The organism is Anaerotignum faecicola, from assembly GCF_003865035.1.
In the GTDB taxonomy this organism is placed as follows: domain Bacteria; phylum Bacillota; class Clostridia; order Lachnospirales; family Anaerotignaceae; genus Anaerotignum_A; species Anaerotignum_A faecicola.
On the sequence record NZ_BHVZ01000001.1, the window covers coordinates 173,015 to 230,685 of the forward strand.

Genomic DNA, 57,671 nt, shown 5'->3' on the forward strand with positions numbered 1-57,671 from the left:
ATAATCAGGATAATTCCCATGAAACAAGCAAAGAAGAAGTCTGTCCATGCCACTGTTTTCAACCCGGCAGGCATAATAAAGAACAAGCTAATCAAAGAGAAAATAATACACAATGCCGTGTAATCCAGTCCTGTCAAAGCAGAATAGATGCTACCGAATGCTGTAATCTGGGAAGTAATCCATCCCAAAGGAAACAACATCGTCATAGCAGATGATAATACCGTGATTGTCTTATTTCGATTAGAATATTTTTTTAAAATATCCGGAATTGTTGCAAATTCATTCTTTCGCAGCCATTTTGCAATTAAAGCTAAAAATACGAAGGGCAACACCATGAAAATTCCATAAAAAATAACACTAATACCATTCTGATAAGTATTCCCAAGATGCCCTACCATAATTCCGCCACCAAATACACTGGCAAACTGCGTACCAACAACAACAAAAAGAGGAAGTTCTCTGTTTGCAATCGCCCAATCTTCTCCGGACGTTTGCTTTCTGCGGTTCAAAACAAATGTTGGTATTAGCGTTGCCAAAATTAGCACTGCTGTCGCTAAAATAATTGATAACGTTTTATACATTCTCTACGCCTCCTTTTAATTATTATTTAGGTTTAGAATCTACAGTACTGTTCATCATCCCTGCAAGCTAACTGTACTACAGCTGTGTTGTAGTGTCAATATTACTTTCATCTTTTCACAATAATTTGTAGAAATATCCGAATCTTTGGTGTATAATTTAGTTAAATCTCTGTTTTCTTCCTATAATTCTTATTCATTATATCTAAATAAAGGAGTGTACAAATGTCTATAAAAGTACAAAAGCAAAATCTATGCGAACAGCTTACCTCTGCAATCATCCACTATATTCAAGAAGGAACATGGCTTTTAGGACAAAAATTACCCGGTGAAATAGAGCTGGCAAATTCTTTTGAAGTCAGCCGTAATATTATGCGTGAAGCCATTAAAATTCTTGAAAACTTCGGAATCCTAGACGCTAAAAATGGCATTGGTACCTTTGTTTCTCCTAATGCTCTAGAAAACATTCAAAATATGAACTTCTTTTATAGTCTAAAAGATAATACTTCTGTAGAAATGATTCTTGAAATGCGTCTTATGGTTGAGCCGGATGCTGCTTATTTCGCTGCTTTACGCATCCAAGAAGACGGCATTGCTGCCCTAAAAAAGCTTTCCGAAAATCAGCTTGATAAATATGAAGCCTTTCCGGATTATCAAGATGATTTCGATTTGCACCTAGCTATCGCTCATTACAGCGGTAATGTGCTTTGCGAAAACTTCTGTCATTCTCTTTTAAAGCAATTGCAAAATAGTCTCTACTCTGAGTTTAATAAATATTCTTCCGAAAAAACCAGAGTAGATAATATTTCTACGCATACAGCTATTGTAAACGCTATTATTGAGCATAAGGCTGAACTTGCCCAGCATTTAATGAAAGACCACTTGATTAACCGACTAAAGCTAATTAATCCCGATTTTGAAAATTCAGATTTTTAGAAAAACGAACCGCCTTCTTAACAATAAATATAAAAGGTGAATCGTTAAAAAGATTTAATATCCAAGTGATATAGCTGCAAAACTGTAGCTGCATAGAGTATTCCCCACGAAGCGCGAACTGCACCCCATTTGTTAGACAGTATGATATACTATTTAGCAAGTGGGGTGATTTTTATGCCAAAAGGAGTACCAAACAAACGATATACTCCAGAATTTAAGAAACTGGTGGTAGAAACAATGCTGGAGGAAAAACTGAGCTACAGTGAAGCGGCAAGACAATTTGAAATAAATGATTACGGAATCATTCAACGCTGGGAGCGAATTTATCTCGAAGAAGGTTCAGAGGGGCTGGCTATCGAGCGTCGTGGACGCAAAAGCACCGGACGGCCAATGAAACTACAAAAAGAGGTAGAGGAGGATTTGATTGCAGAGGTGCAACGATTGCGTGCAGAAAACGCATACCTAAAAAACTTGCAAGCCTTGGTTTTGGAAAACGAGCGACAGCATCACAGAAAACACAGGTGATTCAGAAACTAAGGCAAGAATTTTCACTGGCAATCCTGCTGGATGTCGCTCAACTGCCTCGTGCAACCTTTTACTATCACCTAAAACAACTGAAGAAAGCAGATAAATATCATTCTGTGAAAGAAGAAATCACTGCTATTTTCCATGAGAATAAAGGAAGATACGGTTATCGACGTATTACTGCAGAACTTCGAAATAGGAATATTTATTTAGATCATAAAACTGTTCAGCGTCTTATGCAGAAGTTGGGCTTGGTTTGTCGTGTCAGGATGAAGAAGTATCGCTCTTATAAAGGAGAAGTGGGCAAAATCGCACCAAATCTGTTAAATCGGAACTTCCATGCCGAAAAACCGAATCAGAAATGGGTCACGGATGTGACAGAGTTCAGCCTGTTTGGTGAGAAACTGTATCTGTCCCCAATTCTCGATTTGCACAGCAGTGACCTTGTCAGCTATACCATATCGGATCGTCCTGTGCTGCGCATGGTGACAACTATGCTGAACGAGGCATTTGCAAAAATTCCGGACGGAACAAACCTCATTCTCCATTCTGATCAGGGATGGCAGTATCAGCACAGGCAGTATCAACGGATGCTCCGGGAGAAAGGCATCCGGCAGAGCATGAGCCGAAAAGGGAATTGTCTGGACAATGCTGTGATAGAAAATTTCTTTGGGCTGCTCAAGAGCGAACTGCTGTATTTGCAAGAATTTCAGTCCCTGGAGCACTTCAAGCAGGAACTCGTTGCATATCTGGATTACTACAACAACCGCAGGATCAAGGCAAAACTCAAGGGCTTGCCGACTGCAATACACAGACAACAAGCCCTTTCGGCTGCTTGAGTTGTTTTACTTAAAATATTCGTCTAACCTTTTAGGGTCAATTCATAGAGGCTTTCAGCTTGCATTTTATTTACTTTTATAGTTCTCTACGCAACCTATCTGTTACCAACAAACTCAGTTGAGTTACATATATTCATGACACTGGGAAAAATCCGAATATATTGAATTTTACTCCTAATGCAGTATATATCATATTTCTGCTAATCACAATACCCTGTTTCACGCCTTATCAACTCTCCCTCACCGAAAGTCAAGACGCTTATAATACGTATATCCTCTTGATGAAACGGATATATTATGATAAAATGCGATTAACCATAGATTTTCATAAAAATCGAAAGTTGGAGGTGCGTTATGACATATATTACACGAGAGCTGGAGCGTAAGTTCCTAAAGCTCAATGATTTTTTCAAGGTTATTCTTGTGACCGGTGCAAGACAGGTCGGCAAAACTACGATGCTCAAGCATTTGGCAACCGATGACAGAACCTATGTCACGATGGATAACGCTATGGCAAGAGAACTTGCCCAGACCGACCCCGTATTATTTTTCCAAACCTATAAGCCGCCTATCCTCATTGACGAAGTACAGAAAGCTCCGGAGCTGTTTGAGCAAATCAAGATAATTTGTGATGAGAGCGACGAAAAGGGCCTTATCTGGCTGACGGGTTCACAGCAGTATAAGATGATGGAGCGAGTGCGTGAAACACTTGCAGGAAGAATCGGAATACTGGAACTGTACAGCTTATCCGCAAGAGAAAAAGCAGGAATAGTGTTTGACACCGATTTGGACTTCTCTCTCGCAACCTTGCAGGCACGACAAAGAAAACTCCCGAAAAACGATGTGATACACGTCTTTAACCACATTTGGGAGGGTGGTATGCCCCAGGTGCAGGGCGTTGACGATGAGCTTCGTCAAGAGTATTTCAATTCCTACATCGACACCTATCTGATGCGAGATGTGGCAGAAGCTGGCGGCATTACCGATACGGTTCGCTTCCGCAAGTTCCTTGTAGGCTGTGCAGCACTTGTTTCAGAGCAGGTCAACTATTCGACACTTGCAGAGTCCGCCGATATTGCTCCAAGTACCGCAAAGGAATGGCTGAAAGTTCTTGTCGGACTTCACATTGTCTATCTCCTTGCTCCGTATTCCAACAATGAACTGAAACGGCTTAGTAAGACCCCAAAGCTATATTTCTGCGACACCGGACTTTGTGCTTATCTTTCGATGTGGCTGACAGCGGACACCCTCCGCAACGGCGCTGCAAGCGGTCATTACTATGAGAATTATGTGGTAATGGAGCTTGTGAAAAACTACGCTTATGCAAAGTCAAAGGTTAATATCACTTACTTCCGTGATTCCAACGCAAAAGAGATTGATGTGTTCGTTGAGGAAAACAATGTGATTCATCCGTTGGAAATCAAAAAGAGTGCCGCACCCGACCGCCGTGATGTCAAGAAATACAGCATAATTGATAAGGCTTCCCTAAACCGTGGATACGGCGGCATTATCTGTATGTGTGAGGAACCGATGCCAATTGATGCGGATAATTGTTTTATTCCCAGCAATCTAATCTAAACAATTTCAAACAGTTTGTTAATCATTAGAAATGTGCACCGCAAGGCACACTTAAAAATCCCGATGCCATTGTCAATGACATCGGGAAAAATCTGAATATATTAAATTTTACTCCTAATGCAGTATATATCATATTTCTGCTAATCACAATACCCTATTACGCACCTTATAGAGTTAGAATCGCACAATTTGATCTATCGCATATAGCGGCAAATTCAGAAGCCATCCTTCTTTTTTATAGTCCGCCATGGATGTACGCACAGAAACCTCCGGCGAAAACTTTTCATAATACGTTTTCAGGCTCTTGGCTCTAAGATTTACCTCTGCCTTTACTTCAACAGGAACAATCCGCTCGCCTGTATCAACAACAAAGTCAACCTCACAAGAGCCCCTATCATTCGTGTAGTAACAAATCTTCAAATCCTCCATATTTTTAAGCTGCTGACAAACATATTGCTCTGTAAGAGCTCCCTTGAACTCTACAAAAAGGTCATTCCCATCCAGTAATGTTCTCTGCCGAAGCCCAACCATACAGCTAAGAAGCCCTACATCTACGATAAAGAGTTTAAATGCCTTCAAATCCTCATACGCACGCAAAGGAATGCCTACTGCATTGACACGGCTAACCTTATGGATCAGACCACAATCGCTAAGCCACAGCATTGCTGTTTCATATTCCTTTGCGCGAGCCCCTTCTCGTATCAGCCCATAAATAAATTTTTTGTTTTCTTTCGCCAGCTGAGACGGAATGCTGTTCCATAACATACGCAATCTCGGAACAATTTCGTTGGGAGCATGCTTTGAGAAATCCTGTTCATAAGCCTCCAGAATTCTCTTTTGAATATATCGAACCTCATTAAAGTCCTTATTTTCTACAAAGCTTTGTACCGCCTCCGGCATACCACCGATAAAATAATACTGCTTCAATGCATCAATATAAGTTTGCTTAAAGCTTGTAATCATTTCAAAGTCCAGATTCTCAAGCAATTCAGCAAATTGCTCTTTATCGGTTGCCATTAAAAACTCCTTGAAGGAAAGCGGATAAAGCTTTAAAAAATCAACCTTGCCAACAGGGAACGATGTGCCTTGATGTAGGGCAATGCCGAGCAATGAGCCTGCACATATAATATGATACTGTGGTGCATTTTCATAAAAATACTTAAGAGATGATAACGCTCTTGGCACCTCATGCACTTCATCAAAAATCAGTAAACAGTTTTCGGAGTTGATTTTTCGTCCGACATACAACTCTATCCCCATAATTAAGCGTTTCGTATCCAAATCGGAGGCAAATAACTCTGCCATTCTTGAATTAGAGTCAAAGTTGATATATACAGTATCCGCATAAGCCTGCTTACCAAACTCTTTCATTAGCCATGTCTTGCCAACCTGACGAGCCCCTTCAATAATCAAAGGCTTACGACGTTTACTTTGTTTCCATTTTAATAGCTTTTCCATAGCAATTCGGTACATCACACACACCTCCGTTATCCTAATTTTAACATAGTATACCACCATATCACAAAAATTACAACGAACATTGTATTTATGCATACATTTTTTACACCGAATTATTGCAGCATCCGTCATAATATTTATCGATTGCGTGAATAAGACGTCCGCTTCTTCTTACCCGGAAAACCAAGTTTTTTTGTACAATAAAATACCGACTTCCCAATCTTTCTTTTAAGCCTAACGATCGGGAATCGGTACATGGTTTTCAATCAGTCTCTACATCATATTTCAAAAATTCAAGAATTTCTTCTTTGGCAGTGAATGAGGAATACCGTGCTTCACGATTACTCATATACATCAAAGCCTCATTCCAATCATCCATAGAATAGGTTTCTTCCGGTATCTGCTCTACTACATCAATCAAATCAAATTTTGTTGTTCTTTTTCAATTTTCGTAAATCCCTAATATAAGTGCAACGGGCTTTCTGCGCTAAGTAGTCAATGAGCGGTAGCTTTTCCATTTATTATTCCTCCTCGACATTTTGCATTATAACAATGCTCCCTTCCAAGTATCCAGTGATTTTATCATTTCACTTCTCAACCCGAAAGGGAGCTCATTTTCACTGAACGTCCTTGTTTGCTGATTGGCTATTTGCTATTATATCGAAATATTATTTATATCTATCCCAATTCGGATTCTCTGTCAGCTTTGTCCAATACTCATTGATTTCGCCTTTCTGCTTAAAATCATGGCTATTTGTTGCCTCCTGCATATTGATGTAATACCAATCGTTCGGCTGATTATCCGGCCATTGAATCATGCCATCCAGCAAATCATCCACCGTTTCAGGCAGTCTATGCAGCATACGGTTAATCATGGATGCCGCCTCGGCTCTTGTGATGTTTTGGTCTGGCTTAAAGGAGCCGTCTGTATAGCCCTGTATCCAGCCCAGAGAGGCCGCACGTCTGATTTCATTTTCCGCCCAATGTCCGGAGATATCGTTAAAATCACTCTTTATCTCGACATTGCTTCGGTCGAAACGAGAACAAATTGCCGCAAATTCCGCTCTTGTGATAGGTGCATTCGGCGCAAAGGCATTTGCTGTACGTCCCTTTACAATGCCGATTTTCGCCATCGTGGAAATAGATTTGTTATACCATTTTCCAAACGCAACATCTGTAAAAACGCTATTTGCTGTGAGGTTATCATCCCGCACATCGTCCTTCAGCAAACGGAAGAAGATAGCCGCAACCTCGGCTCTTGTGATGTCAGCATTTGGTCTTACCAATCCATCCTCATAGCCAACGATATATGCAAAGTGATTATCACTATTCAAGGTTTCGGGAACATCCGTTGCCTTCCAGCCCGCATAAACAGTTTTATCACTCGTCATTTTTACGCTTGTGATTTTATCCGTTAGCTCTTTGTCTGCATACCAACCCGTAAAGGTATATCCAACTCTTTTTGGAATTTTATCGAGTATGACAACTGTATTTTTTTTATATTTTTCATCCTCGTATTTTGTGCCGCCATTAGATTCATAATGCAAAATATAATATTTTGTCACATGAGAGCCGCCGCCACCGGAAGAAGGCGGTGTTGCGATTTTTTCCCACTTGCCGTAAAGAATCGTATCTGTACTCAACACAGTACCATCTGTATAGCTAAGTGTGCATGCATCATCCGTAAACCAGCCTTTGAAGCTATATCCCTGATGGGTTGCCTCCTGTGCCTTTGCTGTATAGGCTGTACCGGTACGGATATAATCATCCGCAGGTGGTGTCACATCAGAGGGGTTATCTGTGCTAACCCACTGATACTGAATCCTGATAGATGGCACATAGGTCATCCAGTCCGTCTTTCCTGCCGCTTTGCTCTGCCCAATAACCAAGCCCTTCTGCATTTTCCAGCTTGGTACGAAAATATCGTTTGCATCCGCCTGTGCCGCCGCAGCTTCGCCGCCCGCACCGGTTGTATACCGAACAAGCTGTGTACCGATTTCCGCTCCTTCCACCGTTACATCTTCACTGTGGATTTGAATTGGTTTCGCAGTGCTTGCACCTGTATAAGAAGAAATCACATTGATATAGCGCCCTTCTTTTGCTTCCCTTGCGCCTTTTTCTAAATAAACATCGTTATTCGTGCTGATTTCTGCAGCACCCCCCAGATTGAAGGCAGTTCCTACATAAACACCGTCACCTCTGGTCGAACGCCGTGCTTCCTCGGTCAGAGAATTGTTATTATCCTTGATGACACCGCCTGTCATGGTATAGGTGCCGCCACAAACACCGCCGCCTGCATTTGCAACATTGTTTTCAATGGAACCGCCGGTTTGATTAGCAGCGGATGTTGGCCATAAGTATACGCCACCGCCCTGCGAGGCTTTGTTTTCGGAAATTGTACCGCCGGAAATCGTTACATTCGTTGCGTCATACAGAAAAACACCGCCGCCGTAATTCTTAGCACTGTTTTTTGTCAGTGTGCCACCGTTAATATTCAGTTCGGTTACGCCGAAGAATGCTGCGATTGCACCGCCGCTTCCTTCCGTCACCTGATTTTCGGAAATTTCGCCGTTTTTAATATTGATTGTAATTTTTTTGCTTTGCTGTGGAAAGGTAAGAATACCGCCACCGTAGTCAAGTGCCTTATTCCCGGTAATTTTGCCGCCGTTCATTTCAAAGGAAGCAGGTTTAGGCTTAAACAATATATCGCCGCCACTTGCATTGGCATAGTCGGCAACATAAACCCCTGCACCATAGCTGCCTTGTCCGGTTGTTTTATAGGTACTGTTGTTTGAAATTTTGCCACCATTCATGACCATCGTTGAGCCGATGATCGCGACACCGCCGCCACCATTTGCCGTATTGCCGCTAATTTCGCCGCCGTTCATGGTAAAGGTACTGCCATTGCCAAGCAAAATACCGCCGCCCAATTCATAGTTACTATTTGTGTTGTTACGAATGACTGCTCCGTTCTCCATTGTTATCTTGACACCATTGTTCGCCAAAATGCCGGAACCAAACTGAGCCGCTTTATTGTTTTCCAAGATGGCTCCGCTTTTCAGCTCAATGGTACCACCACTCGCAGCTTTAATAATAGAATCTGTTTCCGCAGCATGTGTCGCCGCCACAGAATACTCCGCACCATCAATCACAACATTCTTGAGTGTCAAAGATGCAGAAGCATCCTTCAATTCAATCATATAGCCGCCAAGGGAATGCCGATGGATTGTCTTTCCGTCAAGATCCCAGCTCTCTGTTCCTGTAACCTGATATACACTTTTAAGGAAAATATCGCTGGTACCATTTGCATTCGCAAGCTCATTTGCCTTCTCAATCGTCTTTACCGCCGTAGACTCTGTCAGCCCATCCTTTGTATCATCACCATGCATCTGGTCAAGGTAAATCCCTGTAATAGCAGAAACCGCAAATGCCGCACTTTCTTCATCCGCCTCCAGTGTGCCAATCAGAGAATCCGCATCCTCGGCGAAAAACGCCTCATCCAATCCGTCCTCTCCAAATGCGTCATCCTCCGCAGGCCTTTCTGCCTCAAGGCTTTCCACCTGTCCTTCCGCAGAAGTCTCCTCCGCAAAGGCAGCGCATGGCATAAGCGTAAAGGCCATCAGAAATGCCATTGCACATGACAATAGTTTTTTGCTCACTTTCTATAACCTCTCTTTCAAATAAAAATGCTCTGCAATAAAAATTTACAAGAAAACGCTTATTCATAGATTGCATTTCTTCTGTATGTCCCCAAAATATACCAACTAAAAATTATATCAATATTTTTTCTCAATACAATCACTAAAAATTTTTTCATTAACAATGTATATCAAAATTTAAAACAACCCTGAGAAGTACCTAAATTCATATACAAACTTTTTACAGAAATTATCCATTTTTGACGAATTTCGCCACCTTTCGACAAATTTTTTCATTATTCCACCGTGTCGTTTTCATTCATCCATCTGTTGACGTGTTCATTAAATCTATGTTATGGTATATTTTGGTAAATGAGTTTCTATCATAGAACAAATATGATTATTTATCTCGTAAAAATAATATTCTAAAAGGAGTAACCTGAAATGGATAAATGCAGCGCCGCCGTAAAAAGAGCCAAAATATACTGCTTGTTTGTCGGAATCTTCGCTTTCCTGCTTGCGCTCCTTCTCAGCCAAGCTTTTTTTAATTATACGGAAAAAGAAATGAAAATGAGTGCAACCTATACGGCACAAAGCACAGTGAAACGCATCAACGCACACCTTGTGCAATATGTAGCCCTTTCCGATTTCTTGGAAAACATGATTAACTCAGGCTATGAGCTGAACGAAAGTACCTTTTCCAAGCTGGCGCAGCTGATTCCGAATCATAACAACATTATAAAAGCATACGAGCTGGCACCGCAGGGAATCATAACGGAGATTTATCCCAAGCAGGAAAATGAAACGGTTTTTGGTATGAATATTTTGACGGAGCATGAACGAAAATGCGACGCACAGCGGGCAAAACAAACCAAGGGGTATACCATCGGCGGCCCTTATACATTAAAGCAGGGCGGTCTCGGTGCATTGCTTTTCGATCCGGTCTATCAAACCGACGCTTCAGGCAACCGCAGCTTCTGGGGCTTCGTTATCATGGTAATCGACTGGGATGAGTTTATTGATAAAATCGGCTTGGAGCGCTTAAGCGATGCCTCCTATTGCTATGAAATATGGGCAAAAAACAGCCAAACAGGCGAAAAAATCACTTTGGCACAGAGCCAAAAAGATATGCCCCAAAATTGCCTTACCGTTGAATGTGGGATTCCGAACGATACTTGGTATGTGGATATTGCCCCAACTGCCGGATGGATTCCGACTGCCTGGTGGATAATTGCAGGCATTTTTTCATTGATTCTCTCCATAATGACGGCTACCATTTTTTATCAGCTTTACAGCAAAAAATATCGGGAAAAGCAATATATCGATGAGCTGCAAAAGGCAACCGCGCAGGCAAGGCTTGCGAATGAGGCAAAAACGAAGTTCCTTTTTCGCATGAGCCACGATATCCGCACGCCAATGAACGCAATCATCGGGTATTCCGACCTTTTGGAAAAGCATTTACAGGATGAAAAAAAGGCCTCTGCGTATTTGAAAAAGCTGCAATCCTCCGGCAACCTCCTAATGACAATCCTCAATCAGGTTTTGGAGATTGCCCGCATCGAAAGCGGAACAGCCACCCTGCGATTAGAGGCCGAGGATATGGAGGCACTGTTCCACTCTTTGTATACTGTTTTTGAATCGGATATTCAAAAGAAGGAGCTTCATTATTCCGAAGAAATTCATATCCGGCATAAATATGCCGTTTGCGATAAAACAAGATTGCAGGAAATCCAACTGAACATCGTGAGCAATGCAATCAAATATACGCCGCGCGGACATACCATCCATATATCGCTCAATGAGGTGGCATCCGATGATAAACAGGCGCAGTATGTTTTCACCTGCACGGATACAGGCATTGGCATGAGTGAGGAGTACCTCTCCCATATCTTCGAGGAATTCTCCAGAGAGGAAACCTCTGTAAAAAATGAGGTTCCGGGTACAGGGCTTGGGCTGCCTATCGTAAAATCCATTATTGAGCTGATGGAAGGAACCATTCAAGTAGAAAGCAAGCAAAACATCGGCACAAAGATTACAGTAACCCTTCCGTTTGATATTGCAGAAAAAAAGGATGTCTCCGGAAAACAGGAACCCAAGCAGCCCTCTCGTGCAGAAGAAAAGCCCTATCGCATTTTGCTCGCCGAGGATAATGCACTGAACGCGGAAATTGCATTAGAGCTTTTAAAAGGGGCAGGTTTTCTTGTGGAACACGCCGCAGATGGTCAAGCGTGTGTGGATATGCTCAGTCGCGCAGAGGAAGGCTATTATGACTTAATTCTGATGGATGTGCAAATGCCGATTCTAAACGGCTATGAGGCAACGAAAAAAATCAGACAGATGGAAGATCGGAAAAAAGCGGAAATTCCCATTCTTGCAATGACGGCGAATGCTTTTTCTGAGGATCGGCAGGCCGCACTGGAGGCAGGCATGAATGACCATGTTGCTAAGCCTATCGATATGAATGTTTTGCTTCGGGTTATGATGAAATATCTGTAACACGCAAAAAAAATATAAACTCAACTGAAAAACGGCAAACAAAAATACAAGGACGCTCTTTCTTTTTGATGAACGTCCTTGTTTTCTTGTTAGTCGAATCAGTACAAAAACGCACAAACGGTAGCCGGTATATATTTTGTTACAAGCTTTGACACTCCACACAGCTAAAGCAGGAGGATTCTTGGTGGCTGCCAAAGATATCGGCTGACCGGTTCATTTCTGATAGGTCTCACCCCAAGTTATGGCTATTTCAAACTTGTATGGCAAAAGCAACCAATAACCCACGGGAGCATAACGAAAAAAACGGACATTTCTGTCCGCCTAAGTTCAATTCCTATTTCTTCCCACGGGATAAACCGTGTCTCTTGCTATTAACATCCAATTCACAATATCAAAAAAACATCCCAGCACGCTTTCACAAATATCCCTTCTTTCCGCAGACATATCATCCCATTTCTGCAATTGCATAATCGCCGCTTTCGCTTTCGTATACGCCTCCACTGCATCTTGGTTCTTGTATGATATTATTAGATTGTTTTCATAGATATCCTAATCACCATTCCGCAATTCGAAAAATCCTCCTCCTACAACAAGCTTTTGTTTTATTCTATTTTTTTCTAAAAACTCCATCCCCATAACCATATCCATCTAAAGTGTGCTCCATACTCATGCTTTTTGCTAATGCATCTGCACTAATATAAAGCTGATTATCTATACACAAAAAGGCTGGAAATACCTCATCCTCAATCAATTTCCCATCTTGTGTATAAAGCTGTAAATCCGTTTTATTTGCAAAAACAGGTACAAAATTACGCACCGTATTTGCATTTTTCAACTCGATACTGACTTTTTAAAATAGAGCACCCCGATAAATCGAATCTACCTGTCTTTTGGTATGAAACACCCAATTCCTCTACATATATCTTTTCTGTCGAAATGACATCCTCTTCACCTCCATCCCAAATGGAAGCAACTCTCTGTTCATCATTATATTCTACTTTTCCAAAATGTTTTCCCAGTGCAGAAAATAAAACTAACGTCCGCCCATTTACATTAATTGCCGTCGGCAAGTCCTTGCTTTTTGTTTGAATCGTATCATCGAACATCGTTTTAATATCCGTTTTATATACATCAAACTCCTTTTTCCCCACAACTCGTCTCTGCGTCAACTTTTCTATTTCCTTTTTATCGAAAGATTTCATAGATTTTTCTTCTGGCTTTGTAATCTTTACTGTACGTGCATCTGAGTACTTGACAATGTAAATATAGCCAATAATAATGTGCAAAACATTTTTTTCATAAACACCTCTCTATTCACTTTTCATTTAGACATAAAACTAAATTTATTTATATGTTCTACTTCAGTTTATTTTAACCTAAGGTAAGAGCAGCCTTTCCACCAACAGAAGTAAATCTTAGCCACAAAGCAACATATTTTCAAACAAATCCTCATATGTTTCCTCTAATTTTCCAATTGTTTCAATATAAGAGCCGCTTCCCGTGTCGCTTTCTCCCAGCTTATAATAAATCTCGCCCGTTGCTTTATCCACAAGGAACAGACGCACACCTTTGATAACCCAGAAGCTTGCGGTTTCATCCACGCATTGCAGCTTCTGAAATTCTGTCTGCATTTCGCCCACATACGGTGTTAGCTTCTGATAGCTCTCGCTTTTCCGGAACATCGGATCATAAAGCTGCAATTTTTCCTTTACATTCTGCACTGCTGTTTCCTTTGTGATTTTCTGCGCGCGGTTATCCAGATTGATGCAGGGATTCCCCATCGGCATCACTTCCTGCATACCATAGGTTACAGTCGCACCAAGCCGTGTCGCAAAAGCGCGCACCGGAACATAAATCTCGTTTTCCACGCAGATTGTCTTGCCGGAAAGTGCCGTATCCTTCACTTCTTCCCTTTGCAGTCCCAGTGCATCGCACAACGCCCCAAGCTCCATGAAGGCACGCCCGTTTTCAATGATGATATGCTCTGCAGACAGACCGCCATTGATGATGAGAAATGTATGCTTTTCTCCCTCCGTCAGCACAGTCTCCTGCCCGGAATCCGCCGTAAATCTATATTTCCATTCTCCCTTGTCAAAATCACTGTTTTCCGTATCCACGCTGTTCCGATAGCAGGGTGTATGCACTTCCGCCGCCCATGCCTGCCCACAGAAAAGCTGTGAAAGCAGAAGTCCGCAAGCCAACATCCTTCTTAAATTCTTCATCGAAAAAACCCCTTTCCTTCAATTAGACACAAATCCGTTTTTTCTTTAATTATAAAGCAGAAAGCACAAAAAGGGAATATGTAAATAAAAATTGAAAAATACGCACGACATTCCTGCCATGCGTATCTCTCAGAATTTATGCTGCCATATTTTCCATGAAAATGCCGTAGCCCTTCGTCGGGTCTGCCAAAGTCACATGCGTCACTGCTCCCACAAGCTTTCCATCCTGCAAAATCGGCGAACCGCTCATGCCCTGTACAATGCCGCCTGTCAGCGCAAGCAGCCGTTCATCCATAATGCGGATATTCATATCCTTATGCTGTCTTCCGCCGTTCTTCTCCAGACTTTCGATTTCCATGGCATACGCCTGCACGCCCTTACCCTCCAAATCGGAAAGCAGCACAGCCGCGCCCTTTTTTACCTCTGCCTTTGTGGCAACAGGATAGCTTTCACCTGCAAAAACGCCTGCCGCCGCCTTGCCATAAATGCCCGTTTCCGTATTTTTCTCGATTGCTGCAAGCTTCTCTTGCATCTCTACCTGCCCAATCAATTCACCGGCAGCACCCTTTTCCCCTTTCACAATTTCCGTCAGGGTGGTATCTACCACAGAGCCGCCATGAATCACCATCAGTTCATCCGTATCCACATCATACACACCATGTCCCAATGCGCCGAAGGTACCGTTTTCCGCGTCATAATACGTCACTGTGCCGATGCCTTGGATACTGTCCCGAATCCATGCGCCAATCTGATAGGTCTGCGCGGTATTGCTTAGAACCGGTGTAATCTTCACCTCCTTCTGCCTGCCGTTTCGCTCCAGACGCAGACAAATCGGTTTCCCCTCGCTCTGCTGAATGGTTTTCATAAATGCTTCCTTATTCTCCTGCTTCTCGCCGTTTGCCTGCAAAATGCGGTCTCCGGCTTTCAGAAGTCCCTTGCTGGGTTCATGGCTTTCGTTATCCGCTCCGACTACGCTGCCTGTTTCCAAAACCAGAAGCCCTTCTGTATCCATCGTTACGCCCACCGTTCTGCCGACAGGAATCAGCTTCCGCCGCTCCAACGCCTGTGCAGACTGTGGTACGCCTAACAGAATCGGAATGAAAACCGCAAAAAAAGGCAATACTGATAAAAAAATTTTTCTTATTTTCTGCTGCATCTTCTCCTCTCCCAACCATATTTTTTGGAACAATTTTTTGCTCCAACCTTACTTTCTCCGAAACCCAAAAGCGATATACCGCCCAAAAGCACCAGAAACATACAGGAGGCGACAATACTGCCGAAATCGTTGATTGGGAAATTTTTTAATTTTCAACGGAAAACCCTGCATTGCATCATACAAATTCTGCTCCGACAGGAATTCATTTTCTGCGCCTTCTGCCCCTAAAACCATTGTCTTAACATTCTTTGCAGCATAGTATTGATATTTGCTTTTTCAACAGCCTCTGCCGTAATCAAATCCGTCCTGCCGACCTCCTTCCCATGCAGCAAATAAATCAGTTCACCGACCTTCTCCCCTGCCGCAACCGGCGCATCCATGGCAGGCAAAAGCTCCGCTTTCGTTTCCCATTCACCGCCGATATCCTTTTTCAGAAGAATGGAAATCTCCTCCTGCACCACAGCCGAAACGCTGTCCTTCATGCCCTTTGTCACAGGAATACGCCCCATTTCCTTCCCTGCGGGCAGTCCCTTTTCCGCGCTGTAATTGGCAAAGCCATAATCCAGAAGCTTCATGGTTTCCTGAAAGCGCAGCTTGAAATCCGGTGCCGCCATCACAACGCCAATCAGGTGCAGCCCGTTGCGCTCCGCCGTCCCGGAAAGACAATAAAGTGCCTTGCCCGTAGAGCCTGTTTTCAGCCCCGTTGCACCCTCGTACCATTTGATCAGCTTATTCGTATTCGTTAAGCCAAATTCGGACTCCCCCTTGCGCGTTTTATGTATGATGGTATCCTGCCATGTGGTGGTGTATTTTTGAATTTCAGGGAATTTCGTCATCAGCTCCCGACTCATCAGCGCAATATCATACGCACTGGTTTCGTGTCCGTCCACATCCAGTCCGCAGGCATTGACAAAATGCGTTTCCTGCATCCCCAATTCCTCTGCCTTCCTGTTCATCCGCTCCACAAAGGCCTCCTCACTACCTGCCACAAACTCCGCCATGGCAACTGCCGCATCATTCGCAGATGCAATCGCAATACATTTCGTCAGCTCTGCGGCTGTCTGCGTTTCGCCCGACTCCAGAAAAACCTGTGAGCCACCCATACTCGCCGCATGCTCGCTCACCTGCACCGCTTCCTCCCATTCAAACTGTCCTGCCGCCTCCGCTTCGTAAATCAGCAATAATGTCATCACCTTTGTCACGCTGGCAGGCGGCATTGCCTCGTGACTGTTTTTTTCATATAAAATTGTTCCCGTACCTGCGTCCATCAGCACCGCACTTTTACTTTTCAGCTGCAATGCATCCGTTTCCGCCGCAAAAGCAGACAGGCTAAACCCAAGCGACAGCACAGACATCAGCAGTATCGCCAATACTCCCTTCCAATTCTTCATCCGCCCATTCCTCCCAGATATTCTTATGGATACTCTATGCTTTTCCCCGCTGAAGTATGCAGACGGCGAAATTCTTAAGAGTTTTTTAAATTTGACTGATTTTTACAAAAGTCTGTAATTTTGTTGTATACTGTTGCTATAGCAGAAAAAAATTTGTTATAATCTTACTATTGATGAAAAGAAAAGGAGGGTATTCTCTATGAAAAAGACAAAACATACTGTAGCCTTGGCTCTGGCGGCAATGCTGGCGTGCCAACCGCTTTCTGTTTATGCGGCAACCTTTGCCGATATGAATCAGGCTCCTTGGGCGGGTGCCGAAGCATCCATCAATAAGGCGGCAAGCCTGGGTCTGGTTGTTGGGGAAACCAGAAACGGCAAAAACCATTTTCGCCCCAGAGATTCTGTTTCTCTGTCCGAATCCTGCCAGCTGGCGTATAAGCTGCTGATACAGACAGGCAAGGCAAAGGCGGATGACAGCGTAACCCAGAAATGGACTCCCATCATGAATGCTTACGGCATCCAGAGCTGGGCATATCCTGCCGTTTCCTACTGCTTGGAAAACGGGATTCTGGCTACCTCTAACCTGAGCGGCTTCATGAAAAACGGCTCTAATCTGCCTGCCACAAGAGAACAGGCAGCAACCATTCTTGGGCGCGCCTTAACAAAGGGGGTTTCTTCCTACACAGCAAATGAAACCACAACCACCTTCCTGGACAACAGCAGCATTTCCACAGAAGCGAAGCCCTATGTTGCCCTGCTGAAAAGGGTAGGCGTAGTCAATGGGGACAATTCCAATAAATTCAACCCCAAAAAGACACTGAACCGCACAGAAACCGCAGTTCTGGTAACAAACCTGTATGGTGTACTGGAAAAGGCAACCACACCGACCACACCCACAACTCCGACAACACCTGCCAACCCGACCATCTCCACGCAGAAGGGTACGGTTGCGACCATGACAAAATTCTATGTCAATCTGAAGGACAGCGCAGCCTACTATATGCTGGCATCCGGCGGCACAACCATCACACTGAACGGTTCTTCTGCCACCATGAGCGATGTCGTAAAGCTATATAAGGCAGGCACCTCTATTGATGTTACCCTGACGCTCGACAGCAGCCTGCATATCACCAAGCTGGAGGCTACCTATAAGGAAACCAAGAAAACCAAAGGCAGCCTGACAAAGGTGAGATATAATAAAACGGATAAAGAAGGCTCTATCACGATTGATAAGGACAGCACCTACTCCTTTACCGACAAAGACGATGTAGATATCCGTATCGACAAAAAGAGCTATAGCCTGAAGGAATTGTACGACCTATTCACAAAGGCAGAGGATGACAAAGCAACCATTGAGGTCGAGGTTACCCTTGACAACAAAGGAAATCTGACAAAAATCACAGGCAGCACAAAGGAAAGCAGCAGCAGTGATTCCATAAAGGGCAAGGTTTCCAAGGTGAATTATGATAAGTCCGACAAAACAGGCTATATTCAGCTGAAAAATAAAACCACAAAATATTACATCGATGATACAGATGATGTAACCGTAAAGATTGACAACAAAACAAAAGACTACAAAGATCTGTATAATCTGTACGATGATGGGGATAGCACCATTACCGTTACACTGACATTGGATAAAAAGGATTATGTTACTAAAATTACAGCAACTACCTCCGACAGCGAGGATGATGCAGACGGCAATGTTGCAAACGTTACCTATAAGGAAAACAAGGACACCGGTACGGTAAAAATCGGCAGCAAGACCTATGATATTGATGATGTAGATGATGTCGATATCTCCATTACCGACGGTTCCGATAAGATTAAAACATGGAAGGATTTCTATAATGCCTATAAGGACAAAAAGGTCATGAATGTTTCCGCTACCGTGAAAAATGATGAGGTAACAAAAATCACAGGTAAGGTAACGGAGGCAAAGGGCGAATATTCCAAGCATGGCACGGATTATATCAAAATTGAAGGCAAATACAGCAATAATGTCTCCCGCTATGATTTTGATAAAGATGATATTGATACCATCAAAGCAAACATCACCAATGCTTCCTATGTGAAAACACTGGAAGATCTGATTGATGAAATTCTGAATGATTTTGGCAAGGGTGACAAGCTCGACCTTGTTCTCACACTGGATAAAAACGGAAATATCACAAAAATCTCCGGCGAATATAAATAATTTCGCCAAAACGTACTGACCATAAAGGGCAACACCTGCATGAAAAGGCGTTCAGACAAAAATCATAAAAGCAAAGGAATTTTCCTTTTTATGAGTCTGCGCTTTTGCGTGGACTCATTTTTTATAGGAGTATTATATGAAAAAAATACATTCGGCATTTGCGCCGTTTCTCGGCATCCTCCTTCTTCTTGCGGTCTGGTTTCTGCTTTGCCGCGCAGAGATATTCAGTCCCTATCTTCTGCCGACACCGCAAAAGGTGTTCGACAGCTTTCTGCGCATGCTTTTCTCCGGAGAATTGCTTCGGGATGTGCTGATTTCCTTTATCCGTATTCTGAAGGGCTTCTGTATTGCTTTTCTGCTTGCGTTTCTGCTGGGGATGTTCCGCACGCTCCTGCCTGCCGCAGAAAAATATTATGACGCAATCGTGCAGTTTTTCCGCAATGTACCGCCGCTGAGTCTGATTCCGCTTCTGATTCTCTGGTGCGGCATCGGGGAAACCACAAAAACCGTTATTATCGTGCTGGCATCCTTCTTCCCGATGTATCTGAACATCGTAAAAGGCTTTACGGGCTGTGACCAAAGGCTATTGGAGGTTGGGGATGCCTTCGGCTACACAAAATTTGAAAAATTCCGCTATATCCTCCTGCCCTATGCCTCCGCCGATATTCTCGTTGGAATGCGCATCGGCATGGGCTATAGCTGGCGTGCCATCATCGCGGCAGAAATGATTGCAGCCTCCAGCGGTATCGGGCATCTGATTCTGTTCGCACAGCAGCTGAGCCGCACCGATAAGGTGATTGTCGGCATTTTTGTGGTTGGGCTTGTCGGCCTTGCAACCGATAAATGCTTCGGCTTTTTGCTGAAAAAATTATTTAAGGGGAATGGTGAAAATGGCTGGAATTGAATTAAAGCATATACAGAAGGCATACACCGTAGACGGGTGGACGTTCCCCGTTTTAAAGGACATCTGCTTGCAGATTCCCGAAAACCGCATCACTGTCCTTCTTGGGAAAAGCGGCTGCGGCAAAACCACTCTGCTTCGCTTAGTGGGGGATTTGGAGGAGCCAAACGGCGGAGAAATTCACTTTGCGGTCACGCATAAAACCGCCTTTGTGTTTCAGGAGCCGCGGCTCATGCCTTGGCTGACTGTGTGGGATAATACTATTTTCGGACTGAAAAAGCAATCCTATGATACAGGAGAAATCCAAGCCCTGCTGGAAACGGTTGGTCTGGATGGCTTTCAGAAGGCCTATCCCCATCAGCTTTCGGGCGGAATGCAGCAAAGAACCGCTATCGCGCGTGCTTTGGCGTATGCGCCCTCCTTCCTTCTGATGGATGAGCCCTTTGCCGCATTGGATCATTTCACGCGCACACAGCTGCAGAAGGAACTGATTCGCCTGCAAAAAAGCCAAAATACGGGGATTTTATTCGTCACCCACAGCATTGATGAGGCCCTGCTTCTGGGGCATAAAATTGCCTTTCTTGAGGATGGATGCATCAAAAAGGAATTTCTTTTGGATACGGATTGCGAAAATCGCGATTTATTATCCAAGGAACTGATTGAACTGAAACGGGAAATTCTTGCACAGCTTCATTTATAAAAAAACTGTCTTTCGGCAGTTAAAATAAGCATTTTATCATTTAAAAATTTAGGAGGTATTACAAATGAAAAAAAGATTGATTGGCATGGCAATGGCAGCCATTCTGGCTATGACGGCGCTGACAGGCTGCGGCACCGCAGAGGATACATCCTCTCTCGATTCGCTGACCTTCACCTATGTCACCTCTCCCCTGAACCTGCCCTCTATCGTGGAAAAGGAGGAAGGCATTTTCACAAAAGCCTTTGCGGATGACGGCATCGAGGTGAAATATGCAGAAATCACCTCCGGCGCAGACCAGACACAGGCACTGGCAGCCGGCGATGTACAGGTGCTGTATGCCGTTGGCGCAACCTCTGTCATTCTTTCTGCCGCAAATGATGCGGATATCAAGGTGCTGAATATGTATAGCCGCTCTCCCAAGGCATTCTGCATGTATTCCAAGGATGAAAGCATCAGCTCCCCTGCGGATTTGCGCGGCAAAACCATTGCAGGCCCTGTCGGCACAAATCTGCATGAACTCTTGGCGGCATATCTTGCAACCGCGGATATGACAGTGGATGATGTAAACTTCGTGAATATGGGCATTCCCGAAGCAAAGGCAGGTCTGGAAGGCGGCAGTGTGGATGTGGCATTGCTGGCAGGTGCAGCCGCATATCAGACACAGCAGCAGGGCTATCACCTAATTACCGACGGCGAGGGCTTGATTAACGCCATCATTGCAGTAGCAGTCACAAATAAATTCTATGAAGCGCACCCCGAAATCATCGAAAAGCTGCAATCCGCACAGGCAGAAATCGCAGACTTTATGCAGAACCACGAGCAGGAAGCCTACGAAATGGCAGCAGCGGAGCTGGATTTGGATGTGGATGCCGTAAAGGAAATGGCGCAGTATTATGACTTCTCCACAGAGATTACTGCTGCGGATAAGGAGGGCTTCCAGCGCACCGCTGATTTCATGTATCAGGCAGGCATGATTGAAAAGGAGCTGGATGTAAATACATTATTTTAACTAAAGCAAACTCAGGATTCCACTTGGGACAGAGCGAAGCAATGCGCCCTTGCTTCCCGATTCCTTCCGCAATAAAAAAAGCGTCCAAGCTTGGACGCTTTTTTGTTGCTCCTCCTTCAGATGGACAAGCCTTACTTCATGCCCCAGAAATTCATTATAGCGGAAGGATTCCCTTCTGCCATTTTCCATCTGACAGTAAAAATGGTGGGGATATAATTCCAGCACCACGCCATGACGAATTTCCCGTGTAATATATGTATAATCCTTCAAAAGAGAACGCTCCTCAACAATAATAGACTTCCCCTTTTCCAATCCATACTTACCTGCAAGCTCCTTCAGCCATGTATTTTTCCACATTCTTCTTTCCTTCATCTCATACCCCTTTCGTATTACGGTTTGCCCGTAATTATGATTTAAAAAAATAAGCTACTCCTTTGTCTGACACAATCATACTACGGTTTCACCGTATCTGTCAACGGTTTTTTCGTAATTTTTATAAAATATATTGCATTTCTACGATTTAACCGTATAATAAAAATAGGAAGGTGATTTTATGGACAACAGTAAAACCATACTGGCGAAAAATATCCGCTATCTCATGGAACAGAAGCAAAAAACAAGAACCGAGCTTTGCGAAGCACTTGGCGTAAAATATACCACCCTCAGCGACTGGGTAAACGGAAAAACCTATCCCCGCATTGATAAAATCGAGCGGATGGCGGCGTATTTCGGTGTGGAAAAATCTGCCCTTCTGGAGGACAGAAACCATCTGCCGCAGGATGCCATCCCCTATACCCCTCGCCCGACAAAGCCAATCCCCATTGTTGGCGTGGTCAACTGCGGCATGCCCCTTCTGGCAGAGGATAATATTGAGGGCTATATCGAAACACCCTTGGAGGATTTAAACAGCGGCGAGGAATATTTCTGGCTGCGTGCCAAGGGGGATAGTATGACAAATATTGGTATCCACGAAGGAGATTTTCTGCTCATCCGCAAACAAAGCAACGTGGACAGCGGTGATATCGCCGTCGTTTCCGTCAATGGGGACGATGCCACCCTCAAGCGCGTGATAAAAAAGGAAAATGCGATTGTTCTCCAGCCTGAAAACCCCGCGTATGAAATGAAAATCTTCGTCGGCAAGGAGATGGAGGATGTTCATATCCGTGGACGGCTGATGAAGCTGGAAAAACGCTTTTAAATAAACTATCGGAAGTACAATAAAGGCAAAGCAATCGGAGGTGAAGCTGCATGACAGCACGCGAGGAGGTATTAGCCTATGCCCTATCCTTTGCGGATGTATACACAGAACGACCCTTTCGCGACCAAAACTGGCAGTTGGTGCGCATCAAGGGAAGCAAAAAGACCTTTCTCTGGATTTACGACCGAGGGGGATATCTCAATCTGAATGTAAAGGTAGCGCCCGAATGGCGTGATTTCTGGCGGAACACCTATCCTGCCGTGGTTGCGGGCTATCATCAAAACAAAATGCACTGGAATACGATTATTCTGGACGGCACCATTCCCACGCAGGATATCAAACGCATGATTGCCGAAAGCTACGATTTGATTGCGGATAGTCCCACCAAGCGCATCTACGAGGCGGTCAAAAAAATCCCCAAAGGCTGTGTCGCAACCTATGGGATGATTGCGGCGCTGGCAGGTGACCCGAACATGGCGCGCGCGGTCGGCAATGCCCTGCATAAAAACCCGGACCCTGCAAATATCCCCTGCTATCGTGTTGTCAATGCCAAGGGAGAGCTTTCCGGTTCCTTTGCCTTCGGCGGAGAAGCTGCACAGGAAAAGCTTTTGCAGGCGGATGGCATTGAGGTAGTCAACGGAAGGGTCGATTTGGAAAAATATCGATGGAAATTCAAATAGGACGCAAAAAGGGTGTGATAAAATTTATCACACCCTTTTTCTTTTATTCTTCATCCAGCTTCAGTACAGACATAAATGCCTTCTGCGGCACCTCTACGCTGCCAATCTGGCGCATACGCTTTTTCCCTTCCTTCTGCTTTTCAAGCAGCTTTTTCTTACGGGAAATATCACCGCCATAGCATTTTGCCAGAACATCCTTGCGCATTGCGCTGATGGTTTCTCTGGCGATAATTTTGCTGCCGATTGCCGCCTGAATGGGAATTTCAAACAGATGTCTGGGAATTTCCTTTTTCAGCTTTTCGCACATTTTTCTGCCACGCTCTGTTGCAGAATCCTTATGCACAATAAAGGACAGCGCATCCACAGGCTCCCTGTTTACCAGAATATCCAGCTTCACCAGCTCGCTTTCCTGATAGCCCAGCAGGCTGTAATCGAAGGACGCATAGCCGCGGCTTCTGGATTTCAGCACATCGAAGAAATCGTAAATAATTTCGTTTAACGGCATGTGGTATGTCAGCATCACACGGGAGGAATCCAGATATTCCATACTGATGTATTCGCCGCGCCGCTGCTGGCAAAGCTCCATAATCGGGCCGACATAATCCTTCGGGAGCATGATTTCCGCCTTCACAATCGGCTCCTCCATCTTCTCGATTCTGGCAGGATCGGGCATATTGCTCGGGTTGGATAAATCAAAGCTCGTCCCATCCGTCAGGTATACCTTATAAATAACACTGGGGGCAGTTGTTACCAAGTCCAGATTATATTCTCTTTCCAGTCTTTCCTGAATAATTTCCAAATGCAGCAGTCCAAGGAAGCCGCAGCGGAACCCAAAGCCTAACGCAACAGAGGTTTCCGGCTCAAAGAACAGCGCCGCATCATTGAGCTGCAGCTTCTCCAGTGCATCGCGCAAATCGGGATATTTTGCCCCATCCACAGGGAAAATGCCGCAGTAAACCATCGGGTTTACCTTCTTATAGCCGGGCAGTGCCTCTGCGGTCGGGTTTTCCGCCAATGTAACCGTATCGCCCACGCGTGTATCGGATACCGTTTTGATGCTTGCCGTAAAATAGCCAACCATGCCGGCACTCAGCTCATCCACAGGCAGGAAACGCCCGGGGCCGAAAATGCCAACCTCAACAACATCAAATTCCTTCCCCGTTGCCATCATTTTGACTCTGCTGCCCTTACGAATCGAGCCGTCAAACACACGCATCAGAACGATAACGCCGCGGTACTGGTCATATACAGAGTCGAACACCAATGCCTTCAGCGGCGCATTGACATCCCCCGTGGGCGCGGGAATATCTGTAATAATGCGTTCCAGAACCTCCTCGATATTGATGCCGTTTTTCGCAGAAATTTCAGGGGCATCCTCCGCAGGAATCCCGATGATATCCTCAATTTCCTGCTTTGCCCATTTCGGGTTTGCGCTGGGCAGGTCAATCTTATTGATAACCGGAAGAATTTCCAGATTATTATCCAACGCCAGATAAACATTTGCCAGTGTCTGTGCTTCAATGCCCTGCGCCGCATCCACAATCAGCACCGCACCCTCGCACGCCGCAAGGGAACGGGATACCTCATAGTTGAAATCGACATGTCCGGGTGTATCAATCAGGTTAAACTGATATTCCTCCCCATCCTGCGCGCGATAAATCAGACGAACCGCCTGCGATTTGATGGTGATTCCTCTTTCACGCTCCAGATCCATGTTATCCAAAACCTGCTCCTGCATTTCTCTATCTGTTAAAAGACCTGTTTTCTGAATCAGTCTGTCTGCCAATGTGGATTTGCCGTGGTCAATATGCGCCACAATGCAAAAATTCCGAATGTGTTTCTGTTTGTCCTGAGACATACGCTTCCTCCTTGCACAAAATTTGTTCTATCCGTAATATCTTATTCTACCACAGTCTCCGGGAGGAAGTCAAAAGAATCACATCTTTTCTTTTCATTCAAACCGCCGCCGCTTACTCCAATTCCTCCAATGCCTCGCGTACTCTTTCGTATTCCCTTCTTACGGCATCATAATACTGCCCTGTTTCCGCAGGAAGCGCCTCCTTGCCGCGCAGCAGCTCCGTCATCGCGGAACAAACCTCCGCCAGAGCAGAAAGGCTTAGGTTCAGTGCCATTCCCTTCAGCGTATGCACCGCACGAAATGCCTGCTCCGCCTCGGATTTTTCCACTGCCTCTGCCAGAAGCGTCATGCTGTTGTCACCCGGCAGCATTTTCAGGAATTTCCGAATCAGCACATCACTTTGCAGGCGATTGATTGCATCTGTATAGTCTCCATCAACCTTCTGATAAAATTCATTTACCGTCATAAATACCCCTCCTTAAAAAATCACCGCGCGATTCTTTTCTTTCTTCGCCTCATATAAGGCGGCATCTGCCTTCTGAATCAAATCCGAAATCCGCCCCGAAGCATACGCACCGCCAATACTGATGGTCAGCTTCAGCTCCGGATACTGCGCCACCTCAATCTTACGCACCGCTCGGCAGAGCTCCTCCAGCTTTCGTTCCAGAATCTGCTCCGGCATATTATCAAACAGCAGGAAAAACTCATCTCCACCGTAGCGAATCAGTGCATCGTTGCTGCGCAGCATGGAACGAATTGTTTGCGCCACATAATACAATGCCGCATCCCCCGCGGTATGCCCGAAGCGATCATTGATTTTCTTGAAATTATCAATATCAATCATCGCCAGCGCATATTCTCCGCTCAGGTTACGCACCCGTTCATCGTAATACCGGCGATTATATACTCTTGTTGCAGAATCCATATAAACCTGCCTGTTCCGCACAAGCAGCTGATTCAGAACGTGCTCGCTTTCTATGCCGTTGATATCCTCCGAGCGAATCGGGTTCACACATTCCAGAGAATAGGACATGCCGTCTATCTCGATTGGCATTGCAAATACATAATAGACATCATTGCCAATCGGCTCCACCTTCGTCTGTATCTTCCCCATACGGATGGCATCCTGCGAAATGCAGCGCTCACAGCGGCGCGATTTCCCCCAGAGGGCAAAGCAATCCTCATTCTTCTGCACAGAATGACTCTCCTTTGTTGTAGAAACCTGCATACAGATTTCAGGGTCCACCAGCCGAACCGTTTCAAACATCGTCCGATATCCCTGCAGCACAGGGCCAACCTGCTTCTCCGTAATCCGAATCACACTTTCTCCACTCGCCAGAATGGGCAACAGCACCTGCTTCTGCAAAGCAGGCTTCGCTGCTTCGGCATCATACATCTGTATTCTCTTATAGTTTTCATCAATATCTACAATTTTTCCGAGCAGAGAGCTATAATGTCCCTCGCTGTCCTTCTTGCCCGAAACCAGAATGGCAGTCTGACATTGACTCGGCTTTCCGTTTAGCGTAATCTGTGCCATAAACTCCATCTGTGTCCGGTCAGTCGGCAGCTCCTGTAATTTCTCGGTAAGCAGCGCAAGCGTCTTTTTCCCGAAAACGGAAAGAAAGGCTTCATTTTCCATCGGGTCAACAATCACATCCGGCAGTCCCGTCTGCTCTACTGCACCCTTGGAAAGATGCAGAGAGGAAGGCTGTGCAGTATATTCAAACCACAGCTCTCCGCTGAGATTTGCGAAAAATTCTGCTTTTGTGTTGGCCTCCTCCAGCTGCTTTGTCATGCGCGCCGCAATGACATCCTGTCCACTGTAAAGCTCCTCCACCGTTTCATATACCTGCTCCGCACTCTGTCCCACAGGCTTTTTCTCCACGCCATGCCGCAGGGTCTCCGAAAGCTCATCCATACATTCAAGCAGGAGCGGATTCAGACTGCCACATTCGCCGTTATGCATCATAGCAAGTGCCGTATCATGCGAAAAGGCTTCTTTATAGCTGCGCTCATTCGTCAGCGCATCATAAGCATCCGCAACGGAAACCACCTGTGCCGCAATGGGAATATTATCCCCTGCCAGCCCGTCCGGATAGCCCTTGCCATCCCAACGCTCATGGTGCCAGCGGCAGATCATCGTGGCGTATTTCACCAGTTTTTCATTCTGATACACAGACATTCCTGAAATAATATCCGCACCAATCACCGTATGCCGTTTCACAATGGCAAATTCCTCCTCAGTCAGCTTGCCGGGCTTTGTCAGAATTTCCTCCGGAATCAGCAGTTTCCCGATATCATGCAGGCTTGCCGCCATGCAAATTACATCTATATCATCCGGATTCAGCGCATAGCGGTTCGTCCGCTTCATCAGACAGTGCAGCAAAAGCCCCGTCACACGGCTTACGCCGGACATGTGCATCCCCTTTTCCCCGCAGCGCAGCCCCAAGGCATAGCCCAGAATCGATATCATAACCTCGTTGCTTTTTTCTCTGCGGAAAAACCAATCCGCAACCACGTCCATCAGCTGATGCTTTTTGGTATGCAGCAGGATTGTGTTGATGATGCGGCGGCGAACGATGCCGGGTACAAAGGGACGGCTGATGTAGTCAGATGCACCCAGTTCAAATGCACGGTCGATGTAGGTATTGCTGGTTTCCGCGGAAATCATGATGGTGGGGATATCCTCAATCCAATGTCTGCGGTTCATTTCCTCCAGAACCTCAAATCCGTCCATCTCAGGCATCACAATATCCAGCAGCAATGCGGAAATCTGCGTGCCATAGCTCTGCAACGCAATGATGACTTCCTGCCCATTTGTTGCTTCAATCACTTCAAATTCCTGATCCAGTACATTTGCAAGAATTGCGCGGTTCATTTCAGAATCGTCTGCAATCAGCAGTTTTCTTCGTCTCATAAGGCGATCCTCTCCTGTCGTTCTGTCTTTTGTATCTCAAGCTCTGCCGCGAATTCTGCCTGACGCTGTAAAGCCTCACTCTGCCCTTGAAATATTCAAAATTCCCCAAAAAGTTACATTTAATGTGAATATTATAGCACATCTATATCTTATTGCCAACGAAAAACAGGAACATCAAGGCTGCTTCTGCTTTGCTGTTCCTGTTTGTGTTTCTTCTATATAAAATTATCAGCTGTTATTCTGCATCAAAGGCGTGCGCCGTTACGAAGGTTGCGCCCCCATTGTCAATATAGGTCGTTTCTACCTCGCATTTCTGCTTCAGCTCCTGCATATCGAAATAGCGGGAAACCGTCTGCTTCTCTACCTTGTAGCTGTTTTTATCCATATCTAATGCCATCTGCTTTGCATCAGCATCGGAAAGCTTCTGCGCACCTGCCTTTGTGATATCAAAATCGGGATTCTTTTCCCCGATAAAGGTAATCAGCGCTGCTTTTTTATTGATACAGAGAACCCGATAGCCGAAATTCTTTGTCATAACACCGTTTACATTCAGACGCATATCCAGTGTGATGAGGTTAGGCGTATTGCTGCCCTCCTCTGCTTCTGTGATAATAAAATCAGCCGCCTTGAAGTCCTTGTCTACATTCTTCTGCATATAGACCTCCAGTGCTGCATAATCCTTCGAATCAGGGACATAAGGCACATCCTCCTCAATCTCCTTCTGCTTCGCCCCTTCAACCAGAAAATCCTTTACGGATATGCTGACTCCCTCGTCGTTCTGCTCGCCTGTGGAGAGCTGAATCCGATTCTTTTCGCTGTCCCATCCACAGGTGAAGTCCATAATCTCGACCAAATCGCGCAGCTTGAAATAATTATAACCGTCAATATTCAGGCAATTCATGTTTTCGTATTCCGTTGCGCCAACGAGAATGGTCTGCTTGCTTTGCTGTACGGCTTTTGCCTGCTTTGCCGCACTCAGATGCTGCAAATCCTGCGCAGCACTTTCCTTTGTCAGAGAAGCCTGCTTTTTCGCTTCGTTCCAATCGACACGATAGCCGAGGATTTTCCCCAAATCGCGCAGCATAAAATAATTATTATCCTGATACAGATACGCGGGGACAGCCTCCACCGTCTGCACGCCCTCTCCCGACTGCACGGAAAGCGTGTTTTTGGACGGCGTAACCGCAAGCCCTGCCGCAAGGGCACTTTGTGTAAAAATAAGCGTGCCTGCCATTGCCCCAACTACAACAAATTTTTTCTTCATCTGTCATACCTCCTTACGCAATACGTTTTCCCTTTACTTGCCCGAACTTCCCTTCGGATAGCTTCATCTTATCAGACATCTTAGCAAATTGCATCTGATTTGCGTAAAATTTATAAAATTTTAAGAAATAAACGCAATTACTGCGCTAGGAGGGGTGCGTGAAGGGTGCATTTATTTCCACACATAAATGCACCAAACATGTATTTTTCTCTGTCGAGGCAGAGAAAAAGTGCCCACCTTTTCCACCAGACGCCTTCTTGTTTTTGCAAAATACAGAAATTTCAGGTAAAATAGGAAAAAACATAATTAGAAAGGTGTTTGATATTCATGATACATGTACTTTTTATTTGCCACGGCAACATCTGCCGTTCCCCCATGGCGGAATATCTTTTCCGCGACATGGTAGAAAAACGCGGACTTTCCGCTCAATTCCACATTGCATCCGCCGCAACGAGTCGCGAGGAAATCGGCAACGGAGTCTATCCCCCGGCAAAGCGCAAGTTGGCATCTGTCGGCATTTCCTGCACCATGCACCACGCAAGGCAGGTAACGAAAGAGGATTATGCCGCCTATGACTATCTTTTGGTTGCGGAGCGGTACAACATTCCCAATTTAATGCGGCAAATCAAGGAGGATCCCGACCATAAGGTTTATCGTCTGCTGGATTTCAGCAGTCGCCCCAGAGATATTGCCGACCCCTGGTATACAGGAGATTTCGATATCACATATCATGACATTGCAGAGGGTCTAGAGGGCTTTCTGGCATATCTGAAAAAAGAAAACAAGCTATAAGGAAAAGAGATAGAACAAAAACGTTCTATCTCTTTTCCTTTATTCCTTCCCATCAAACCGAATGACGGTTCCATATTTTATATTTCTTTCCTGAAGCTTCCGATCAATTTCCTGCTTCAATTCCTCATTCGGACGCTTCGCTTCATAAGGCACCATCAGGTCGAACACCAGATTTTTCTGCTCCTTACCGCCAACGATGCGGAAGCAGTGCATTGTCACCGCAGGGTCAATTTCATGGATAATCTCCTGTGTCACCTGCCGCATTTCATTCCATTCCGCATCATTCACCAAAATAGGATCATAATGAATCACCAAATGGACATTCAACTCTCGCAAAGCCCTGCTTTCTAACTCATCAATGATGTCGTGCCCCTCCAGAGAGTACAAATCCGCATTGACCTCTGCATGAATCGAAGCAAAGCATTTCCCCGGGCCATAATCATGAATCAGCAAATCATGCACACCCAGAATTTCGTCCGGTGCTGTCACCAGTTCCTTGATTTTCTCAATTAAATCCGGTTGCGCCTGTTCGCCGAGCAGCGGAGAAATCGTTTCTTTTACGATATTTACACCCGAATGGAGAATAAACACCGCAACCAGCAGACCGATGTAACCATCAATCTTAATACGGAACAGAAATCCCACGAAACACCCCAGCAGAACCGCCGCCGTTGTAATTACGTCATTGCGGCTATCCACCGCGGTTGCCTCCAGAGTAAGAGAGTGAATCCGTTTCCCCAAGCTACCGAAAAAGAAGGACATCCACAGCTTTACCAAAATAGAGCCAACCAGAATGACAACTGTCAGCGCAGAGAAATCCACTGCCTCCGGATGAATGATCTTTTCCACGGAGGATTTCACCAGCTCCACGCCGATAACCAGAATCAGCACTGCCACCATCAGCCCCGAAAGATATTCATATCTGGCGTGTCCATAGGGATGGTCTGCATCCGCAGGCTGCTGTGCCAGACGAAAGCCAAGGAGCGTCACCACAGAGGAGGATGCATCCGAAAGGTTATTCACCGCATCGGCAACAATCGCAACCGAGCCGGACAGAAGCCCTGCCACAAGCTTGCCGAAAAACAGAAGCCCATTGCAGAAAATACCGACCACGCCTGCCAGCTTGCCTACATCGGTACGCACCTGCGTATTCTCTACATCCGTATAATTTTTTACAAAAAGCCTTAACAAAAGCCCTGTCATACCCACTTCCCCAATTTTTTCATCTTCTTTTTTCATTAGGTTATCGTATAATCATATCACTTTGAAAAACGAATTACAACCACAAACCATCGCAACTCTGCACAAAAAAGTCCCCTATTCCTTTTTCGGAACAGGGGAACTGTTTGATCGCTTTTCTCTTAGTCTTCTTTAAAGAAGTCCTTCATTTTTTTTGAAAAGGATTTTTTCTCCTCCTTAGGAGCTTCTGCTTCTGTCGCTGCCTTGGGTGCCTCCCCATAGAACTGACGCAGCAAATCCTTCTGTCTCTCGCTCAAATCCGTAGGGATTTTTACCTTCAATGTTACAATCTGGTTCCCTCTTACCTTAGGATTTCTCAGATTCGGCACACCCACGCCTCGCAGTGTTACCACCGTATCGGGCTGTGTACCGGGTTTGACGGTATATTTCTCCTCACCATCAATGGTCTTAATCGTGATTTCGCCGCCAAGTGCCGCCTGCACAAAGGTAATCGGTACATCACAATAAATATCATAGCCCTTACGCACAAATACGCGGTTTGGCTGTACATAAACCGTTACGAGCAAATCGCCATAGCCGCCGCCGTTTTCACCGATTTCGCCCTTGCCTGCCAGACGAATGGTCTGCCCGTTATCAATACCCTTGGGTACGTTGACCTCGTATTTCTTTGTTTTACGCACCTTGCCGCTGCCATGGCAGGTATTGCAGGGGTCCTTCACAACCTTACCCGTACCGCCGCACTTAGAACAGGTTCTTACGGAGGTTACAGAGCCAAACATGGACTGCTGTATCACTCTCTCCTGCCCTGTCCCATGACAGGTCGGGCAGCTTTCGGGATGACTGCCTGCCTTCGCGCCTGTGCCATGGCAGGTTTCACATTCATCATAAATTGCAATAGAAATTTCTTTTTTGCAGCCAAAAACTGCCTCCTCAAAGGTCAGCTGGATGCTTATGTTTACATCCTTCCCGCGTCTGGGGCCGTTTCTTTTTGCTCCGCCGCCGCCAAAGCCGCCGAAGCCAAACATACTGCCGAAGATATCACCCAAATCGCCCATATCAAAGCCCTGACCGCTATAGAAGCCGCCACCGCCGCCCATGCCGCCCTGTTCAAAGGCCGCATGACCGAACTGGTCATACTGCGCGCGTTTCTGGCTGTCGCTCAGAACCTCATACGCTTCGTTGACCTCCTTAAATTTTTCTTCTGCATCTTTATCCCCGGGATTCTGGTCAGGATGGTATTTTACTGCCATCTTACGGTAAGCCTTTTTCAGCTCCGCATCTGTGGCATCCTTCTTTACGCCCAGTACCTCATAATAATCTCTTTTATTTGCCAACTCACTCACCACCTTGCCGGGGATCTTCCCCTATGCTATCTTAACAGCAAAGCAGGATGCCCTGCCCTGTCGGTAGGCACCCTTGCTTTTTGTTTGTTTCTGTCAATTAGATTTCTTTCCCGTCACCGTCTACCACATCGGAGTCGCCGCCCTGTGCAGCTTCGCCCTGTGCAGCCTGTGCCTGCTGATACAGCTTTTCGGAAAGCTTGTAGAATTCCTGCTTCAGGCTTTCTGTTGCAGCCTTTACATTTTCTGTATCTGTATCTGTCATTGTTTCGGGTGCCAGATCCTTTACCGTATCCTTCAGCTTTGTCAGCTCTGCTTCTACTGTGGATTTATCAGCACCGTCCAGCTTATCGCCCAGCTCTTCGATTGCCTTTTCTGTCTGGAAAATCAGAGAGTCTGCTTCGTTTTTCGCATCGATTGCTTCTTTTCTCTTTCTGTCGGCTTCTGCGAACTGCTCTGCCTCTTTGACAGCCTTATCGATTTCATCCTCACTCAGGTTAGAGCCTGCTGTGATTGTGATTTTCTGTTCCTTGCCTGTACCCAAATCCTTAGCAGATACATTTACAATACCATTTGCATCAATATCGAAGGTTACTTCAATCTGAGGCACACCTCTTCTTGCGGGAGCGATACCGTCCAGCTTGAACTGACCCAGTGTCTTGTTATCCTTTGCCAGAGGTCTTTCCCCCTGTACAACATGGATATCAACAGCTGTCTGGTTATCCTCTGCGGTAGAGAAGATCTGTTTTTTATTTGTAGGGATGGTTGTGTTTCTGTCAATCAGCTTTGTTGCAACACCGCCCAGAGTTTCAATACCCAGAGACAGAGGCGTTACATCCAGCAGCAGGATAGAGCCTGCGCCCTCATCACCTGCCATCTTACCACCCTGAATTGCTGCACCGACTGCAACACATTCATCGGGGTTGATGCCCTTGAAGGGCTCCTTGCCTGTGTATTTCTTTACTGCATCCTGTACGGCAGGGATTCTTGTGGAACCGCCAACCAGCAGAACCTTATCGATTTCATCTGTGGACAGACCTGCATCAGCCAGCGCCTGTTTTACGGGGCCCATGGTGCTTTCTACCAGGTCATGTGTCAGTTCGTCAAATTTTGCTCTTGTCAGTGTGATATCCAGATGCTTAGGACCATCCTGATTCATTGTGATGAAAGGCAGATTGATGTTTGTGGAGGTTACTGTGGACAGCTCCTTTTTCGCCTTTTCTGCTGCTTCTTTCAGTCTCTGCATTGCCATTTTATCCTTAGACAAATCCATGCCTTCTGCTTTCTTGAATTCATCTACCAGGAAGTTAATCACTCTCTGGTCGAAGTCATCGCCGCCCAGATGTGTGTTACCGTTTGTAGCCAGAACCTCGATAACACCGTCACCGATTTCGATGATGGAAACGTCGAAGGTACCGCCGCCCAGGTCATAAACCATGATTTTCTGTTCGTTTTCGTTATCCAGACCGTATGCCAGTGCTGCGGATGTGGGTTCGTTGATGATACGCTTTACATCCAGACCTGCAATTTTGCCGGCATCCTTTGTTGCCTGTCTCTGAGAGTCATTGAAGTAAGCAGGAACAGTGATAACTGCCTCTGTTACGGTTTCGCCCAGATAAGCCTCTGCGTCTGCTTTCAGCTTCTGCAGAATCATAGCAGAGATTTCCTGAGGAGAATATGCCTTGCCTTCAATGTTTACCTTATAATTTTCACCCATGTGGCTCTTGATGGAAGAAATAGTGTTGTCAGGGTTTGTAATTGCCTGACGTTTTGCTGTTTCACCAATCAGTCTTTCGCCGTTTTTTGCAAAGCCGACAACAGAGGGTGTCGTTCTTGCACCGTCGCTGTTTACGATAACAACAGGCTGACCGCCTTCCATTACTGCTACACAAGAGTTTGTTGTACCTAAGTCAATACCAATAATTTTTCCCATAATCAATTCCTCCTAAAAGAACATTGTTCATTTTTATTTTGTACTCAGTTTGCCACCTTAACCATACTGTGGCGAATCACCTTATCTTTATACTTATAGCCCTTCAGCATTTCCAGAATGACTTCGTTTTCACCATAGCTTTCATCATCCTCATGCGCAACTGCCGCGTGCAGGTTGGGGTCGAATTTCTCGCCCAGTGCCTTGATTTCCTCCACGCCCATGCTGTGCAGAATTTCCCGGAACTGCACCAGAGTCATTTTCACGCCCTTGAAGAAAGCATCGTCCGCATCGACCTTTCCTTCCTGTACCGCAACGGCACGTTCCAGATTGTCGATAACTGTCAGAAGCTTTTCAATGGTACTTCTTACGCCGTCATCATACATCACGGCTTTTTCTTTTATTGTACGCTTACGGAAGTTATCAAATTCCGCCAGTGTTCTTTGATATTTGTCCAGATTATCCGCAGCCTGCTGTTCCAGCTTCGCGATTTTTTCTGCCGTTTCATCCACAGCATCTGGAATCTCTTCTGCCTGAACTGCCTCAGCTTCCGCTGCTTCTGCTGCTTCTGCCGTCGTCTGCTGTTCCTCCAGAGCTTCGTCTTTTTTCATTTCTTCCACGTTGTTCCCTCATTTCTAAGTATTTTTATGGTTCCCATCGGATAGATTCCGCAATACTTTTTCAATGCTCTGCACCATTCCATTCAATACGGAAATAACCTGTGAATAATCCATTCGGGTTGGACCGACAATGCCAATGGTACCTCTTGTATTATCCCCCATTTTATACGTCGCTGTGATTACACTGCAATCCTGCATGCCCTGCACGCTGTTCTCACTGCCGATCATAATCTGGATATCATTGCCGGAGCTTTCCTTCAGCATCGTTACCAGCTGATCCTTTTCCTCCAAGGTCTGGATCAGAGATTTTGCCTTCTGGATATCCGAAAATTCGGGGAACGCCAGCATATTCTTGGCACCGCTCATGTGAACCTGTACCTTTTCCGCCGACCGCATCGTAATTTCAATCGCTTTGAGAATCGGCTGCAATAATTCCTGATACTCCTTCAGTTCTGCCTGCAGCTTGCTGACCACCACGCCATCGATTTCATTCAGCGCGCAGCCCTGCAGCACATTGTTCAAGCAACAGCCCATATAGAAGATTTTTTCCTCCGTTGGTGCGCTGTCCATCTTGATGACATGGTTCTTAATGAAGTTGTCACCCGTTGCGATGATAAGCAACACGGAGCTGCTGTCAAACGGAAGCAGGCGAATCTGTTTGATTCTCGTTCTCTGCCCGACAGGCTCCGAAACAAAGGTCGTGTAATTTGTCAGCAGGGACAAAGCCTTTGCGGATTCCTCCATCAGATAGTCAATCTGATTGATATCTCGCGCGACCACGCTTTGCAGATATTTCTTTTCCTCCGGCTTCAGCTCCTTCTGCTGCATCAGATGGTCTACATAGAGCCTGTAGCCCATATCGGAAGGAATTCTGCCGCTGGATGCGTGCGGCTGTAAAATCAGCCCCATTTCCTCCAGATCGCTCATTTCATTCCGAATCGTTGCAGAGCTGATACCTAAGTTATATTTCTTTGCAATGGTTCTGGAACCGACGGGCTCCGCCGTTTCAATGTAATCATTGATAATGGCCTGCAAAATCTGTATCTTTCTGTCACTTAATGCCATACCGTCGCCTCCTTTTTCTTTTATTAGCACTCGTTTAACTTGAGTGCTAACTTCTGTATATAAAGATAGCACTAGCCACCGAAGATGTCAAGTGCTAATCTGAAATTTTTTATGATTTTTGAAAATGTTTACAATTCATTCATATTCTTTCATAAAAGGAACCGCTCAAACACCGCATTGCTCACATCAATCCCCCTTCTGCTCAGCCGCACACCGCTTTCGTCGCGCAAAAGCAGCCCCAGCTCTGCCAGCTCCTGTAATTCCTTCCCATAAACGGTGTCCATTTCCTTCCCGAATCGCTGTCGGAATCGCACAAACGAAACGCCCTCCGTCAGCCGCAGCCCCAGAAACATAAATTCCGCCAATGCATCCGTTTCTGTAATCAACTCTGTATCCTCTCTTAATAAGGAAGTATCTCCTTTCGCAGAAATATATTTTTGCAAATCATAGCTGTTGTGAAAGCGCTTTCCATCCATATAAGAATGTGCGCCCAAGCCCATCCCAAGGTATTCCTCCGCCTGCCAGTAAATGCGATTGTGGCGGCTCTGTCTGCCCACCTTTGCGAAATTGGAAATTTCATACTGTCCATACCCCCACTCCGCAAGGGTGTCCACTGTCCAGTGGTACATTTCTCTGTCCATCTCCTCCGATACCAATTCCAGCTTTCCGGTGCGGTAGCTTTCATAAAACGGCGTACCTTCCTCTATAATCAGGCTGTAAGCGGAAATATGCTCCGGCTTCAATGCCGCAATCTGCCGCACTGTTTCCTGCCATTGTGCCATGCTTTGCCCCGGCAATGCAAACATCAAATCTACATTCACATTCTCAAAGCCTGCCTGCCGCACCGCATGATAATTTTCCAGAAATTCCTCTATCGTGTGGATTCTGCCCAGCCTGTGCAGAATGGAATTTTGCCATGCCTGCACGCCCATGCTCAGGCGGTTAAAGCCCATTTTCTTCAACGCCGCCGCCATTTCATAGCTCAGCGTTCCCGGGTTCGCCTCTGTCGTCAGCTCTGCATCTGCCGTAACCCGAAAGCTTTCCCTAATCGCCTGCATCAGCTGTGCCAGCATAGGAATTTCCAGTGCTGTTGGCGTTCCGCCGCCAAAAAATACCGAAACAACCTCGCGATTTTCATACCGCTTGCCCTGCGCTCGGATTTCTGCCGTCAGCGCATCTACATACATCTGCATCTGTCCTTCCCTTCCTGCCCACGAGGGAAAATCACAGTAAAGGCACTTTTGTCTGCAAAAAGGGATATGAATATATAAACCGATGGATTCCATGCGTTTTCTCCTCCTCTCATTCTTCAAATGATATCATGCGCGCCGCGCTTTTTCAATCAAAGAACACTTCTCTGTATACAGACGTTGCATTTTCTTCCTTCTTCTGCTATACTGTTTAAGATAACCTTTGGAGATGTACCCAAGTGGCTGAAGGGACTGGTCTCGAAAACAACTGCTCCTTTTGGTACTCTCTTGCATGAAAACCATTGATTTTACTGGGTTTTTAGGGTATGATTAACTTAATATTTTTTGCTGTTCTCTCCCTCAGTTCTCTCCTTTTTCCGAGGTTCTGATGTTGAGATAAATGTGGAGACGTATCGAAGTGGTCATAACGAGAACGACTCGAAATCGTTTGATCCGCCAGGGTCCGTGGGTTCGAATCCCACCGTCTCCGTAGGAATAAGCCAGTAGTTGATTTTCGACTGCTGGCTTTTTTATTTAGAATCCATCCCCAAACCATTCAGCATTGCATCAGCCGAAATCAGTTTGGAACTGCAATCCAGATGTGCATAAATATTGGCTGTGGTTGAAAAATCGCTGTGACCAAGCCACTCTTGAATCTGTTTCATAGGAACACCGTTTTTCAAAAGCAACGACGCACAGCTATGCCTGAGATCATGAAAACGGATATGCCTAAACCCGTTTGCTTGCAGCAGTTTCGAAAAACTCCTTGTCACATAACTGGGTTTGATTAAATCACCAATTTCATTTACGCAGACATATCCCAGATATTCTTTGATATAACTTCGTCCGCATAAACGACGATTTTCCGCCTGCTCCTCTTTTAATGCAAGAAGTCTTTCCTTCACAAAAGGGACAAGCGGTAATGTTCTCCTGCTGGATTTTGTTTTCGTGGTATCAGACGCAACGATAACTTTTTTACCATCTACATTGCATTGCGTAACCGTATGCCGTATCACAATGGTATTCTCTTCAAAATCAATCGCATCCCATTTCAGACCAACCGCCTCACTGCGGCGTAATCCATAAAAAGCACCAAAAAGAATCGGCAACTCCAACTTTGTTCCTTTCGCTGCTTCAAAAAGTGCATTGATTTCATCCGCATCATAAAAACTGCCTACATACTGTTTCCTTTTTGGGCGCTCCACCTTATCTGCCGGATTTACCTCAATCAAATCAATCTTCACAGCATATTTCAGTGCTTTATGAATATTGGCATGATAATGAATGACCGTTGAGGCACTGACCCGTTGCAGCTCATGAAGGTAAAACGCTTGAATGTCTTTTGCCGTTAAACCTTGAAGTGTAATTTTTCTTTCTCGGAAGTAAGGTATTATATTTTTATTAACGATTTCCGAATAAGAAGAATATGTCGGAACCGCAACCGATCCCTTGATTATATTCAGCCAACTTTCCATATAATCCGAAAATAACATATTCGCCTCTATCCGCTTTGGTTCATCCGGAACAAAATCACGTTTTATATCTGCCAGAATTTTTTCAGCACGCCTTTTATTTCCTTTTACGGGCAATCCTGTAGATACCCATTTTGATTTCCTTTTTCCGGTATAATCCTTATAATTCAATACAGCGTAATAGTAACCTTTCTTTTCAGTAAGATGTCCTGCTACCATAGTAAATACTCCTTTCCATAAAGCAGAAACACCTACCTGTACCTGAATTATATTATAACAGAACTTCACTGCTTCTCAAAAAAATCCAAGCTGTATTCTTCATTAAATAGATGTTTCTTCTCCGCCGATACATAAATATGTAAAAAGATGTGCCTTCGGAATACGATATGCCCTGCCTACCTTTAAACAGCAAATTTTCTTTTCCCGCAAAAGTCGATAGCCCGTTTTCGTACTAATCCCGAGCACCTCGCACATCTGCTCAACCGTCATGATGTCCGGATACTCTTTCAGCATGAGCTTATAGGCATCTTTTTGAGAAATATTCGATTTTCCCATGTATCTCACCTTCCTTTTACCGTTACCTCAATCTTCACTAAACATAAGAAAGGGGAAATCCTCCATTGATAAGGACTTTCCCTTTCCTATATTTTTATAAAGCAATAACCCTGTGTCTCCGCTTTCTGCAATTACATACATCGTTTTGTTTTTTTGCTGATTGAAATGAAATCTCCAATAAATATAAATCTCTTGCAGACGGCAAAATGCCCATAGGAATCCCACCTGTCCCCTCTTGGCGACCTGCTCCCATTGCCTGCGACGGTTGTTATCACGCTCGGACTGTGGCTGAACAGAAGTTTCTTTCAATGTTGCCTGCAAGTTGCGTATTCGGTTTTCAAATGTCCCTGCGAATTTACCTCGCATATAATATCCCGACAGAAATTTAAAAAAATCGAATTTTTTTGAAAATATTAAAAAATTTTTTAATCGCATAAGAAAAAGCCACTCCTGACGAAATGGCTTTTTCTCTATCGAATTACTATCTTAGCAAGTTACCGGCAAGTTAATATTATTTATTTCGTAATAGCTCATTCTCTATAAAATGTTGAAAATAAGCAGTTTTTTTAATTATCACATAATAACAATATCTATTTTTGCAAGTTACCAGCAAGTTAAATTTATGCTCAAATAGGAATATACTTCATATACCTTGGTGCTGTATTTGGATCTAAAGATTTTATATAATTTAATTCAACAGCTTCCTTTAAGAACTTTTATCTTTTTCTTCATTGTCATTTTTTCCATCGGTGTCAATGGTCTCTCCAATCATTTTGTCCGCACCAAATAGATCCGCAAATCGTTGGTTTTGTTCAGCTAATCTTCTTACTGTATCCATTGTCGGAGTATTAACTATATTATTTATTTGTGATAAATAACTAAAATCTGGTAGATTTATATGTGCATTAAGTAATGCATTTTGCTTTGCAGTTGCTATTGCCATTTGATTACCTACACTTCCTAACCGGCTTGCAACATCCAAATATGATGTATCTGGAAAGTGAGAATTTACATTAGTAGCAACTTTCATCCGTTCCGCAATATTCCCCATAATCTGAGATTGTTTTCTAATTTGCTCCATTTGGACACTCATTGCATTACTAAGTTCTAAAGAAGGGATTATACTTGATACATCAATTTTAGGAACTGCAGATTTAATAACTAATTCTCCTAATGTAGATAGTGCTGGCTTCATCTTTTCAATCCATCTTGGAACAGACTCTCCCAATACTTTAACAAGCATATTCCCAAAAGCTGATACTACATCTTCTAATCTGGTTTCAGTATAAATATCTTCCTCAAGAACATTTATCGCTTCCACCAATAATTTATTGACACCTTTTAATGATTTCCTTACTTTTTCGTACTCATCACGAGTCATCCTCTTATTATGCATCACTGTATTCCTATGTAGTTGTAATTCATCAATCTTTTCTTTGAAGTTCTTAAATTGTTTATACTCTGAAAAAAAACGGTTCCACAAAGATTCGCTTCTGCATTGATTAACAATATTTATCATTTCTTCTCTTGTCAGTTTTTCAATATTTGTTTCCGAAAATTCTTGTTCTATCACTTCAGAAATATTCCTTCTACAAAATGATGTAAACAGATACTCTTTAAGTTGTTCATAAGTCAACTCATTCAAAGCGCTCTCAACCATTTTGGTTTTATTTCCCTTCCCCTTTAGTGAATCCTGCAAGCTTTGGCTAAAGGAATTATCATACCAATCAACGCCAAATATTTTGATTATAGTAATATAAACCAATTCTCGTATTCTTCTTTCAAATATACCAAATAGCGGCATCAACTTACAACAATATAGCTGAGATACCTCATCATATGATATGACTATATTCCAGGTTTTCCTGTGTTCCCCTTGAATAAGTCTATTAGTTGCAAAATCAAGATATTTTGCTGCTTTAACGGATGTCCCATCACAGCTCAATTTAAGAAAGACCATATTCTTTTCTTTTGAGGAAATCTTATATTGAATTTCCACATTATCATCTATATTAATTAAAAATGAAGAATCATTCACATCATTAAATAGTTTTTCAAAAAGTTGTCTTATCTGACGCTTCATTCCCAAATTAATATCACTGTTTTTCTTGGGAAGAATTATCAAATTCACTTCCATGAATAAATCACATCCTCTCTAATTAACATTAATTATATCTTCAAATATGACTTTTTTCTACAGAAAAACTCCATAGCCTAAACCAGAGTATTGTCCAACTTTCATATTAAATCACCTTAAACATCTTCTGAAACATCGGATTCTCTTTCTTCTGTTCAATATTCTCCTGTATATTTCTGAACTCTTTCGTTTCTTTTCTAACTTTATTACCACTTATTTCATTACATACAAAGATAAGCATAACATTTAGTCATACTTATCTAAAAATTTCCTTTATTAAAGATATTAAAGAATTTACTACCAGTTATTTATACAACTCTTTTATTACATCACACCGCCTCAAAATCCAAAATCTTCTCCAACAGCTTTGTCTCCAATCTGTTCTTCAGCTCATAATGAACAAAGAATTGTGTCATACCAAACTCATCTGTATACGGACGCAAGCTCAATTTCCTTATGTAGCTTTCATAATGGGCAAAAACCAAATTGATTGCATCCACATCTCCTTCGGAGGCTCTTTTTACAATTTCATATTCAATCAGCTTCTCCTGTTTTGTTTTTCTCATTCTTCATACTCCTCCATAAATTTTCTCATTTTTTTCAAATTATTGTTTTTGTGGTAGTTGACCGTACTCTGCCCCAAATGTAGCATTTTTCCGATTTCTTTATCCGTCATTCCTAAGAAGAATGACATCAAAACGATATTCCTTCCTTTTTCGGTCAGTGACAAAACAGCTTCGGCTATAAGCATATTTTTAATGGTAATATCAAAACCCATAACCTTAATTGAGAAAATATCCTTTATTTCTTCCTGCCCCGCCTTCTTATGCTCTAAATCATAGCCATGGATAAGCATAAGCTCAGAAAATAAAATCTCTTTTGCCATTTTTCTTAAAATCATTTTTTTGTAATCTTTCATTTCGCACACAAGAACCAGTTTGCAAAAACTGTCAAACTGATGCTCGATACGTCCTTTATCAGAAGGAGATAATTCCATAGGACTCACCTCCTTCCGTTATTTAGCTTTGAAATTTCTCCCACTAAATATCCCGAAAAAATGAAATCAAGTATCGAATTTTGCGAAAAAAATTCCATAAATTTTTGGATAGAAAAATTCCTGTTCGGCTCTTAATATCACATAAAGAGGATTTATTATTGTAATTTCATCATAAAACATGACTGCGATAGGCATAAAAAAGGCGTTCACCGTTTCCGATGAACGCCCAACCTACTGGTTATTCGTTTTATTTCTATTTATTTTTCTGTTTTCACAGGGGTTACTGCTTTCGTAATGGTTACTGTTTTCGTTTCAGCATTCCAAGCGGTTGTTGCGCCAAGCTCATCTGCCACGAAGCGAACAGGAACGAAGGTACGGCTATCGATGATAACGGGAGCAACGCCGTATTTTTCAATCGTCTTGCCGATTGTCATCTTAATTTCCTTACCGTCAATCACGAGAGTAACTTCTTTTGTTTCTGCGTTCCAAGCAACCGTGCCGCCCAGAGATTCTGTTACAAATCGAATCGGAACCAGAGTTCTGTCGTTCATGATAACAGGTGCAGCGTCCTTTTCGTAAGCCTTACCGTTTACGAACATCGTCTTGCTGCCAATCTGCATTACTACGACTGTCTTCATTTCCTCAGCGGGCTTGCCGGGTTTGGATGCAGTCTGCTTAAATGCAGCCTTTACTTCCACCTTAGATGCAGGCATGGTAAAGGTATATTTGCCATCGCCCTTATCGGTCAGCTTGATTTCCTTGCCTGCCTTATCGGTTGCCTTGATTGTATCAAGCGCATAGCCATCGTTTGCCATTGCTGTAATGGTTACAACGCTGCCCTTTGCCGCGCTCGTCTTATCGGGTGTAACCTTGCCGTTATCTGCGGGAGAAACGGCTACGGCATATTTTGTTACGCCGCCACCACCGCCGCCGCCTGTGGAGCCGCGCCCGACGCATTCATGGATGTGCCGGAGGGCAGCTACTATGAGAAAGCGGTTGACTGGGCGAATCACCGCCGGCACAGGTGATAATTCCTTCATGCCGGACGGCATTTGTACCCGTGCGCAGATTGTAACCTTCCTGTACCGCGCTCGCAGCATGTAATGAATGGATGCTTTTATACCCGCTAAAATGCTAACGGATAGAGCATCAATATGAAAATGCCGAACCGTCCGAACCGAGGTTATCGCCCCGATTTGGGCGGTTTGCTGTTGGTAATAACCAAAAAGGGAAACTCCTTCTGTTAAGGAATTTCCCTTTTCTCTCTTATAAGCACTCACCGTTTCACATGCCGACGGATGGCATCCAGCAGCTCCTGCTCCTGTATGGGCTTAGAAAGGTGCTCCACCATACCAGCCTCTCTGCTCTGTCTCACATCGTCATAAAATGCGTTTGCCGTCATAGCAAAAATGGGAATCTCCGCCGCATCCACGCGATTCGTTGCATGGATTTCCTTTGCTGCCGTCAGCCCATCCATCACAGGCATCATCACATCCATCAGGATTACATCAAAAGTGCCAGCCGCCTTCGTACGAAATACATCCACGGCCTCCTGTCCGTTATATGCCGTTGTTACAGTGATTCCTGCCTTTTTCAACAGGAACTCCGCAATCTCCATATTTAACTCGTTATCCTCCACCAGCAGCACATGCACGCCCTCCAGAGAAGCAGCATCGGCAGGCTTTGCGTCCTCTTGTGGCTCCGTATAATCAACATCTATTCGGAATGGAATCGTCACAGAAATTGTTGTGCCGACATTCTGCTCACTTTTCAGAGAAATCGTTCCCTCCATCAGCTCTACCATCTGCTTCGTGATGGCAAGTCCAAGCCCCGTACCGGTAAAGGTTGTCCGTGCGTCCGTATTTTCCTGCGAAAACGGTTCAAAGGCATGCACGAGAAATTCCCTGCTCATGCCGCGCCCCGTATCCGTACAGGTGAATTTTATCACCGCGCGCCCATCGGAATACGAAACATCCTCAGAAGCAAACGTGACTGCTCCGCCTGCGCGGTTATATTTCACCGCATTGCCGCCGATATTCTGCAAAACCTGTTTCAGATAAAGCGGACTGCCAATCAAATGACGATATTTATGCTTCCCCATCTGCATCTGAAAATGGATGGCATATTCCTGCCCCTGCATCTCAATGATACTCGCTGTTTCTGTCAAAAGCTCAATCAAATCAAACGGCTTATTTTCCGGTTTCATTTCACCGGATTCCAGCTTATTCATATTCAGCACATTATTAACCAGCTCCATCAGAAAGCCGGATGCCTGCATTACCTTATGACGGCACTCCGCCTGCTTTTCCATGTCATCCGCATAATACTCGGCAATCGCAGTCACGCCCCGAATCCCATTCAGCGGCGTGCGAATATCATGGCTCATGCGGCGCAGAAAATCCGTCTTTGCTATGTTGGAGGTACGCAGCTCGCGCCCCTGCCGCTCCAGATAATTGATGTAGCTTCTTGTCACTCGCGTGAGCAGCAGGAGTGCTGCAATCAGAATGAGCGCAAATTCTGCCATAGAAAGCGGTAAGGTTTTATTCGCGGCACGAATTTTATAGGAAACGAGAATATCATATTCCCCCATTTTTTCATAGACAACATAACGGCTGCTGCTTTGGAACGAAACCGTTTTCTGATAGCGTTTTTCTTCCTCCAAAGAATCCTGTATTCTGTCTTCAGGGAAAATCTCATACCCCAGTATATCATCATTCGTTGCGGCAAGCACCGTTCCTGTTGCATTCTCCACAACATAAATCGACATCCCTTCAACCAACGGCAACCGCCCCACAATCTTGCTGATATCGCTGCTCTGCATCCATTCCAGCAATCTGTCCGGCGTTACGCCAATCTGCACCAGTGCATTGTCATTTTCTGCCCAGACCATCGCATACATCATAGGCTTGCCCTCTGCCGTATTCGGCGTTACATCCTGGCAAAGGGAAAGCGTGTGGTCAGAAAGCATAGGCTTGAAAAAACCGATCTGTTCCCCTGAATCCATTGTAAAGCCATAATATTTAGGGACAGATCCGTTAATGATTTTACCTTTTTCATCAAACACATGCACCTCGTCCACCCCTAACAGCTTCGCCAGCGCAACAAAATCATCTGCTTCCTTGTAATCCTCCCAGCCATGCGCAATATAATCCGCCGCGATATTCGCCCGAATAGTATATTCCTCCTTCAGCGTATCCTCTAGCTGCTGAAAGCTCCTTTCATTTTCCGTAATCAGCTCCTTCATCTGATCCAGCATCAGTCCGCAGGACTTCTGTGCATTTTGCCTGTTGTTCGCAAACTGCAAAAGAGAGCAGCCAATAAATAAAAACAGAAAAATCAGAAGTGCCGTGATATTCATACGATGTGATCTGCGTTTCTGTCCCATATCCGCCTGATTTGTCTGCCGGTCTTTCTTTTTTTCAATCCTTCCACTATCTGCCATGTTTTTCTCCTCATTGCATAAGCCAATCTGTATCGAATCCTGTTTCATAGATATCTCTCAAATTATCATAGCACGCTGATATTTTATTTACAACTTTTATTCATAAATCCGAACTATTGGCTCATATATACAGCAGCAATCAGAGCAAAGCTCTCTGCGCAGCGGATAAAGGGCACCCCAATAAAGAAAACATTCGCATATTTTAACAAAGCCTTAAGTTTCTATTCACACTTTGTCCATATTTTTACAGTATACTACAAAAGAAGTCGAAAGGACGCCCCCTTTTACTTCCGCCTGCAGTCCCCTTCCCCGAAAGGCTGCAGGCACCCCTTCCCCTATTGGAAGAAAAATATTGAAAGAAAAAAACAGACAACTACCTATATTTGGTTTATCATAGTAATATACCCTCCCCTTTACAGAAAAAGCAGCCCAAACAGGCTGCTTTTTCTGTAAAATCGAAATCAGGGCACCCACATGCAACAACGCAGAGCCCATCTCAAAAATACTTCGTATTTTTTCGTTGTGGCGCTCGCCAAATATCTGCAATAAAAAGAACAGCCTATCATGCAAGCATGTAAGCTGTTCTTTTTATTGCAGATGCTTGGCTCTGCGTTGTTACATGTAGCTCTTTCTCCAGATGGATGGAGCGAAAAGCATAATAATCGGGAAAATTTCCAGTCTCCCCAGCAGCATATCCAAGCAAAGCACAATCTTTGCGAAGCCGGAGAAGAAGGAAAGGTTTTCAACAGGCCCTGCCATAGCAAGTCCCGGTCCGACATTACTCAGGCATGTTGTAACCGCAGTCACATTCGTAATAAAGTCGAAATTATCCAGCGAAACCAGCATGAACGACCCCAGCAAAATGAGCACATACAGAATAATAAACCCTGTCACGCTGCGAATAGAATCCTCATCCACCTTATAGCCGTCCAGTTTAATCAAGTTAACGGAGCGCGGGTGCACAATATGGCTGATCTCCCGCCGAATCATTTTCAGAAGGATTACAAAACGCGAAACCTTAATACCGCCCGCGGTTGAACCGCCGCATGCCCCCAGAAGCAGCAGGCAATACAGAAGCGTCTTGGAAAACTCAGGCCAGAGGTCGAAGTTTGCCGTTACGAAGCCCGTTGTACTCATAATTGCCGCCACCTGAAAAATCGCATGGCGGAAGGAGCCCTCCACCGTTGGATAATACCGAGAAATATCTATGGTAATCAGCGCTGTCGCAATGCAGACAATGGCAATATAGTAGCGCAGCTCCTCATTTTTCCATACATTCTTAAAATCCTTCATCAGCATCAAATAGAACAGGTTGAAGTTCACCCCGAACAGCAGCATAAATGCCGTAATGACATATTCAAAATACGCACTATTGTATTCCGCAATGCTGCTATTTTTTACAGAAAAGCCGCCTGTCCCCGCTGTCGAAAGGGCATGCACCACGCTGTCAAAAAAGGGCATTCCACCTGCAAACAGCAAAATCATCTCCACCAGTGTCAGTACAATATAAATCGTATACAGGATTTTTGCTGTCGATTTTACCTTTGGCACCAGCTTGGAAACCAGAGGTCCGGGTGCCTCCGCCTTCATCAGATACATCGTGCGCTCGTCCCCAAGGGGCATAATTGCAAGCATAAATACCAGAATCCCCATACCGCCAATCCAATGCGTAAAGCAACGCCAGAACTGAATACTTTTCGGCAGAGTTTCAATCTCCTGCAAAATGCTTGCGCCCGTTGTGGTAAAGCCGGATACCGTTTCAAAAAAGCAATTTACATAGCCCGAAATAGAGCCGCTCAGATAAAACGGCAGTGCCCCCAGAACGGACATCACAATCCACGAAAGTGCAACCACAACAAAGCCCTCTCGCCCATAAATCCGCTTATTTTCCGGCTCACGGCTGACCAGAACCGTCCCTACCATCAGGCAGGCGATAATGGTTGCGACAAATGCCGATGCCGCCTTTGCCTCCTGATACCATATAGAAACAAAGGCAGGCACTGCAAGCAGGGCAGCCTCTATTCGTATGATATTGCCCAGAATATAGGCAATCATATTAAAATTCATAACCCTTCACCAAATTTCAATTTATTATTTCAAAATATCCTTCAAGTCCGTCAAATGCTTATTTCTGGTAATAATAATCACGCTGTCATCCACCTCAATCATGTCATTACCGCCCGGAATAATAACTCTGCCATTGCGGATAATCGTTGCCACCAGAACCTCGCTTTTCGTCTTCAAATCCTTGAGCGGCACACCCACTACGCTGGATTTTTCTCTTACCTTGAACTCCAATGCTTCAATTTGCTCATTTACCAGCTTATGCAGCGTTTCTACGTTACTGCTCCCTGCGGAATTCTGCATCGCGCGCACATAACGGACAATATTATTTGCCGCAATCATCTTCGGCGAAATAAAGCCATCAATATCCAGCGCATCCAGAATTTCATCAAAGGAAATACGGTTGATTTTCGCAATCACCTTGGAAACCTTTTTCGCCTTGGCATAAAGCGCAACTACGATATTTTCCTCATCCATCCCTGTCAGGCAGACCAGAGCATCCGTCTTTTCCAGACCCTCCTCCTGCAGAGTTTCCTTATCCGTCCCATCTCCGTGAATCACAACCGCTTCCGGCAGCGCCTCACATAGATATTCACAACGCTTATAATCCAGTTCGATAATCTTTACGCGCACATGAGAAAGAATCAGTGCCTTTGCCAGATAATACGCCATTCTGCCGCCGCCCAGAATCATGACCGATTTTACCCCCGTACGGAACAGACCGATGGTACGGAAGAATTTTTCAATCTCACTATGTGATGCGGTCAGGTTGATTTTATCCCCTGCCTGCAATACAAAGTTACCGTTGGGGATATGCACCTCTCCTGCTCTCTGCACCGCGCAGATCAGAACCTTTACCTGAAACTCCTTATAAATCGCCCATAGAGGCATCCCATCCAGCACACTGTGGGGCGGAATCTTGACCTCTACCAGCTCCACACGCCCTCTCGCAAACACCTCGATTTTCAAAGCAGAGGGGAAGCGCAAAAGACGCAGGATTTCCGTTGCCGCCGCAAATTCGGGGTTTACCGTCATGCTCAGTCCAAGTTCTTCCTTCAATTCGTTAATCTGCTCATAATATTCGGGGTTACGCACACGGGCAATCGTATGCGGCACGCCCAGCTTTTTCCCCAGCAGGCAGGCAAGCATATTTACCTCATCCGCGGAGGTTGCCGCAATCAGCAAATCTGCCTCAGGCACACCTGCTCTTTTCTGGACAAGCATGCTTGCGCCGTTCCCCTCCACACTCATAATATCCATCGTATTGGAAGCATTATTCAGAACACTTGTATTATTATCAATTACAATGATGTCATGTCCTTCACCGGAGAGCTGTCTGGCGATAGTGCCGCCGACCTTACCGTCCCCTACGATTACAACCTTCATGCTGTATCCTCCTTATCCTTTAAGGAAATTTTCTGACATTCTTCAATCCATCAAGCTATCATATCACTTTATTCCCAAAAATACAAGACTTTTCCAAGCTGCATGGCAATGAAAATCTCTGCCGCCCCGCAAGTAAAAAGGAAGCCTTGAAAGAAGGTTCTCCCAAGGCTCTGTATTCATTCTGTTTTTGTTTTATTTTCCGCATTTTTCCTTGAGGATTGCAGGCAAATCTGCCAGAGCAACCTCGCTCTTTTCACTGTTTGCCATATCCTTCAGCTCTACTCTGCCGCTTTCCAGTTCAGAATCACCAAGGATAACGGAATATTTTGCACCAATCTTATTGGCATATTTCATCTGTGCCTTTACACTGCGTTCCACAGTATCGCAGTCCGCCTGAATGCCTGCCTTTCTCAGCTCATAGGTCAGAGACTGTGCTTTCAAAAGTCCCTTTTCGCCCATAGAGCCGATATAAACATCTCTCTCAGGTGTTTCGGTAATGGCACCATGCTGCTTTTCCAGAATCATAATCAGTCTTTCAATCCCCAGACCAAAACCGACTGCGCCTGTAGGCTTTCCACCGATTTCCTCAACCAAATTATCATATCTGCCGCCGCCGCATACGGTCAGCCCGTCGGATACAAATTCAAAAACCGTTCTGGTGTAATAATCCAGACCGCGCACAATCTTAGGGTCAATGGTAAAGGCAATGCCGTTTGCAGTCAAAATATCCTGCACCTTCTGAAAATGTGCCGTACATTCCTCATCCAGACAATCCAGCACAGAGGGCGCATTTGCCACAATCTGCTGACAGCTTTCTTCTTTGCAGTCCAGCACACGCAGAGGATTCTTTTCAAAACGCTCCTTACAGGTCGGGCAAAGCTTGTCCAGGTTCTGTCCGATAAATTCCTTCAGTGTTTTGTTGTATCTTGCACGACATTCGGGGCAGCCAAGGCTGTTCATGCGCAGCTCTACGCCCTCTACCCCCAATTTCTCCAGTAAAGCAGTTGCCACAGAAATAACCTCTGCATCCTGCGCCGCACTGTAGGAGCCAAGCATTTCAATGCCGAACTGGTGGAACTGTCTTTGTCTGCCTGCCTGTGTATTTTCACAACGGAAGGTCGGGGAAATATAATACAGCTTTGTGGGCTGTGCCTGATTGTGCATCCCATGCTCCACATACGCACGCACTGCACCTGACGTTCCCTCCGGACGAAGTGTCAGACTTCTGTCCCCATCATCCGTAAAGGTATACATTTCCTTCTGCACAATATCTGTGGTTTCGCCAACCCCTCTGGCAAACAGCTCTGTAAATTCAAACGCGGGCGTGCGGATTTCACCAATGCCGAAGGTTTCGCAAATGCGTCTCATTTTCCCTTCGATTTCCTGCCAAGCCTTCACCTCTGCGCCGTAAATATCCTTTGTCCCTTTTACCAACTGAATCATACGTTACCTCCTTGGGGCAAGCCCGTTCTCTTTCTTTCTATCATTTCCTCTATGCGACCGATATAATCCTCAATGCTTTTTACGTTGAACACCCGTTCAATGCGGTCTGTTTCGGGGTCAACCGTTTTTGTGCTCGCGCCTGCGCCCGCCGCAAGGATAGTCTGCTTTTCCTCCATAATCTGTACATTATAGATGCCTTCCTTGCCGGGATGACAATAGCCGACATTTTCAAAATTGCCAACCATATTTTTCTGGCGATACATATAATACGGCTCCATGCCCATCCTCTCGGCGTATTCCGCGGAAATATCAAGCATTTCCTCCAAGGCTTCTGCCGTTGTCATGTCATGCTGTGCCAGCTCCTCTCTGAGTCGAGAGGCACGCTTGACCGCAAGCGTATGCACCGTCACGTTATCGGGTGCCAGCTTCATGATTTCTTCCATGGTATTGCGGACATCTGCGGCATCCTCTCCCGGCAGACCCAGAATCAAATCCATATTGATATTCTGATGTCCTTCCTCTCTTGCCTCGCGGAACACCCGACGGATATCCTCCACCGTATGCTTTCTGCCTACCGCACGCAAGGTCTTATCGTTCATCGTCTGCGGATTGATGGAAATGCGGTTCACGCCGTACTCCTTTAAAAGCCGCAGCTTTTCTCTTGTAATCGTATCGGGGCGACCTGCCTCAACGGTATATTCCATGCTTTCATCCGGATGGAACAGCTCCTCCACCTTTTGCAGCAGACGTTCCAGCTGTGCCTCATTCAAGGAGGTCGGTGTGCCGCCACCGATATAAATATTCTTCATCACGAAGCCTCTGCTGTATGCCGCAAGCCAATCCAATTCTCTGAACATGGCATCCAGATATTCATCCACCCGATTTTTATACTGATGGAGCGGATACGCCGTAAAGGAGCAGTACAGACATCTGGTTGGACAGAAGGGAATCCCGATATACAGGCTGATTTCCTCAGGGCGGTTATCCTCCAGAATTTTTCGTTCCGCCTTTGCCACCTTGAGCGCCAGTGCCGCCTTATGCGGCATCACAAGATAATCCTCCGTCAGAAAAACAAGACATTCCTTGTCCGTTTTGCCCTCCTCCAACAGGCTGCTGATGAGCTTTGCAGGGCGCACGCCTGTCAGCAGTCCCCATTGGGGGCGAATTCCCGTTTCCGCCTTCAGCAGCTCATAAATCGTCCGCTTGATGATGCGCTTCTGTTCCTTTTCCGTCAGCATTTTTTCGTCATATTCCATCGACCATGCGGAAGCCTTCTCCCCACGGCGATAAAGCATTGCCGAAGCAATGCCCTCTTTCATCTCGCTTTTTACGGTAATCTCCGCATCTGTCACTGTGTCCGTGCGGATATAATGGCGGTTTGCCAGAAATACCTGTATCATTGTCTGCACATCGTTTTGCAGCTCATGTCCCTCCAGAACATAGCTGATGGTTTCCGTATCCATACGCATCAGAACAGCTTTTCACTGTCAAGCAGCAGTGTCACAGGGCCATCATTGACAAGGGCAACCTTCATATCTGTCTGGAAAATGCCATGCTGCACCTTCTTGATGCCCAGTGCTTCTGCCTTTGCACACAGCTTATCGAACAATTCGCTTGCAATTTCGGGTGCTGCCCCGCTGCTGTAGCCGGGTCGTCTGCCCTTTCTTGCATCCCCGTACAGGGTGAAGTTAGGCACAATCAGCAACTCTCCTTCAATATCCAACAGAGAAAGATTCATCTTGCCGTTTTCATCCTCAAAAATACGCAGATTGATGACCTTATCCAGCATGTAATCAATGGTTTTATCCGTATCTGTCCCCAGCATGCCAAACAGCACCATAATCCCCTTGCCGATTTCTCCGACCTTCTGTCCGTCAATGGTTACACTTGCTTCTGTCACTCTCTGTAATACTGCTCTCATTTCTTCCTCCTAAACCCTATATCAGCCCAGACCGGAAACACGCTCCACCTCTGTCACATCACGCAGATTTTTCAGACGTGTGACCACGCGCTCCAGCTGTTCCTTTGTTTTAATTTCAATCGTAACATTCAAAATTGCCTGCATATCCTTTGTGGTTCTCACATTAAAGCCCTTTACGGAAATATCATCATCCGCCAGCTGACGGCTGATTTCCACAATCAAGCCAACCCTGTCATTCGCTACAACCTTCAGCTCCGCCAGATAAGAGGTATTGCTTTCTCCCTTGGCAAACTGCGTATCCCATTCGGCATTGATCAAGCGTCCGCGTTCCTCGTTGCTCAGATTGATCACGTTGATGCAGTCGGTACGGTGAATCGTAACCCCTCTGCCGCGTGTCACGAAGCCGATGATTTCATCCCCAGGCACCGGACTACAGCATTTGGAAAAACGCACCGCAACATCCCCGATGCCTTCCACCACAACGCCGCTCTTGCTTTTATGCTTTTTCACAGGCTTCTGGTCGATGGTCTTTTCAAAATCCTTCAGCGCATCCTCTGCCGTCTGCGTCTTTCTCTTTTCCTTTAAATATTCATCCTTCAAGCGGTTAACAACCTGCCCCTCCTTCATGCCGCCGTAGCCGACAGCAGCCAGAAGCGCATCCCATGTCTTGAAATCGTATTTCACCAGAACGATTTCTTCCCATTCGGGGCGCAGCAAATCCTGCGGCTGATACCCCTTTTTCTTGATATCTGCCAGAATCATTTCGCGTCCACGGATGATATTTTCTTCCTTTTCTTCCTTCTTGAACCACTGCTTGATTTTTGTTCTTGCCTGTGCTGTTTTAACAATGGCAAGCCAATCTCGGTTCGGTCCCTTGGAATTCTGAGAAGTGATAATCTCTACAATGTCCCCGTTCTGGATTTTATGATCCAGCGGAACGATTTTATTATTTACCCTCGCGCCGACCATCTTATTGCCGACTGCCGAGTGAATCATATAGGCAAAGTCAATCGGGGTAGAATCCTTCGTCAGCTGGATAACATCCCCCTGCGGTGTAAAGGCATACACCTGTGTGCTGTAGATATTCAAATCCAGCTTAATGGTATCCAGATATTCCTTATTATCGGACATATCCTTCTGCCATTCCATAATCTGCCGCAGCCATGCCAGCTTTGCTTCCTCACTTTTCTGCGCCTTGCTCGATTTTTCGTTCGCTCTGCCCTCTTTATATTTCCAGTGGGCTGCGATACCGTATTCGCTTGTGCGGTGCATTTCCCATGTACGAATCTGCACCTCAAACACCTGCCCATGCGGGCCAATCAGCGTATTGTGCAGCGACTGATACATATTCGGCTTTGGCATAGCAATATAATCCTTAAACCGTCCGGGCATGGGGGTATACGCCGTATGCACAATCCCCAGAACGGCATAGCAATCCTTCACGCTGTCCACCAGCGCACGGATAGCGAACAAATCATAAATCTGGTCAAGGGTTTTATTCTGGTTCACCATCTTCTTATAAATGCTGAAAAAGTGCTTTGTTCTGCCGTAAACCTTCCCCTTGATGCCGGCCTCGTTCATCTTCGTCTGTAATTCCTGCACCATGCTCTGCACGAACTGGTCACGTTCTTCTTTTTTCTTCTGGATTTTTGCCGCCAAATCGAAATACGCATCCGGATTCAGATATTTAAAGCACAAATCCTCCATTTCGGAACGGATTTTGGAAATACCCAGACGATGCGCCAGAGGAGCGTAAATATCCAGTGTTTCCTGCGCCTTCTCCCTCTGCTTTTCGGGTGTCATATAGTTTAACGTCCGCATATTGTGCAGTCTGTCCGCCAGCTTGATTAAAATAACACGAATATCCTTTGCCATGGCAAGGAACATCTTGCGGTAGTTTTCTGCCTGCGCCTCTTCCTTTGTGGTATAGGAAAGCTTGCCCAGTTTCGTCACACCATCCACCAATGCAGCAATTTCCTCGCCGAACAGGTGTGTAATATCCTCATAGGTATAAGGTGTATCCTCAATAATATCGTGCAGAATCCCTGCCGTGATGGTCTCCATATCCAGCTCCAGCTCCGCCAGAATATATGCCACCTTCAAAGGATGGATGATATATGGTTCGCCTGATTTTCTCTTTTGTTCCTTATGCGCTTCCACCGCCAGCTTATATGCCTTTTCCACCATGGAAAAATCATCGGACGGATGGTAGGTTTTGATTTTATCAATCAATTCCTTATATAATTGTTCATCAATCTCTGCCATACTCATCACCCCCTCTTATTGATAAAAATTTCTAATAATTTTGTCGAAAAAAGATTATAAAAATTATTATACAGTTTTATATGTATATTTTCAAGAATATTTCCACAAAAGTATGCCCTTGGGCGCAAGATTCTTTTGTCCTTTACAGTCTTTCCGCTTTTTCCGAAAAAAACTCCGCGACTCTTTTATTTTTTCCTTCCTTCCGCTATAATCTATATAAGATAAGTATAGATTATACCGCATGATAGATGCAGGAAACAAAGGAGTATTCACATGAAATTACAGAAATTATTAAGCTATGTGCGCCGCGCAGTAGATGATTATAGTATGATAGAGGAAGGCGATAAAATCGCGGTCGGCATTTCCGGCGGCAAAGACAGCATCTGTCTTCTGGTCGCCCTCAAGCATTTACAGCGCTTCTATCCCAAGCGGTTTGAGCTGGAGGCAATTACCGTCTCCCTCGGTCTGCCCGGTGCAAGCTATGACGGCATACAGGCACTCTGCAATGAGCTGGGTGTGCATTATACCGTTGTGGAAACCGATATCGGCAAAATCATTTTTGATGAGCGAAAAGAAAAAAATCCCTGCTCTCTCTGTGCAAAAATGCGGAAGGGCGCATTGAATGATATGGCGGAACAGCTTGGCTGCAATAAGATCGCTTTGGGGCATAATAAGGATGATGTTGTGGAAACCTTCTTTATGTCTCTGCTTTATGAGGGTCGCCTGAACTGCTTCGCTCCCGTTAGCTTCTTGGACAGAAAAAAACTCTATTCCATCCGTCCGCTGATGTATGTGCCGGAATGGGAATGTCGCAGCTTTGTCAATAAAAGCGATATCCATATCGTAAAAAACCCCTGTCTTGCCGACGGAAATACCAAACGGCAGGAAACCAAGGAGCTTCTGGCAGAGCTTTCCCTACGGTATGATAATTTGCAGGAAAAGGTATTCGGTGCCATCAAGCGTTCCTCCCTAAAGGGTTGGAATCATGAGGAATAAGGAAGGTGAGCCTGATGTCTGATTACCGTGAGGAACTGAAAAATAAGGAAACCCTGCGTCTTCGGGAAATCCAGAGGGAGCTGCCCTCCTTTGTGCAAGCCTTCTTTCGCGGCATCGCACAGACCACCTCTACTAAAACCCGTCTGGCGTATGCCTACGATCTGCGAATTTTCTTCCGCTATCTTTATGAGGAGCATCGCACCCTCGGCGGCATCGAGCCGAAGGATTTGACCGCAGCGCATTTGAGCGAGGTCACCTCTGAGGATATTGACTGCTTCATGGAATATCTTTCCTATTATATTCGCCCCGATTATGAAAACCCCGCCTATGGCAAGGAAATGCACAACGAGGAAAAAGGGAAATCCCGTAAGCTTGCCGCAGTGCGGATGCTGTTTAAATATCTGTATAAGAAAAAAATTATATCGGCGGACCCTGCCTCTCTGGTCGATACCCCGAAAATCCACGAAAAAGCTATTGTGCGTCTGGATGTGAACGAAATGGCAAACTTTCTGGATGCAGTGGAAAGCGGCGAAAAGCTGACCGACCGCCAGAAGGTCTTCCATGAAAAAACAAAAAAGCGCGACCTTGCCATGATGACGCTCCTGCTTGGGACGGGGATGCGTGTTTCCGAATGTGTCGGTATCAATATTAAGGATCTGGATTTTCAGAATAACGCCGTCAAGGTTACCCGTAAGGGTGGCAACGAGGTTTTCCTCTATTTCGGCGAAGAAGTACGGGAAACCCTTGCGGATTACTTAGAGGAACGGCAGAACGCCCTAACCAAGGACGAAAATGAAGATGCCCTCTTTCTTTCGAGTCAGGGCAAGCGCATCGGCGTGCGGACGGTGCAGAATATGGTCAAAAAATACGCACAGGGCGTTACAATCAAAAAAATCACCCCCCATAAGCTGCGCAGTACCTTCGGTACAAATCTCTATCAGGAAACGGGGGATATCTACTTAGTGGCGGATGTGCTGGGGCATGCCGATGTCAATACCACCCGCAAGCATTACGCCGATATCGAGGACAGCCGTCGCCGCATGGCAGCAACCCGCATCAGATTAAGAAAGGACTGAGCCCCATGGAACATAAAAACTGTCTGAAAAAAGTCACCGCTGTTTTTTCCTCGCATGAAGCAGCCCCCATTTGGAAGCTGCGCCATTTCGCCGTTCTTGCTCTGCTGACAGAGATAGGCGGAGAACTGCATTTCATTCTGACAAAACGCGCCGCAGGGGTAAATCAGCCGGGGGATGTCTGCTTTCCCGGCGGACATCGGGAACAGGGCGAAACCCTCGTGGAAACCGCTCTCAGAGAA

At 45.1% G+C, this 57,671-nt stretch carries 49 protein-coding genes and 1 tRNA gene (2 of these 50 running past the window's edge); 16 read left to right on the forward strand and 34 right to left on the reverse strand.

Features of this window, described 5'->3' with window-relative positions; translation table 11 throughout:
- Positions 1–581, reverse strand: the start of a protein-coding gene (locus EJE48_RS00815; protein ID WP_118582047.1) for a sodium:solute symporter family protein. It extends 817 nt beyond the left edge of the window; 581 of the gene's 1,398 nt are visible here — the first part of the coding sequence; it begins with the start codon at positions 579–581; its stop codon lies off the left edge, out of view.
- A 222-nt stretch (positions 582–803) separates the two neighbouring features.
- Between EJE48_RS00815 and EJE48_RS00820 the strand changes: the two genes are divergently transcribed.
- The 4 genes from EJE48_RS00820 (at position 804) to EJE48_RS00830 (ending at position 4,456) form a co-directional block, all read left to right on the forward strand.
- Positions 804–1,514 (forward strand): FadR/GntR family transcriptional regulator, encoded by a 711-nt coding sequence (locus EJE48_RS00820; protein ID WP_118582050.1) that lies wholly within the window; start codon positions 804–806, stop codon positions 1,512–1,514.
- Positions 1,515–1,688: 174 nt separating this feature from the next.
- A complete protein-coding gene (locus EJE48_RS12905) occupies positions 1,689–2,039 on the forward strand; it encodes a transposase (protein WP_170158611.1) in 351 nt (116 codons plus the stop codon).
- A complete protein-coding gene (locus tag EJE48_RS00825; protein WP_408608178.1) occupies positions 1,973–2,878 on the forward strand; it encodes an IS3 family transposase in 906 nt (301 codons plus the stop codon). The genes EJE48_RS12905 and EJE48_RS00825 overlap by 67 nt, the downstream gene beginning before the upstream one ends.
- A 354-nt stretch (positions 2,879–3,232) precedes the next feature.
- Positions 3,233–4,456, forward strand: a complete 1,224-nt coding sequence (locus EJE48_RS00830; protein ID WP_118581542.1) for an ATP-binding protein — start codon at positions 3,233–3,235, stop codon at positions 4,454–4,456.
- 174 nt (positions 4,457–4,630) lie between these two features.
- Here the strand turns inward: EJE48_RS00830 and EJE48_RS00835 are convergent, their stop codons facing one another.
- Together EJE48_RS00835 and EJE48_RS00840 are read right to left on the reverse strand one after the other, a co-directional pair.
- Complete coding sequence (locus EJE48_RS00835) at positions 4,631–5,929, reverse strand: ATP-binding protein (protein WP_118581545.1); 1,299 nt, start codon at positions 5,927–5,929, stop codon at positions 4,631–4,633.
- 653 nt (positions 5,930–6,582) lie between these two features.
- A complete protein-coding gene (locus tag EJE48_RS00840) occupies positions 6,583–9,573 on the reverse strand; it encodes an S-layer homology domain-containing protein (protein WP_147365481.1) in 2,991 nt (996 codons plus the stop codon).
- 423 nt (positions 9,574–9,996) lie between these two features.
- Here EJE48_RS00840 and EJE48_RS00845 point away from each other — a divergent pair, with 423 nt between their 5' ends.
- Positions 9,997–12,048: an ATP-binding protein gene (locus tag EJE48_RS00845; protein ID WP_118581551.1), complete on the forward strand. Its 2,052-nt coding sequence runs from the start codon at positions 9,997–9,999 to the stop codon at positions 12,046–12,048.
- Between the two features lie 607 nt (positions 12,049–12,655).
- On the opposite strand, the gene EJE48_RS00850 is transcribed toward EJE48_RS00845, so the two are convergent.
- From EJE48_RS00850 to EJE48_RS00870, 5 genes are all read right to left on the reverse strand, one after another.
- Positions 12,656–12,865 carry a hypothetical protein gene (locus EJE48_RS00850; RefSeq protein WP_124984210.1) on the reverse strand — a complete coding sequence of 70 codons (210 nt, stop codon included), beginning with the start codon at positions 12,863–12,865 and terminating at the stop codon, positions 12,656–12,658.
- Positions 12,858–13,250 carry a hypothetical protein gene (locus EJE48_RS00855; RefSeq protein ID WP_147365484.1) on the reverse strand — a complete coding sequence of 131 codons (393 nt, stop codon included), beginning with the start codon at positions 13,248–13,250 and terminating at the stop codon, positions 12,858–12,860. Before EJE48_RS00855 ends, EJE48_RS00850 begins: the two co-directional genes overlap by 8 nt.
- Positions 13,251–13,463: 213 nt before the next feature.
- Positions 13,464–14,270 carry a hypothetical protein gene (locus EJE48_RS00860; RefSeq protein WP_118581557.1) on the reverse strand — a complete coding sequence of 269 codons (807 nt, stop codon included), beginning with the start codon at positions 14,268–14,270 and terminating at the stop codon, positions 13,464–13,466.
- 136 nt (positions 14,271–14,406) lie between these two features.
- Positions 14,407–15,426 (reverse strand): SpoIVB peptidase, encoded by a 1,020-nt coding sequence (gene spoIVB / locus EJE48_RS00865; RefSeq protein ID WP_118581560.1) that lies wholly within the window; start codon positions 15,424–15,426, stop codon positions 14,407–14,409.
- Positions 15,427–15,650: 224 nt separating this feature from the next.
- Complete coding sequence (locus EJE48_RS00870; RefSeq protein WP_118581566.1) at positions 15,651–16,817, reverse strand: D-alanyl-D-alanine carboxypeptidase family protein; 1,167 nt, start codon at positions 16,815–16,817, stop codon at positions 15,651–15,653.
- A 199-nt stretch (positions 16,818–17,016) separates the two neighbouring features.
- Here EJE48_RS00870 and EJE48_RS00875 point away from each other — a divergent pair, with 199 nt between their 5' ends.
- The 4 genes from EJE48_RS00875 (at position 17,017) to EJE48_RS00890 (ending at position 21,624) form a co-directional block, all read left to right on the forward strand.
- Complete coding sequence (locus EJE48_RS00875; RefSeq protein ID WP_118581569.1) at positions 17,017–19,014, forward strand: S-layer homology domain-containing protein; 1,998 nt, start codon at positions 17,017–17,019, stop codon at positions 19,012–19,014.
- 136 nt (positions 19,015–19,150) lie between these two features.
- A complete protein-coding gene (locus tag EJE48_RS00880) occupies positions 19,151–19,918 on the forward strand; it encodes an ABC transporter permease (protein ID WP_118581572.1) in 768 nt (255 codons plus the stop codon).
- A complete protein-coding gene (locus tag EJE48_RS00885) occupies positions 19,905–20,615 on the forward strand; it encodes an ABC transporter ATP-binding protein (protein ID WP_118581575.1) in 711 nt (236 codons plus the stop codon). Before EJE48_RS00880 ends, EJE48_RS00885 begins: the two co-directional genes overlap by 14 nt.
- A gap of 64 nt (positions 20,616–20,679) precedes the next feature.
- Positions 20,680–21,624: an ABC transporter substrate-binding protein gene (locus EJE48_RS00890; RefSeq protein ID WP_118581578.1), complete on the forward strand. Its 945-nt coding sequence runs from the start codon at positions 20,680–20,682 to the stop codon at positions 21,622–21,624.
- Here the strand turns inward: EJE48_RS00890 and EJE48_RS00895 are convergent, their stop codons facing one another.
- Positions 21,625–21,996 (reverse strand): hypothetical protein, encoded by a 372-nt coding sequence (locus EJE48_RS00895; RefSeq protein WP_118581581.1) that lies wholly within the window; start codon positions 21,994–21,996, stop codon positions 21,625–21,627.
- Positions 21,997–22,177: 181 nt separating this feature from the next.
- Here EJE48_RS00895 and EJE48_RS00900 point away from each other — a divergent pair, with 181 nt between their 5' ends.
- Both EJE48_RS00900 and EJE48_RS00905 read left to right on the forward strand, forming a co-directional pair.
- Positions 22,178–22,822, forward strand: a complete 645-nt coding sequence (locus EJE48_RS00900) for a LexA family protein (RefSeq protein ID WP_016407115.1) — start codon at positions 22,178–22,180, stop codon at positions 22,820–22,822.
- Between the two features lie 50 nt (positions 22,823–22,872).
- A complete protein-coding gene (locus tag EJE48_RS00905) occupies positions 22,873–23,502 on the forward strand; it encodes a methylated-DNA--[protein]-cysteine S-methyltransferase (RefSeq protein ID WP_118581584.1) in 630 nt (209 codons plus the stop codon).
- 43 nt (positions 23,503–23,545) lie between these two features.
- Here the strand turns inward: EJE48_RS00905 and lepA are convergent, their stop codons facing one another.
- From lepA to EJE48_RS00925, 4 genes are all read right to left on the reverse strand, one after another.
- A complete protein-coding gene (gene lepA / locus EJE48_RS00910) occupies positions 23,546–25,360 on the reverse strand; it encodes a translation elongation factor 4 (RefSeq protein WP_118581587.1) in 1,815 nt (604 codons plus the stop codon).
- A gap of 112 nt (positions 25,361–25,472) precedes the next feature.
- A complete protein-coding gene (locus EJE48_RS00915) occupies positions 25,473–25,826 on the reverse strand; it encodes an Hpt domain-containing protein (protein ID WP_118581590.1) in 354 nt (117 codons plus the stop codon).
- A gap of 12 nt (positions 25,827–25,838) precedes the next feature.
- Positions 25,839–28,277: a diguanylate cyclase gene (locus EJE48_RS00920; RefSeq protein ID WP_118581593.1), complete on the reverse strand. Its 2,439-nt coding sequence runs from the start codon at positions 28,275–28,277 to the stop codon at positions 25,839–25,841.
- Between the two features lie 235 nt (positions 28,278–28,512).
- On the reverse strand, positions 28,513–29,541 hold the full coding sequence (locus tag EJE48_RS00925) for a stalk domain-containing protein (RefSeq protein ID WP_118581596.1): 1,029 nt from the start codon (positions 29,539–29,541) through the stop codon (positions 28,513–28,515).
- A 327-nt stretch (positions 29,542–29,868) separates the two neighbouring features.
- Between EJE48_RS00925 and EJE48_RS00930 the strand changes: the two genes are divergently transcribed.
- Positions 29,869–30,333 carry a low molecular weight protein-tyrosine-phosphatase gene (locus EJE48_RS00930; protein WP_124984211.1) on the forward strand — a complete coding sequence of 155 codons (465 nt, stop codon included), beginning with the start codon at positions 29,869–29,871 and terminating at the stop codon, positions 30,331–30,333.
- A gap of 39 nt (positions 30,334–30,372) precedes the next feature.
- On the opposite strand, the gene EJE48_RS00935 is transcribed toward EJE48_RS00930, so the two are convergent.
- From EJE48_RS00935 to hemW, 6 genes are all read right to left on the reverse strand, one after another.
- On the reverse strand, positions 30,373–31,536 hold the full coding sequence (locus EJE48_RS00935) for a cation diffusion facilitator family transporter (RefSeq protein ID WP_118581622.1): 1,164 nt from the start codon (positions 31,534–31,536) through the stop codon (positions 30,373–30,375).
- 158 nt (positions 31,537–31,694) lie between these two features.
- A complete protein-coding gene (gene dnaJ / locus EJE48_RS00940) occupies positions 31,695–32,867 on the reverse strand; it encodes a molecular chaperone DnaJ (RefSeq protein WP_124984212.1) in 1,173 nt (390 codons plus the stop codon).
- Between the two features lie 106 nt (positions 32,868–32,973).
- On the reverse strand, positions 32,974–34,806 hold the full coding sequence (gene dnaK / locus EJE48_RS00945; RefSeq protein WP_118581628.1) for a molecular chaperone DnaK: 1,833 nt from the start codon (positions 34,804–34,806) through the stop codon (positions 32,974–32,976).
- 44 nt (positions 34,807–34,850) lie between these two features.
- Positions 34,851–35,414 (reverse strand): nucleotide exchange factor GrpE, encoded by a 564-nt coding sequence (gene grpE, locus EJE48_RS00950; protein WP_118581758.1) that lies wholly within the window; start codon positions 35,412–35,414, stop codon positions 34,851–34,853.
- A gap of 24 nt (positions 35,415–35,438) precedes the next feature.
- On the reverse strand, positions 35,439–36,488 hold the full coding sequence (gene hrcA / locus EJE48_RS00955) for a heat-inducible transcriptional repressor HrcA (protein WP_118581631.1): 1,050 nt from the start codon (positions 36,486–36,488) through the stop codon (positions 35,439–35,441).
- Between the two features lie 149 nt (positions 36,489–36,637).
- Positions 36,638–37,774, reverse strand: coding sequence for a radical SAM family heme chaperone HemW (gene hemW / locus EJE48_RS00960; RefSeq protein WP_118581634.1), 1,137 nt, complete (start codon positions 37,772–37,774; stop codon positions 36,638–36,640).
- A gap of 308 nt (positions 37,775–38,082) precedes the next feature.
- Here hemW and EJE48_RS00965 point away from each other — a divergent pair.
- Positions 38,083–38,168 (forward strand) — tRNA-Ser (locus EJE48_RS00965).
- 40 nt (positions 38,169–38,208) lie between these two features.
- Here EJE48_RS00965 and EJE48_RS00970 read toward each other — a convergent pair.
- From EJE48_RS00970 to EJE48_RS01040, 15 genes are all read right to left on the reverse strand, one after another.
- Complete coding sequence (locus EJE48_RS00970) at positions 38,209–39,369, reverse strand: tyrosine-type recombinase/integrase (protein ID WP_118581637.1); 1,161 nt, start codon at positions 39,367–39,369, stop codon at positions 38,209–38,211.
- Positions 39,370–39,471: 102 nt separating this feature from the next.
- Positions 39,472–39,705, reverse strand: coding sequence for a helix-turn-helix domain-containing protein (locus tag EJE48_RS00975; RefSeq protein ID WP_016407131.1), 234 nt, complete (start codon positions 39,703–39,705; stop codon positions 39,472–39,474).
- Positions 39,706–39,732: 27 nt separating this feature from the next.
- Positions 39,733–40,140 carry a hypothetical protein gene (locus tag EJE48_RS00980; protein ID WP_016407132.1) on the reverse strand — a complete coding sequence of 136 codons (408 nt, stop codon included), beginning with the start codon at positions 40,138–40,140 and terminating at the stop codon, positions 39,733–39,735.
- A gap of 271 nt (positions 40,141–40,411) precedes the next feature.
- Complete coding sequence (locus tag EJE48_RS00985; protein ID WP_016407133.1) at positions 40,412–41,842, reverse strand: hypothetical protein; 1,431 nt, start codon at positions 41,840–41,842, stop codon at positions 40,412–40,414.
- A gap of 329 nt (positions 41,843–42,171) precedes the next feature.
- A complete protein-coding gene (locus EJE48_RS00990; protein WP_016407134.1) occupies positions 42,172–42,408 on the reverse strand; it encodes a helix-turn-helix domain-containing protein in 237 nt (78 codons plus the stop codon).
- On the reverse strand, positions 42,405–42,839 hold the full coding sequence (locus tag EJE48_RS00995; protein WP_118581640.1) for a sigma factor-like helix-turn-helix DNA-binding protein: 435 nt from the start codon (positions 42,837–42,839) through the stop codon (positions 42,405–42,407). The genes EJE48_RS00990 and EJE48_RS00995 overlap by 4 nt, the downstream gene beginning before the upstream one ends.
- Positions 42,840–43,096: 257 nt before the next feature.
- Positions 43,097–43,879 carry a stalk domain-containing protein gene (locus tag EJE48_RS01000; RefSeq protein ID WP_160117287.1) on the reverse strand — a complete coding sequence of 261 codons (783 nt, stop codon included), beginning with the start codon at positions 43,877–43,879 and terminating at the stop codon, positions 43,097–43,099.
- A gap of 236 nt (positions 43,880–44,115) precedes the next feature.
- Entirely contained in the window at positions 44,116–46,281 is a 2,166-nt protein-coding gene (locus EJE48_RS01005) for a response regulator (protein WP_207667366.1), read from the reverse strand.
- Positions 46,282–46,506: 225 nt separating this feature from the next.
- Positions 46,507–46,827: a hypothetical protein gene (locus EJE48_RS01010; protein WP_118581649.1), complete on the reverse strand. Its 321-nt coding sequence runs from the start codon at positions 46,825–46,827 to the stop codon at positions 46,507–46,509.
- Between the two features lie 69 nt (positions 46,828–46,896).
- A complete protein-coding gene (locus EJE48_RS01015; RefSeq protein ID WP_118581652.1) occupies positions 46,897–48,348 on the reverse strand; it encodes a TrkH family potassium uptake protein in 1,452 nt (483 codons plus the stop codon).
- A 24-nt stretch (positions 48,349–48,372) separates the two neighbouring features.
- Positions 48,373–49,731: a Trk system potassium transporter TrkA gene (trkA, locus tag EJE48_RS01020; RefSeq protein WP_016407139.1), complete on the reverse strand. Its 1,359-nt coding sequence runs from the start codon at positions 49,729–49,731 to the stop codon at positions 48,373–48,375.
- A 192-nt stretch (positions 49,732–49,923) separates the two neighbouring features.
- Positions 49,924–51,174 carry a histidine--tRNA ligase gene (gene hisS, locus EJE48_RS01025; RefSeq protein WP_118581655.1) on the reverse strand — a complete coding sequence of 417 codons (1,251 nt, stop codon included), beginning with the start codon at positions 51,172–51,174 and terminating at the stop codon, positions 49,924–49,926.
- Entirely contained in the window at positions 51,171–52,643 is a 1,473-nt protein-coding gene (hemZ, locus tag EJE48_RS01030) for a coproporphyrinogen dehydrogenase HemZ (RefSeq protein ID WP_243107937.1), read from the reverse strand. Before hemZ ends, hisS begins: the two co-directional genes overlap by 4 nt.
- A complete protein-coding gene (gene dtd / locus EJE48_RS01035; RefSeq protein ID WP_016407142.1) occupies positions 52,643–53,095 on the reverse strand; it encodes a D-aminoacyl-tRNA deacylase in 453 nt (150 codons plus the stop codon). Before dtd ends, hemZ begins: the two co-directional genes overlap by 1 nt.
- 21 nt (positions 53,096–53,116) lie before the next feature.
- Positions 53,117–55,360 (reverse strand): RelA/SpoT family protein, encoded by a 2,244-nt coding sequence (locus EJE48_RS01040; RefSeq protein WP_174707763.1) that lies wholly within the window; start codon positions 55,358–55,360, stop codon positions 53,117–53,119.
- Between the two features lie 273 nt (positions 55,361–55,633).
- On the opposite strand from EJE48_RS01040, the gene EJE48_RS01045 reads away from it, so the two are divergent.
- The 3 genes in view from EJE48_RS01045 to EJE48_RS01055 are tightly spaced (at most 14 nt apart) and all read left to right on the forward strand, a layout consistent with a single transcriptional unit that may run on beyond the window.
- Complete coding sequence (locus EJE48_RS01045; protein WP_016407144.1) at positions 55,634–56,356, forward strand: tRNA 2-thiocytidine biosynthesis TtcA family protein; 723 nt, start codon at positions 55,634–55,636, stop codon at positions 56,354–56,356.
- Between the two features lie 14 nt (positions 56,357–56,370).
- Complete coding sequence (locus tag EJE48_RS01050) at positions 56,371–57,432, forward strand: tyrosine-type recombinase/integrase (protein ID WP_118581661.1); 1,062 nt, start codon at positions 56,371–56,373, stop codon at positions 57,430–57,432.
- Between the two features lie 5 nt (positions 57,433–57,437).
- Positions 57,438–57,671 carry the start of an NUDIX hydrolase gene (locus tag EJE48_RS01055; protein ID WP_016407146.1) on the forward strand. The gene runs 405 nt beyond the window's last position, so only the first 234 of its 639 coding nucleotides appear in the window; its start codon is at positions 57,438–57,440; its stop codon lies beyond the right edge, outside the window.

What these genes read in the sequence shown, in the direction of transcription:
- EJE48_RS00820 (WP_118582050.1), top strand. Translation starts at nt 804, where the DNA reads ATGTCTATAAAAGTACAAAAGCAAAATCTATGCGAACAGCTTACCTCT.
- EJE48_RS12905 (WP_170158611.1), top strand. Translation starts at nt 1,689, where the DNA reads ATGCCAAAAGGAGTACCAAACAAACGATATACTCCAGAATTTAAGAAA.
- EJE48_RS00830 (WP_118581542.1), top strand. Translation starts at nt 3,233, where the DNA reads ATGACATATATTACACGAGAGCTGGAGCGTAAGTTCCTAAAGCTCAAT.
- EJE48_RS00835 (WP_118581545.1), bottom strand. Translation starts at nt 5,929, where the DNA reads ATGTACCGAATTGCTATGGAAAAGCTATTAAAATGGAAACAAAGTAAA.
- EJE48_RS00845 (WP_118581551.1), top strand. Translation starts at nt 9,997, where the DNA reads ATGGATAAATGCAGCGCCGCCGTAAAAAGAGCCAAAATATACTGCTTG.
- EJE48_RS00855 (WP_147365484.1), bottom strand. Translation starts at nt 13,250, where the DNA reads ATGAAATCTTTCGATAAAAAGGAAATAGAAAAGTTGACGCAGAGACGA.
- EJE48_RS00860 (WP_118581557.1), bottom strand. Translation starts at nt 14,270, where the DNA reads ATGAAGAATTTAAGAAGGATGTTGGCTTGCGGACTTCTGCTTTCACAG.
- spoIVB (WP_118581560.1), bottom strand. Translation starts at nt 15,426, where the DNA reads ATGCAGCAGAAAATAAGAAAAATTTTTTTATCAGTATTGCCTTTTTTT.
- EJE48_RS00870 (WP_118581566.1), bottom strand. Translation starts at nt 16,817, where the DNA reads ATGAAGAATTGGAAGGGAGTATTGGCGATACTGCTGATGTCTGTGCTG.
- EJE48_RS00875 (WP_118581569.1), top strand. Translation starts at nt 17,017, where the DNA reads ATGAAAAAGACAAAACATACTGTAGCCTTGGCTCTGGCGGCAATGCTG.
- EJE48_RS00880 (WP_118581572.1), top strand. Translation starts at nt 19,151, where the DNA reads ATGAAAAAAATACATTCGGCATTTGCGCCGTTTCTCGGCATCCTCCTT.
- EJE48_RS00885 (WP_118581575.1), top strand. Translation starts at nt 19,905, where the DNA reads ATGGCTGGAATTGAATTAAAGCATATACAGAAGGCATACACCGTAGAC.
- EJE48_RS00890 (WP_118581578.1), top strand. Translation starts at nt 20,680, where the DNA reads ATGAAAAAAAGATTGATTGGCATGGCAATGGCAGCCATTCTGGCTATG.
- EJE48_RS00895 (WP_118581581.1), bottom strand. Translation starts at nt 21,996, where the DNA reads ATGAAGGAAAGAAGAATGTGGAAAAATACATGGCTGAAGGAGCTTGCA.
- EJE48_RS00900 (WP_016407115.1), top strand. Translation starts at nt 22,178, where the DNA reads ATGGACAACAGTAAAACCATACTGGCGAAAAATATCCGCTATCTCATG.
- EJE48_RS00905 (WP_118581584.1), top strand. Translation starts at nt 22,873, where the DNA reads ATGACAGCACGCGAGGAGGTATTAGCCTATGCCCTATCCTTTGCGGAT.
- lepA (WP_118581587.1), bottom strand. Translation starts at nt 25,360, where the DNA reads ATGTCTCAGGACAAACAGAAACACATTCGGAATTTTTGCATTGTGGCG.
- EJE48_RS00915 (WP_118581590.1), bottom strand. Translation starts at nt 25,826, where the DNA reads ATGACGGTAAATGAATTTTATCAGAAGGTTGATGGAGACTATACAGAT.
- EJE48_RS00920 (WP_118581593.1), bottom strand. Translation starts at nt 28,277, where the DNA reads ATGAGACGAAGAAAACTGCTGATTGCAGACGATTCTGAAATGAACCGC.
- EJE48_RS00925 (WP_118581596.1), bottom strand. Translation starts at nt 29,541, where the DNA reads ATGAAGAAAAAATTTGTTGTAGTTGGGGCAATGGCAGGCACGCTTATT.
- EJE48_RS00930 (WP_124984211.1), top strand. Translation starts at nt 29,869, where the DNA reads ATGATACATGTACTTTTTATTTGCCACGGCAACATCTGCCGTTCCCCC.
- EJE48_RS00935 (WP_118581622.1), bottom strand. Translation starts at nt 31,536, where the DNA reads ATGACAGGGCTTTTGTTAAGGCTTTTTGTAAAAAATTATACGGATGTA.
- dnaK (WP_118581628.1), bottom strand. Translation starts at nt 34,806, where the DNA reads ATGGGAAAAATTATTGGTATTGACTTAGGTACAACAAACTCTTGTGTA.
- grpE (WP_118581758.1), bottom strand. Translation starts at nt 35,414, where the DNA reads ATGAAAAAAGACGAAGCTCTGGAGGAACAGCAGACGACGGCAGAAGCA.
- hrcA (WP_118581631.1), bottom strand. Translation starts at nt 36,488, where the DNA reads ATGGCATTAAGTGACAGAAAGATACAGATTTTGCAGGCCATTATCAAT.
- hemW (WP_118581634.1), bottom strand. Translation starts at nt 37,774, where the DNA reads ATGGAATCCATCGGTTTATATATTCATATCCCTTTTTGCAGACAAAAG.
- EJE48_RS00970 (WP_118581637.1), bottom strand. Translation starts at nt 39,369, where the DNA reads ATGGTAGCAGGACATCTTACTGAAAAGAAAGGTTACTATTACGCTGTA.
- EJE48_RS00975 (WP_016407131.1), bottom strand. Translation starts at nt 39,705, where the DNA reads ATGGGAAAATCGAATATTTCTCAAAAAGATGCCTATAAGCTCATGCTG.
- EJE48_RS00980 (WP_016407132.1), bottom strand. Translation starts at nt 40,140, where the DNA reads ATGCGATTAAAAAATTTTTTAATATTTTCAAAAAAATTCGATTTTTTT.
- EJE48_RS00985 (WP_016407133.1), bottom strand. Translation starts at nt 41,842, where the DNA reads ATGGAAGTGAATTTGATAATTCTTCCCAAGAAAAACAGTGATATTAAT.
- EJE48_RS00990 (WP_016407134.1), bottom strand. Translation starts at nt 42,408, where the DNA reads ATGAGAAAAACAAAACAGGAGAAGCTGATTGAATATGAAATTGTAAAA.
- EJE48_RS00995 (WP_118581640.1), bottom strand. Translation starts at nt 42,839, where the DNA reads ATGGAATTATCTCCTTCTGATAAAGGACGTATCGAGCATCAGTTTGAC.
- EJE48_RS01000 (WP_160117287.1), bottom strand. Translation starts at nt 43,879, where the DNA reads ATGAAGGAATTATCACCTGTGCCGGCGGTGATTCGCCCAGTCAACCGC.
- EJE48_RS01005 (WP_207667366.1), bottom strand. Translation starts at nt 46,281, where the DNA reads ATGGCAGATAGTGGAAGGATTGAAAAAAAGAAAGACCGGCAGACAAAT.
- EJE48_RS01015 (WP_118581652.1), bottom strand. Translation starts at nt 48,348, where the DNA reads ATGAATTTTAATATGATTGCCTATATTCTGGGCAATATCATACGAATA.
- trkA (WP_016407139.1), bottom strand. Translation starts at nt 49,731, where the DNA reads ATGAAGGTTGTAATCGTAGGGGACGGTAAGGTCGGCGGCACTATCGCC.
- hisS (WP_118581655.1), bottom strand. Translation starts at nt 51,174, where the DNA reads ATGATTCAGTTGGTAAAAGGGACAAAGGATATTTACGGCGCAGAGGTG.
- hemZ (WP_243107937.1), bottom strand. Translation starts at nt 52,643, where the DNA reads ATGCGTATGGATACGGAAACCATCAGCTATGTTCTGGAGGGACATGAG.
- dtd (WP_016407142.1), bottom strand. Translation starts at nt 53,095, where the DNA reads ATGAGAGCAGTATTACAGAGAGTGACAGAAGCAAGTGTAACCATTGAC.
- EJE48_RS01040 (WP_174707763.1), bottom strand. Translation starts at nt 55,360, where the DNA reads ATGGCAGAGATTGATGAACAATTATATAAGGAATTGATTGATAAAATC.
- EJE48_RS01045 (WP_016407144.1), top strand. Translation starts at nt 55,634, where the DNA reads ATGAAATTACAGAAATTATTAAGCTATGTGCGCCGCGCAGTAGATGAT.
- EJE48_RS01050 (WP_118581661.1), top strand. Translation starts at nt 56,371, where the DNA reads ATGTCTGATTACCGTGAGGAACTGAAAAATAAGGAAACCCTGCGTCTT.